Below are 55,767 nucleotides of genomic sequence, written 5' to 3'. Positions count from 1 at the left end.
AGAACGAGGTCGGCAGCCTCGCGTTTGAATTCAGGGGAAAAGGTACGGCGTTGTTTGGTCATCTGACACCTCGTTCTGGCGAGCATTCTCGCCTAAATGGGTGTCCGGTTTCATTAGACCACTACATGAGCAATTGGATCAGGTCAAGGACGCCAATACCTTTCTGGCTTTTGCCCACGCCCTGGCGGAAGACAAATCGAATGGTGACTGGGAAAACGGGACGATAGAAGCCTTCCTAGACGGAGCTATTGCATGGGCCGAGGCCAGTAATTTTGGCGTCGATCAGGGGATTCAAGGCTCCAATCCTTGGCGGCAATTCGCTAATTTTTTGTACTGCGGAAAAATATACGAGTAAACAGGTGAAGTGTTTATTCGCTTTAAGCGTTGCGTCTAGGGGGTAGCCGAACGGGCTCGGCTCCACCTCACGATCGACCGATTCAGGTCGGTCACCGCCAATTTTAACTGGCTGTATTGGGTCGATTTTTGCCTGTCGGAACGGGATTAATCGGCCAAACCTGGCGGTGGTAGGTGGCCGAAAATGGCAGATCCAGGCAGGCGCCCTGTAGTGAGAACTTAATGCACGGATAGAACGGACTATTTCGACAGAAATTGTGAGGTGTCGTCCGCTACGTAGTAGAGAATGTACCCGGAATACACTAGAGAACCGGCAGCAACTTCCGCTTTGAAGCACTCTGTGAGTGCATCCTCATCAGCAAAACCGTATTCCGACAACTTGTCACCTGCGAAACTAGCAAGTCGCCACGCGTCGAAGCCACCGATCTCACCATGAGCCCCAAAGTCAAAGTCTACTGTACCTGTGGGGAGACTAACCGCGCAGCCATAGCCGTGCTTGAAGTAACGAACTCCGCCTTCTAACTCTCCGCGCTGAGGAATGTCAGTGCCCACCCAATCCATATTGGTCAAGGGCCGCGGAATACCAGACCGATGCATCATGTCCACAGCGGTGCCAACACTTGCTTGGTAGTCGCTGATCAAAATGGCGAGTTGGTTATTCATAAAGTCTCACGTTATAAGCAGCACTGAGTCCAGAGACCGCAGAGAGTAGCAGTCGACGCAACTGATGGGCAGCTCTTGGCCGATAGCAACCCTTCAAAAATAACGGACTTTCACCGAAAGCAGCTCCTCCATCCCCATCACTGATGAAACCTTCTCCCCAACGCATCCAACCGCACCGCAATCGGCGGCAACTGCTCGCTGCTCCTGGCCAACATCTCCACATCCTCTGCCGTGCTCTGCGCAATGCTCTGCACCGACTGCAAGCGTCCGACAATCTCCAGGTTCGCTGAAGTCTGTTCCCGCGTGGTGATCACAATCCGCCCATTCAGCGCATCGATCTGGCTGATGTCATTGCCCACCGCCCGTAGCATTTCCACCGCGAGTTGGCTGTCTTCCACGCAGCGTTCCACGCCCTGGCGGCTGTCGTGCATGGCTTCCACGGCCTGGCGGCTGCCTTGCTGCAGGCCCTCGATGATGGTTTTGATTTCCTGGGTGGAGACGGCGGTGCGTTGCGCCAGGCTGCGTACTTCGTCGGCGACGACGGCGAAGCCGCGGCCTTGTTCGCCGGCGCGGGCGGCTTCGATGGCGGCGTTGAGGGCGAGGAGGTTGGTCTGGTTGGCGATGCTGCTGATGACTTCCAGTACCGAGCCGATTTGTTCGGCCTTAACGGCCAGGCCTTGGACGGTGTGGTTGGTGCCTTCCAGGCGTGTGGCCAGTTGGGTGATTTCGTGTTGGGCGCGGCCGACGCTTTCCTGGCCGCGCAGGATTTGTTGGCTGGCGACGCCCGCGTGTTCAACCGCTTCTTCGACGTGCACCGTAATGTGGCCCATGGCGTCTTCCATGCGCTGCATGGAGTCGGTCATTTGCGCGATTTCGACCAGTTGGTGGCGCGCGCCTTTTTCCAGGGTGCCGCTGGCGTGGGCCAGTTCCTGGCCGAGTTGGCCGAGGCCGTGGGAGTCGCGGGCGACGCCGTCGATAAGGTGGGTGATCTGTTGCAGGAAATGGTCGAAGCGCTTGGCGAGGGATACGTGCACCTTGCCTTCACCTTTGGCGCTATCCACGGTGAATTGGGTGGTGACGGCGAGCATTTTTTCCAGCATTTCCTCGCTCTCCACCGCTTCGGCCTGGCTGTTTACCGCGAGGTAGAGCAGGGCGATGGTTTCCATCACCACGTAGAAGGCGTGGACGAACACCATGGTCCAACCGCCGTGATGCGCCATCACAAACACCGGGAAGCCTTGATGCTGCAATGCATGGAACACCACGTGGTGTACTGCAATCGTCAGTGCGGCCACCAGGATCGGCAGCCAGTCTCGATAGAACGTCAGTACCGCCAGCAGCGCGAAAATCCCGAAGTGCGCTTCGATCACGCCCTGGGCCTGGTTGATGTGCAGCGCCGCCATGACCATCAAGCCTGCGCCCAGTGCGCAACGCATCACCCGAGTGCCGCCGATGACGCGGTAGAGCGCGGTGAGCACGGCGCTTGTGCCTGCCCCCACGACAATCGCCTGGATCAGGGTGTCGTGCCAGAACGCCAGGCCGACGGAGAACAGGAACATCAGCCATATCAACGCCAGCATGATGCGGTCGGCCTTGCGGTAGTGCTCCAGGAAACGTGCGCGTGCGGGCATTCACTCTTACTCCATGTGGTCTGGCAAGGATCAAAGCATGCGGCGTGCCACTACGGCCCGCTGGTACAGAGCAAAGCAGGTATCAGGCACTTTGCAGGTGCAGGGAAACCAAAAAGCTTATCGGCATGGGGGGAGGGGACTTTAAGTGCGAACGCGTTCAGAGGGGGCAGACGACATTCCTGGTGGCAAGCGGGGGGGGAATGTGGGAGGGGGCTTGCTCCCGATAGCGGTAGCACAGTCACAGCATCATTGACTGACCCAACGCTATCGGGAGCAAGCCCCCTCCCACATTAGGACCCCCGTTCGCCAGGTGGATCAGAAGCTGTACTTGGCAGTCAGCATCATATTGCGTGGAGTGCCGTAGGCGTCGCCACCGTAGCTCACGGAGTTGGCGATGGTGGAGTAATAGCGGCGGTCGAAGATGTTGTTGGCGTTGAGCTGCAGGTCCAGGTGGTCGTTGACCCTGTAGCCGGCCATCAGGTCGGTGACGGCGTAGGCGCCCTGCTGTAGGCGATAGGTGCTGCCATCAGTCAGTTTGACGTCGTTGTACATGCGGCTCTGCCAGGAGATGTTGCCACCCACGCGCAGTTTCTCCAGCGGGCCCTGGAAGTTGTAGCGGGTGGTCAGCTTGAACAGGTGCTCCGGGGTGTCGGTGTCGTACTGCTTGTTGACCTTCTGCGGGTTGGCGTCGTCCTTGATGGTGTGGGTGCGGGCGTAGGTGTAGCCACCGCCGACCTGCCAGTTTTCGGTCAGCGCGCCTTGCAGTTCGAAGTCGATACCTTGGCTGCGAATCTCGCCGGAGGCTTCATAGCACTCGGTCTGCGGGCAGTTTTGCACGGTCACTTGCGTGGCGCGGTTTTCCTGGTCGACACGGAACAGCGCCACGCTCGCATTCAGCGCGCCACCCAGGTATTCGCCCTTGATGCCGACCTCGTAGTTCTTGCCGACAATCGGTTTGACCGGGGTACCGGACGTGTCCTTGGAGCTCTGCGGCGTGAAGATGTCGCTGTAGCTGACATAGACCGAGTGCTGGTCGTCCAGCTCGTAGATCAGCCCCGCGTAGCGCGTGAGGTTGCGGGTGACCTTGTAGTCGCCGGTGTTGTCGCCATGGGCATCGTAGTCATACCAGTCCAGGCGTGCGCCGAGGATCAGTTTCAGCGGGTCGGCCAGGCTCAGGCGCGAAGTCAGGTAGAAACCATCCTGGGTGGTGACTTCGCGGGTATCGGAGGTGTGGACGAAGTCCGGTTTGCCCGCAGTGAGCGGCCAGTTCATGTTGTAGGGGCTGTAGTCGTGGGTGGTCATGTCGTAGATGCGCCGGCTGGCACCCACCACCAGTTCATGGGTACGCCCGAATGCCTGGAACGGGCCGCTGGCAAAGGCGTCGACGCCGGCCTGGTTTTCGTCGTAGGCGGCCTGGTAGACAGTGCGCGCCAGGGTGTTGTTGACCCAGCGCGACTGGTAGGAGCCGGAGAACAACGCGTTCTGTTCGGCGTAGTTGGCGTTAACCTGAAGCTTCCAGTCATTGGCCAGGCGCTGGCGCAGTTCGGCGAAGACCGTGTTGATTTCCTGGTCTTTGTTCTCCCAGTCGGTGCCGGGGTTGTAGGAGCGCGGCAGGTCCAGGTGATGGCCGTCCTGGCCGATCATTGACGAGCCCCAGAAGTAGTTGGTCTTGTCCTTCTGGTTCGAGAAGCCGAGGGTCAGGCTGGTGTCTTCGCTCAGGTCGGCTTCGGTGACGGCGTAGAACAGGCCGTGATAGTCCTCGGCGTGGTCGATGAAGCTGTTGGCGTCACGGTAGGAGATGACCACTCGGCCGCGCCAGGTGCCGCTGTCGTTGAGCGGGCTGGAGGCGTCGAGTTCGCCACGGTAGTCATCCCAGCTGCCGGCAGCGCCGGTGAGGGTGACTTTTTGCTCGTCCAGCGGCCGTTTGCGGATCAGGTTGATGGCCGCCGAAGGATTACCCGCACCGGTCACCAGGCCGGTAGCGCCGCGCACGACCTCGACACGGTCGAACATCGCCAGGTTCGGCTGGGCGCCGACCGAAACCCCGTTATAGCCGCTGGGGATGCCGTCATACATCAGGTTGTCGATGTCGAAGCCGCGCGCGGTGTAGGACTGCCGGCCAGGTCCGCTGGAGTAATTAAGGAACAGCCCCGGCGTGGCGTTGACCACGTCGTTGATGCTGGTCATCGCCTGGTCATCCATGCGCTGACGGGTAATGACGGTGACCGCCTGCGGGGTTTCACGCAGGGTGAGGGGCAGTTTGGTCGCGGTCTTCATTGCGCCGGTGGTGTAGGACTGTGTGCCCTCGGTGGTTTCGCCCAACTGCTGCTCGCCGGAGATCTGGGTAGCACCCAGTTCCAGGGTGGTTGTCGGCGTCTGCGCGTCGGCAGCGAAGGCCGCGTGCGAGGTGGCGAGACAGACCGCCAACGCGATCAGACTGGGTGTAAAACCTTTACCGCTGTGTTGTTGCACAGACATGGAACGGACTCTCCCTTAAGTACCGTCCTTGGCGAATAATAAATCTGTTGATAATTATTCGCATTAGTTTGGCAGATTAAACCCGCAGGAAAAAGCCTTTGGGGATAATTAGTTAACGAATTTTTCACATCTTGAGGGCAGGCTTTTAGCCATCACCTGCCGTGCGCCATTTCTTCTTTAGCGCGCTCAATCGCGTTTTGGAATCGCCACCCGACTCGTCGCCTTCACCTCCCGCAACGCCAGGCTCGACTGGATCGACGCAATCCCCAACTGCCGCCGCAGCACGCTCTCCACAAACTCGCTGTAGCTGTCCAGGTCCTCTGCCAATACCTGCAACAGATAGTCGGCATCGCCGGTGATCTTGTGGCACGACAGCACCTGAGGCAGCTCTTTGACTACCGCTTCAAACGCATCCGGCGCATGGTCGGTGTGGATCGCAAAACGCACATGCACAAACGCCATGATGTCCAGGCCCAGCAGCTTGCGATCGAGGTTGGCCTGGTAGTCCTTGATCACGCCTTCTTCTTCCAGGCGTTTGCGCCGACGCCAGCAGGGGGTGAGGCTCAGGGACAGACGCTCGCTCAGTTGGGCGTTGGAAATACTCGCGTCTTCCTGCAGCAGGGCGAGGATGGAGAGATCGGTGTCGTCAAGAACGACCTGCTTGGTTTTATTTTTCATATTTGGCTATCACTGGGGTAAAAACACCCGATAAAGCTATCAGTGCCAGAAGTAAAAGCAAAGAAAGCCCTGCGCTGCCAGAACAAAATAGACCCTGTCTTTTACTGGCGGATGTATCCAAATGCTGACTGTTTTTAGTGATGACCACCGTTTGCACCACGGCACCGAACTCAAGGATGGCGTGCTCAAACCCTCATTCGAACAACCCAGCCGCGCCGACACCGTGCGTGACCGCGTCCGGCACGTTGGGCTGGGCGATATTATCGTGCCGCGCAGCTTTGATCGTGCCTGCTACGTCAACGCCCACAGCGAACGCTACGTCAGCTTCCTCGAAACCGCCTGGGCCGAATGGACCGCCATCGGCCGCAGCCATGACGCGCTGCCGCTGGTATGGCCGGTGCGCGACCTGGCCAATCAACAGGTGCCGGACTTTATCGACGGCAAGCTGGGCTTTTTCGCCATGGACGCCGGCTCGCCGATCACTGCCACTACCTGGCAGGCGGTCAAGACCAGCGCCGATATCGCGCTCACGGGGTTGGCGCTGATCGACGAAGGCCATAACAGCGCCTTCGCCCTGTGCCGCCCACCGGGGCACCATGCGGCCCGCGAATACATGGGCGGCTATTGCTACCTCAACAACGCCGCGATTGCCGCGCAACAGGCCATCACCCAAGGCGCCAAGCGCGTCGCGGTACTGGATGTGGATTTCCACCACGGTAACGGCACGCAGAATATTTTCTACGACCGTTCGGATGTGCTGTTTATCTCCCTGCACGGCGAGCCGTCGGTGTCCTATCCGTATTTTTCCGGTGCCCGCAGCGAGCGCGGCACAGGTGCGGGGGAGGGCTTTAACCTAAATTACCCCTTGCCCAAAAATACGACCTGGGATCACTACACAACCGCGCTGACCCACGCCTGCCAGCAACTCAAACACTTCGCCCCCGAGGTGCTGGTGATCTCCCTCGGCGTCGACACCTTCAAGGACGACCCCATCAGCCACTTCCTGCTCGACAGCCAGGACTTCCTCAGCATGGGTGAGCTCATCGCCGGCGTGGGCGTACCGACGCTGTTCGTGATGGAAGGCGGCTACATGGTCGACGAGATCGGCATCAATGCCGTCAACGTCCTGCACGGCTTCGAAAGCAAGACCGCCTGACCCCCATAACAACAAACGCTCGATTCTTTTTTTCTGCCAAAACTCAAAAACATAACAAGAGGTTTTGTGATGAAAACAACCACGTCCGGGCTGTGTGAAAAGCCTGCGTTGCAACGCACCCTGAGCAACCGCCATATCCAGCTGATGGCCATGGGCGGTGCGATCGGCACCGGCCTGTTCATGGGCTCCGGCAAGATCATCGCGCTGTCCGGTACCTCGATCATCCTGATCTACATGATCATCGGGCTGTTCGTGTATTTCGTGATGCGCGCCATGGGCGAGCTGCTGCTGTCCAACCTTAACTTCAAGAGCTTCGCCGATTTTGCCGGCGCGTACCTGGGGCCGCGCGCGGCGTTCTTTCTCGGTTGGTCGTACTGGCTGAGCTGGAGCGTGGCCGTGGTGGGGGATGCGGTGGTGGTCGGTGGCTTCTTCCAGTACTGGTTCCCTGATGTGCCGGCGTGGATGCCTGCCGTGGGCATGTTGCTGACGCTGTTCGCGCTAAACGTGCTGACGGTGAAGCTGTTTGGCGAAGTGGAGTTCTGGTTCGCAATCATCAAGATCATCGCCGTGGTGACCCTGATCGGCGTGAGTGTGGTGCTGATTGCCAGCTCGTTTGTCTCGCCCACCGGGGTCACGGCGTCCTTGAGCCACTTGCTGGATAAACAGGCGGCGTTTCCCAACGGCCTGTTCGGTTTTTTTGCCGGGTTCCAGATGGCGATCTTTTCCTTTGCCGGCACCGAGCTTATCGGCACCGCAGCGGCTGAAACCCGCGCGCCGGAGAAGACCTTGCCCAAGGCGATCAACTCGATTCCGCTACGGATCATCCTGTTTTACGTGCTGGCCCTGGCGTGCATCATCGCGGTGACGTCGTGGCAGCAGGTGTCGCCGAGCAAGAGCCCGTTCGTTGAATTGTTCCTGGTCGCTGGCTTTCCGGCGGCGGCGGGCATCGTGAACTTCGTAGTGCTGACATCGGCGGCGTCGTCCGCCAACAGTGGCGTGTTTTCCGCCAGCCGCATGCTGTTCGGCCTGGCCGACCTGGGGGACGCACCGGGCATTTTCCGGCGGCTGTCGACCAGCAGCGTGCCGTTTATCAGCCTGGCGTTTACCACCTTGTTGATGCTGCTCGGCCTGGTGTTGCTGTTTGTGGTACCGGAGGTCATGACCGCCTTCACGATCGTGTCGACGGTCTCGGCGATCCTGGTGATTTTCACCTGGTCGACCATCCTCGCGTCCTACATCGCCTACCGCAAAAAGCGCCCGGACCTGCATGCTAAATCCCTCTACAAGATGCCCGGTGGGGTGCCGATGGCCTGGTTTTCCCTGGGGTTCCTGGCCTTCGTGCTGTGCCTGCTGGCATTGCGGCCGGATACACGCTTGGCGCTGTGCCTGATGCCGGCCTGGTTTATCTGGCTAGCGGTGGCCTTTCAGTTTTCACGCTTCAAGGCCTCCGGCGCGGTCAACGCCGGTCAACGGTGATTCACACGGTCCTCAGAAGTCCATTTTCAGCCCAACCGTGCCTTGACGGCCGTTGAAGGTGTTGCTGTCGAGGTTGCGGTTGTAGCCCACCTCACCGTAAAGGCTGATGGCCGTGGCCACCTTCAGCGTGGCGCCGACACTCAGGTCCAACGTGGTGGATTTCTGCTCGGTATCGATGGCTGTCACATCGTTGAACGTCACGGTGTTCTGCCCGGCGCTGGTGTGCCAGACATTGGTCCGTACGTAGGGTTGCAGCGGCATGCCGCGCACTTGGTAGTCGCCGCGCAGGCGTACCCCCAGGCGGGTGGTGACGTTGGTGTCGGCGTCATAGGAGACGTTGGCGATACCGTCGTTTTGCTTATCCAGCCTGGTCTTGCCGACGATCAGTTGCGCCTGGGGTTCCACCACCCAGTTGTCCACCCACGCAAACGGCCAGCCGACTTCAGCGGACGCCGTGACGTTGTGCCCATGGGTGTCCATCTTCACACCGTGATCCGACTCGTTGCTGCCGTTGAAGCGGGTGCCCATCAACACCAGGTCGAGGTAGGCCTGGTTGGCCCCGATCAGCGTCCAGTACACCCCAAGGCTATCCCCGCGCAGGGTGGTCTTGCCGGCGTCCTTGTCTTGCCAGCCACCGTTGAAACCCTTGATGTTGCCTTTGAGGGTGCTGTGGCCAACAAAGAATCCGCTGCGTTGGGTCAGGCCATCGGCGTTGGTGCTGGCGTATACGTCGCTGCCCACCTGGAAACCCGTCACCGAGCTGTCCAGCGTAGGGCTGACCGTCCCAGAGAAACCCTGGCGGCTGCTGGTGCCATAAACCCGACCCCAACCTGCTGGAAATGCACCGGTTTGCTGCTGCTGGCTCTGGTCACCCATGCGCTGGTGAAAAGTGCCGAGCATACCCTGCACGATTTGCTGGGCGGCCGGAAACAGCGCGGCGTAGATCGGCACTTCCGGACGGTAAATGGGGATGGGTGTCGTGCCGGGGTTGGGCGGCAGTGGCGGGTCACCGGGAACGGGGATGGGTAACGGCACGACGATCACCGGGTCAGGCGGCACCACCGGTATCGTTGAACGCAGGTAGTAGTTGTCGGCCGTGCCGGCCGTCACGCCGCCCTTGAACAGGTAGTAGTCGAACGCGCCGGCAGACACCGGGCGGCCGAGGGTAAAGGCGCTGCCACTGTTGGTTGCACCGTTGAGGGCCTGCACCACCTGGATACCGTCTTGCAGGGTCGCCGCGCCGGCACCGCCCAGGTTAGTGACGATGATAGCCGTGTCGCCGCTGAGGGTGCCTTGGTTGACGATCAGTTTGTCGCTGGGCGAGCCATCGCCGCCCAAGACACTTTGCAGCGCGAGTTGACCACCGCTGCCGCTGTAGTGACCATTGACCGTCAGGGTGTCGGTGGCGATGGAGCTGCCGGTAGTCATGTCGATCCGGCCCTGGTTGTTGTTCAACGTCGCCAACTGGCCCACGGTGAAGGAGCTGATGACCCCTGTGCTGACCAGCAGCGCACTGCCGCCATGAATGTTCAGGGTGCCGGTACCGGTGGCGGTATCGCCAAGGGTGAATGTGCCGCCAAGGGTCAGTTGCGAGCGGTTATCCAGGTTCACCGTTTCCCAGTTCTGGTACCGCGTCGGCGTGCCGACCTGGGTGTTATCGAACGTCAGGGTATCCAGGCCCAGGCCACCGTCCACCACCGGGGTAGGGGACACGATGGCTTCAGTCAGGTTCTGTAGCAGGGCGGTATCGTTATCGCCGCCCATCAGCACCGCCGAATTGATCTGGCCGCCGTCGCGCCACTCGAGGATGTCGTTGCCAAAGCTGGTAAGAACTTGCCCATTCACCGTACCACCGGTGATGGTAACGTTATCGACGCCGCCACTGGTGCTGATATTGCCGCCAATGGAACTGTTGCCCGAGATCAGGACGGAGTCGTCGCCGAACCCTGTCACCAGGTTGCCCACGATGGTGCCTCCGCGCATATCAAACACGTTGTCGTCGAGCTTCATGTCGACACGGCCGATGCTGCCGCCGGTCATCAGCGCCACGTCGCCATCTTCAAAGGCTCCGGTGATGGTGCCGGCGCTCATAGTGAAGTGGTCGATGCCGTCCCCTTGGAGGAGTGCGCTGATCGTGCCGCCGCTCATTGAGAACGTGTCGGCTCCGGCACCCTGGCTGATGCTGGCGGCTTGCCCACCGCTTATTTGGACGATGTCGTTACCTGCGCCTTGCAAAATCGCGCTGTTGACCCGCCCTTGAAACAGCCGAAAGATATTTGCGCCATCCCCCATGTTGACCCCGCTGGTGGTGATTACTCCGTTCAGTGCATTCATCTCGATCAAGTCATTGCCAGGGCCGTAACCCACGCCCAGTACGCTGCCGTTGCCTGACGAAAAGATCAGGCTGTTGTTGCCCTGCGTATCTACGAGATTGCCGCCGGCACCACTGGTGCAGTTAATCACGTCATCGCCTGCGGTGATTGTAAAGGCGCAGGCATTCGCCCTGTCAGAACCGATAGACAGCCATGATGTCGCGGCAATCGCTACGCTCAGGCAAGCCAGGGGGGGAAGTCGTTTGCTCATGATCCATCCTCGCTCAACTCGACCTATCTCGACGGTGCCTGGTGACAGGCACGGTTAAGACCATGGCAACGATAAACGCGATACGGATCAGGAACGGCGGGATACCTGGATCTGAAAACACCGGCCAATGCAAAGGGTTGGCATGGCTTTCTCGACTGCACCTCAACCTGTGCAGCACTTTTTGCACCTTAGACGCACATCATGGCGAGCGCTACTGTCAGAAATAACAGGTACAGACGAGTGGGCGTTTACGCAAACACAATCTCGTAAGGCTCGCGCATACGTTCAAGCAGCTCCTGGGCCAGGATCGGTGCCAGGCCGATCTGCGGGTCGCCCGCCAATTGGCTGGCATACGCATGGACGGCGTGGAGCTTGCGCGCCACGCTCCAGATGTCCAGGCGCACCTTGCGTGCGCGCTGCCAGGGGATCATCGCGCCTTCGCGTGCGGGCCAGTGCCAGGCCCGGATCGGCAGTTCATACAACTGCGCACCCACCAGGGTGCAGGCCTTGGCACTGGCACGGCCGACGGCATCGTGGTCGGTGTTGCCGTCGTTGCGCCAGGTGGTAAACACCACATCGCCCGGTTGCAGGTAACGCGCGATAAATTGGCTCAGCTGCGGTTCACGGGTTGCCAGCGCGTTGTCGCAAAAACCGCCGCGAATCCACTTCAGGCTGTGCAGGGGCATGCCCAGGCGGCGCAGTGCTTCGGCGCTTTCCTGGGGCCGCACGACACTCAGGCGGCTGGCCGGCCAGACGTGCGAGCCGGGGTGGCTGGCGCTGCCGTCCGTGATGGAGATCAGTTGCAGGGGATATTCCAGGGTGCTGAGCAATTGCAGTAACCCGCCGCAGGCCAACACTTCGTCGCCGGGGTGGGGCGCAATCACCACTACGCGGGCGCCAGGCGGCACCAGTGAGGTCGGCGTGATCGGGGGAATTTGTGCCAGCTGTGGTGCGCTGTTCCAGATTTGCGCGGGGCCGCGGCGGCCGTCGCTTAAGGAGGCAAGCTTCATGGGTGACACATCCTTGTCAATTGATGCTGGGTCGTGGCCCGTTGACGGGACGACTCTATTTATTCACCACAGACTCCGCCGCGGTGTGTGCGTGGCAATCCAATCCTGAATGACCAGCAAGGCACCCTCAGCATAGACAAGGATTGGTCATTTTTACATTCTGTAATGTCGTTTTTTCAAGAAGGGATCATCAGGCTCTTCAAATAATCGCCGAATCCGCCTTGGGCGCGGGCCTCCAGGCGCGCGCTGGTGATGACTTGCGGCGCGTGGCTCCAGGCGATGGAAGCGCCGCAGCGTTCGAGGTCGCGCACCAGTTGCACATCTTCATGACACGGCAGCGGTTCGAACCCACCGGCGCGAACATAAGCACCGGCACTGATGCCCAGGTTGGCGCCATGGATATGCCGGTGATCGTCGCGGGCCTGGTATGCCTGCTGGTAACGGATCTGCGCCGCCGGGTCGAAGTCGTCGCTCCAGGCGTCCACGGTCACCGTACCGCACACCGCGTCGGCGCCGAGTGCCAATTGCGCCACCAGCCAATCGGGGGCCACGCGGCTGTCGGCGTCGGTGCACGAAATCCAGCGTACACCCTGGTTGAGCAGATGCCGCGCGCCCACCCCGCGCACGTGGCCCACATTGCGGGCCTGCACCTCCAGACGCTGCACCGGGAAACCTTCGGCAATCGCGGCACTGGCATCGCTGCAACTGTCGAGCAGTACCAGGATCTGCACCGCTTCACCCTGCAAGCCTGGGTGGCTGGCGGCGACCAATGCTGCCTCCAGGCAGTCGCCGAGCAACGTCTCTTCGTTATGCACCGGGATCAGAATGCCGATCATCGCAAGCCCTCGAGGGTGGCGACCGAAGTGCCGTCGCGGCTCCACAGGTCGAGCAGGAAATCGGGTTCGTGGTGCGTCGCGACCAAGGGCATTGCCAGCCGTTCATGGAGCAGGCCGTGTACCTGTTCGGCGGTCTGCGGGCAACCTTCGATAGCCGGGCGCCAATGGCAGGCCAACACCTGGCCGTTGGCGGTCAGGCTGTTGAGGGCGCGGTCGATCAAGTGGCGCAGGTCATCGGCGTCGAGGTAGTAGCACAGCTCGCTCAATACAATCAGCTCGAACTCGCCTGTCGGCCATTGCTCGGGCAAGCGGCCCTGTTGCACCTGGGCGTGGGCAAAGCCCAGCAGGCGGCTGCGCGCCAGGGCGACGGCAGCCGAGGCGGTGTCGCAACACAACAGGCGATCACAGCGTGGCGCCAGCTCAAAGCTCAATTCGCCATTGGCACAACCGGGTTCGAACACCGAGGCATAGCGCGGCCGGGTCAACAGCGCCAGGGTCAGCGCGCGTTTGCGTCGCTCATACCAGCGTTGGCGAAAGGCCCAAGGGTCGTCGTTACCGGCAAACAGTTGATCGAAATAGGGCGTCGCCACACTCATACAAATACCACTTCAAAAGGTTGTAGCAGGCGCTCCACCACATAGGGCGCGAGCACCGGCGGCAGGCCGATGTGCGGGTCACCCTCCAGTTGGCTGGCAAACGCATGGATGGCGTGGCGCTTGCGCGCGACGGCTTCGCAGGTCAGCGGGATTTTGCGCGCGCGGTGCCACGGCACCAGGCTGTTTTCGGGGGACGCCCAGTGCCAGGTCCACACCGGCAGTTCGTACAGCGTTGCACCCACCGCCTGCGCCGCCTTGGCGCTGGCACGGCCAACCGCTTCATGGTCGCAATGGCCGTCTTCCCGCCAGGTGGTGAACACTACATCCGTGGGCTTGAGGTGGCGCTGGATAAAAGCACTGAGCTGTTCTTCCCGCGCCGCCACCTGGCTGTCGGTGAAACCGGCCCGCAACCATTTCAGGCTGTGCAACGGTACACCGAGGCGATGCAGGGCCTGCGCCGATTCCTGCGGGCGTACCACGCTCAAGCGCTCCACCGACCAGTGGGTGGAGCCCGGATGGCTGGCGCTGCCATCGGTCACCGAAATCAATTGAATGGGCCGGTCCAGCGCCGCCAAGCCTTGCAGCAGGCCGCCGCAGCCCAACACTTCGTCGTCCGGGTGCGGGGCGATGATTACGGCGCGCTGGCCCTCGGGCACCAACTGTTCGACGCTGATCGTCGGCAGGTCGGCCATCAGCGGCGAGTCCTGCCAGCGATGCAACGGTGTGCCCTGGCCAACGATGGGGTTGGGTTTCATAGCTGCCACCTCCCTGAGGATTCGCCGGCAACCCGTTCACCGAGGGCCGCGAGGTCACGCTCGGCATGGCTTTGGCGTACATACACCGGCAGGTCCGCCATCAACTGGGCAAAATGCCGGTCCTTGCAATACGGCCCCGCGCCCACAGCCCGGCCAACATGGCGGATCACCTGTTCAACGCTGTCTTCGACACAGGCCCGGGCCTGCTGGGCCAGTTGTCGGGCATCGGCCTTGGGCGTGCGATCCACCTGTTTGGCGCTGGCCCGCAGCACACACGCGGCGCTGTGCAGCGCACTGTCGACCGCGCCAAGGTGGGCGAGGGCATGGGGCTCCGGGCGCTTGCGGCAATGATCGCGCAAGGCTTCAGCCAGGCGTTGTGCAGCACCGTACCAGCAGGCCGCGATACCGATTCCGCCGTGCCAGAACCCAGCGCGAGCGAGGTAGTCGCCGGGGCCACCGACCGCAATCCCACTGGCGCCGTCGAATATGACCTCGACGCTGCCGGTGGCCGCCATACCCACTGCGTCCCAACCCTCGTCTGTAACGCTGACGCCGGGTTGGTCCATTTGCACCGCGACCAGTTGCTGGCGCCCCAGATCATCCCAGGCCGTCAACAACCCATGGGTGACCACGGCTGCGCCGGAGCACCAGGCTTTACGCCCTTCCAGGCGCAAGCGTCGACCGTCCTGGCGCACCTGGACTTTGGCGTTCGGCGGTTCCGCGGCCCACATGCCCCAGATGCTGCCCAGCGGCGGCAACGAGCAGTTGAGTTCGGCCATGATTGCCAACGCATCGGTGTGGCCTTCGAACAACTTGCACAGGCGCAGGTCATGGCTGGCCACCTGCGCCAGCTGACTGAGCCGCACCAACGTCTGGCCGCTGCCGGGCAGGGGCAGTTGGTCCAGCCCCTCCCTCTGGAGCGCCTTCAGGACCTCGCCGAGGGCCTGCGTGTCCGCGTAGCCCTCGTAGTCTTGAAGTAATGCATGCAACGCCATGTCACACCTCGTCGTCACGCTGCAGTTCGAACAGCAGCAGCGAGCGGCCGGTCACGCCGTACTCGTGCTCGAACTCAAAGCGTTCCTGGCCACGTACTGCCGGTTCGTTGGTGTCGAGCATGCAGGTCCAGAACTCTCCCTCCGGCACCGGTGGCAGGCGGAAATTGACCATGTCGTGGTGCGCATTCACCACCAGCAGCAGGGTAGCGTCGGCGCCGGCACGGCGGATCCCGGTTTCCTGGGCGCGGCCATCCATCAGCATGCCCAGGCAACGGCCGTGGCTGTCTTCCCACTGTTCGGTGGTCATCTCATTGCCGTCCGGCGACAACCAGGTGACGTCCTTCACGCCGATATCTTCGTTGTAGTCGCCCACCAGGAAGCGCCCACGACGCAGGATCGGATAGGCCAGGCGCAGCTTGATCAGGCGCTTGACGAACTTGAGCAGCGCCTTGCCGTCGTCGTCCAGTTCCCAATTGACCCAGCCGATCTCGCTGTCCTGGCAGTAGGCGTTGTTGTTGCCGTGCTGGGTGCGGGCGAATTCATCACCGGCCACGATCATCGGCGTACCCTGGGCCAACAGCAGCGTGGCAAAGAAGTTGCGCATCTGACGCAGGCGCAGTGCGTTGATTTCCGGGTCGTCGGTAGGGCCTTCGACGCCATGGTTCCAGGACAGGTTGTTGTTGCTGCCGTCCTGGTTGTTCTCGTCGTTGTCTTCGTTGTGCTTGTCGTTGTACGACACCAGATCATGCAGGGTGAAACCGTCGTGGGCAGTGATGAAGTTCACCGAGCTGTACGGGCGGCGACCGCGATGGTTGAACATCTCGCCCGAGGCGGTCATGCGCCCGGCGAAGTCTGCCAACTGGCCGTCATCGCCTTTCCAGAAGGCGCGCACGGTGTCGCGGAAACGGTCATTCCATTCAACCCAGCCCGGTGGGAAGTTGCCCACCTGGTAGCCACCGGGGCCGCAGTCCCAAGGCTCGGCGATCATTTTCAGCTGGCGCAGCACCGGGTCCTGGCGGCAGGCCACGAGGAAGCTGTGGCGCTCGTCAAAACCGTCGCGGTAGCGGCCGAGAATGGTCGCCAGGTCGAAGCGGAAACCGTCGACGTGCATCTCGGTGGCCCAGTAACGCAGGGAGTCGGTGACCATCTGCAGCACGCACGGGTGGCTCAGGTCGAGGGTATTGCCGGTGCCGGAATCGTTGATGTAGAAGCGCTTGTCGTCGGGCATCAGCCGGTAGTAGGAGGCGTTGTCGATGCCGCGCATGGACAGGGTCGGGCCGCGCTCGTTGCCTTCGGCGGTGTGGTTGTAGACCACGTCGAGGATCACTTCCAGCTTCTGCTCGTGCAGGTGCGCGACCATCTCTTTGAACTCGGCGATCTTGCCGCTGGCCAGGTAGCGCGGGTCAGGGGCGAAGAACGCAATGCTGTTGTAGCCCCAGTAGTTGGTCATGCCTTTTTCCAGCAAGTGCTGGTCGTTGACAAAGGCGTGCACCGGCAGCAGTTCCACGGACGAAATGCCCAACTGGCGGATGTGCTTGAGCACGTCATCTTCCATCAACCCGGCACAGGTGCCGCGCACCGATTCACCCACCGAGGGGTGGCGCATGCTGATGCCGCGCAAGTGGGTTTCGTAGATGATCGTACGGTCCCACGGCACCCGCACCGGCTGGTCGTTGCCCCAGGTGTGCGCCGGGTCGATGACCTTGCATTTGGGCACGAATGGCGCGCTGTCACGTTCGTCGAAACTGAGGTCGTCATCCGGGTGGCCGATGGTGTAGCCGAACAGCGCTTCGGACCATTTGAGTTCGCCCACCAACTGTTTGGCGTAGGGGTCGATCAGCAATTTGTGGTGGTTGAAACGATGACCATTGGCCGGGTCATAGGGCCCGTATACACGGTAGCCGTAGATCAGCCCAGGGTGGGCGTCGGGCAAGTAACCGTGGAAAATTTCGTCGGTGTATTCGGGCAATTCGATGCGCTCGAGTTCCACTTCGCCGCTGTCGTCGAACAGGCACAGTTCGACTTTCTCGGCGTTGGCCGAGAACAGCGCAAAGTTGACACCCAGGCCATCCCAGGTCGCGCCGAGGGGGAAGGGCAAACCTTCACGAATCCGCGACGGCTCGTTACCCGGCGTCGATGGGGTCTTATGGGGTTTGCTCATTTTGTTGCTCCTGCAAGGCTATTTTTTTTCGGGCCGAACGCGGCCCTGCTGACGAGTTTTCAGCGGATGAGAAGAAGAGTGAAATCGCCTTTTGCCGACAGCGCCGGCAAAAGGTTCGTGGCCCCGTGCGCGTTAAGCCTTGGGCTTTTTCGGCGCTGGCGGCTTCTTGGCCGCCGGGGGCGCCGGTTTGCTTGCGGCGGGCGCCGGTGGCTTGGCCTTCGCCGCAGGCTTGGGTGCGGTCTTGGGCTTGGCGGCGGGCTTGGGTTTGCTCGGCGTCAGCGCTTCGGCTTCGGCCAGCTTGCGCGCCATCTCCCAGTGGCGCGCGTCTTCCCCGTGGGGTTTACCTTCAGACTCCCAGATCTGATGCGCCAGTTCGCGTATGCGTTTGTCTTCAGTACTCATCACAATGCTCCTCACAGAAAATTTTCAGCTTTCTTGATCATCAGGATTGATAAAGACATTGACCGGGAAATCCCCCAGGGCAGTGCTGATCAACAGCTCCTTGTCTGGTGTGACTGCGCCTGTATGAAAAAGTCCCTTCCAGTTTTGCGTTGGCGCGGCGAACGGTAATTTCACCCGTGTATCGCCCCAAACCCGCGCATTGATCTGGGGATGCACACCGTTTTCAAGCAGGTGATAAGGCCAACGTGGCACCACCACCAGCAGGCGTTTGCCCTGGTGTTCACGGCAGAACGCGACCACCCGCTCGGCGTGTTCGCCGACGACTTCCAGCGGTGTATAGCGGCCGCTGCGGAACACGTCCGGATGGGCCTTGCGCAAGGCCAGTACTTGGGCGATCAATGCCTGTTTGATACGCCCGTCACGCCAGTTGAACAACAGTTCGCCGATGTCCGGCGGGGTGTTGAGTGCGTGTTGCCGCGCGGTGAAATCCACCGGGCGACGGTTGTCCGGGTCCACCAGGCTGAAGTCCCAGAACTCATCGCCCTGGTACAGGTCCGGCACACCCGGCACGGTAATGCGAAGCAAGGTTTGCGCCAGCCCGTTTACCGCGCCGGCGGGGGCGATGGCCTGGGCGGCGCTGCCGATTGCGCTGCGCAGCGGCCGACCTTCCTCAGTCAGCAGCAGGCGTGTAAGAAACGCCTCGACGCCTTGTTCATAGGCCTCGTTGGGCGCGCTCCAGCTGCTCTGCAACTTGGCTTCGCGCAGGGCTTTTTGTTGCCACTGCCACAGACGCTGGTGATACCCCTCGACGTCCTCGGCCTGGTCCAGCGGCCAACTGCCCAGCAACACCTGATACAGAATCAGCTCATCGCCGGCCGACGGTGTGGTCGCGTCGTCGCGCAACGGCGCTGCCAGGGTGCGCCAATGCTCCACTTGCTCGACGTACCACGGCGCGCACTCGCTGAGCACGGCCAGGCGCGCACGGGTGTCTTCGCCGCGCTTGTGGTCATGGGTGGCGGTAGCCAGCAAGTTGTCGGGGAAACGCTGCAAACGCTGTTGGTTGACGGCATGAAACTCGGCCAGCGGCGCGCAGAACTGCTCGGTGCTGAAGCCCACGTCGTTGCGCGACAGCAGCACGGCCGAGCGGTAGAACGCGGTGTCTTCCACGGCCTTGGCCGCAGCCGGCGAGGTCAGTTGCTGGAAGCGCACGCAGGCATGCTTGAGGATCTTGCGCTCACGGCCCACCGGGCGATTGCGCCAGGGTTGGCCGCCGAGCCATTTTTCCAGATGTTCGAGCACCGGCCAGTCGCCCTCGCCGAGGGTCGTGCGGGCACCGTCCATGGCCTGCTGGAACACCGTGTCGTCATCGGCGCTACGGCCCCGGGCGCTGATGTAAGTGCGGTACACCGGGAAATGCACGATCAGTTCCTGCAACGCGCGGCGGATCGCGCCGAGGGTCAGGTCGCGGGTCATCACGTCGTCGCGGGCTACTTGTAACAGGGCCTGGGCCACGCTTTCAAAGTCGCCGCCCAAGGAACCGTTGAGGATTTGCTGGCGGGCCAGCCGCGCCTCTTCGATAAACGCTGAAGGCCGTTCGCTATGGCGCGTCCATAAGTCCGCCAGTGGCGCAAAGCCCTCGGGATGGTGTTGCAGCAGCGACAGTTGGTTCATGAATTCGTAGCCGGTGGTGCCGTCCACCTGCCAGTCGCGCCGCAGGGTTTCGCCCTCACCGAGGATCTTTTCGACGAAGATCGGCAAGTGCCGTTCGGGCGACAACGCGTCCACCCGACGGCGCAGCTTGCGGCAATAACCGCGTGGGTCGGCCAGGCCGTCGATGTGGTCGATGCGCAGGCCATCCACCAGGCCTTCGCTGATCAGTTCGAAGATCTTGCCGTGGGTGGCTTCGAACACCGCCGTGCGTTCGACCCGCAGCCCGCCCAGTTCGTTGACGTCGAAGAAGCGCCGCCAGTTGATGTCGTCCGCCGCCGTGCGCCAGCTGGCCAGGCGGTAGGCCTGTTGCTCCAGCAGGTGATGCAGGCGTTGGAAACCCTCGGGTGTGCGTGCGTCGAACTCGGTCAGCCGCTGTTCGATGACCTCCAGGACTTCGGTGGCGCGCTCGGCCAATACCTGCTTGAGCCAGGCGGCTTCGGCATAGGCGTCATCCTGATAGGCGAGGGCGCTGAAGCGGTCGGCCAGGGGTTTGAGTCGTTCATCGGAGCCGAGGATCGCCGCGTAATCCCGTGGGCAGATCGGGAAGCGGTGTTCGTAATGCTCAACGTAAAACGCACCGTGGGTTGCATCGAAATGCAGCGTCAGCGTGCCGCTCTGCAAGGCTTCGCCGTAGTCGCTGCCGAGGAAGGGCATGAGCAATTGGCCCTTGAGCAGCGGGTCGGGCGAATGCCACTGGATGTCGAAGAACTCGCTGTAGGGGCTCAGGCGCCCCCATTCCAACAGGTCCAGCCACCAAGGGTTGTCGGCGCCGCCCACAGCCATATGGTTGGAGACGATATCGAGGATCAGCCCCATATCGTGTTCACGCAGGGCCGCGACCAGACGGCGCAAGGCCGGTTCGCCGCCCAACTCGGGGTTGACGCTGGTGGGGTCGACCACATCGTAGCCGTGCATGGAACCGGCGCGGGCGCTCAACAAGGGCGAGGCATACAGGTGGCTGATGCCCAATTGCGCGAAATACGGTACCAGGGGGACCGCGTCATCCAGGGTGAAACCTTTGTGGAATTGCAGGCGCTGGGTAGCGCGCAGGGGCAGGGCTTTCATCGGTCACGCTCATAGGCTTGGTTGCGCGCGACTGCCAGCAGTTCGAGGCGGCGCCCGGCACCGGCGTTGTCGAGCAGGCTGGAGGCCTCGCCCGGTAAACGGCGGCGCCAATTAGGGTGGGTATCGGTAGTGCCGGGCAGGTTGGCTTGTTCTTCGAGGCCCAGCGCGTCTTCCAGCGGCAACAGCACCAGCGGCGCACGGGTGTGGCCGAGGTAGCGCACGCTGGCGTCGATCATGTGGTCGGTTTCGTTGCGGATCTCATCGACGAAGTTCTGCGGGTCCTGGCTCAATGCCTGGCGCAGCGCCTGGCGTTCACGCAAGCGGTGTTCGCTCCATTGCTCCACGGTGGGCGCATCGATCAGGCCCAACTGGACGTTCCAGTCGATATCGCGGCTGTGCCACCAACCGTTGAGGGTCGGCAAGTCGTGGGTGCTGGTGGTGGCCAGGGCGTTGTCCGGCCAGTCGAGGATCGGCTTGAACTGGCCGTCGTGGCCTTGTTCGAAGAGCAGCACGCGCATGCCGAGGATCGAGCGGGCGATGAGTTTTTCGCGCAGCCCATCGGGGACCGTGCCCAGGTCTTCACCGAGCACGATGGCCTGGTGGCGGTGAGATTCCAACGCCAGCAGGCGCAACAGGTCGTCCACCGGGTAATACAGGTAAGCGCCCTCGCGTGGCGAGGCGTCCATGGGGATCACCCACAGGCGTTGCAGGCCCATCACATGGTCGATGCGCAAGCCGCCGGCATGGGCGAAGTTGGCCCGCAGCATCTCGATAAAGGCGCGGAAGCCGTTGCGCTTGAGGCCTTCGGGCGAGAATGCAGAAATGCCCCAGCCTTGGCCGGCGCGATTAAGGATGTCGGGCGGCGCGCCCACGGTTAGGTCGGCCAGCAACTCATCCTGGCGGCTCCAGGCCTGGCTGCCACCGCCGTCGGCGCCGACGGCCAGGTCAGCGATCAAGCCAACGCCCATGCCACTGCCTTTGGCGGCTTGTTGGGCGCGCTCCAGGCAACGGGCGATCAGCCATTGGCCGAAGGCGTAGAAGCCGATCTCGGCGTGGTGCTCTTCGGCGAACGAAGCCAGAGCAGGGCTCTGCGGCGAACGCCACTCTTCAGGCCAGTGGCGCCAGTCCAGGTCCTCGCCCGCAGCGGCGCGCACAGCCTGTATGGCTTCGAAGCGGCAATGGTTTTCCAAGGCTTCGCCGCCGGCCTGGCGGAAACTCAGAAAGTCCGCGTGCTGCGGGTGATGGCCGTGGCGGAAGTCTTCATACAGCGCGCGCAACAGGCGCTGTTTGGCCTGGGCGGCGACGGGCCAGTCGATCAGGGTGTGCTGTTCCAGCGCGTGCAACTCTTCTTCCAGGCCAATGGCTTCAATCGCATTGCGCACCTCACGTTCACCCAAAATACAGGCGGGCGAGGCATACAGGCTGTTGAGGAACAGTCGGCTGGACGGCGAGTACGGGCTGTAGCGCTCGGTGTCGGCGCTGAACATCGCGTGCGTCGGGCTGATCGCCAGGGCATCGGCGCCGCGTTCGGCGGCGGAACGGGCCAGGTGTTCCAGGGCCAGGGTGTCGCCGAAACCGCCATCGCCCAAACGGCGCAGGGAGTACAGCTGGGCGCTCAGGCCCCAGGCGCGGGCGGGCCGGTTGTCCACCGCTTCGGCCACGCTGTAGCAATGGCTGGGTGCGACCGCGAGGGTGAAGCTTTGGTCGTTGATATGCACCTGGTGGTAGCCCAGGGCGATAACGCCGGGCAACACCGAGTCGCCGTCGAGGCGCAGCTCCAGGGCCTCGCCGTCTTCGAGGTTGACTCGGCACAGGGTGTCGGGCTCGAAGTAGCGTGCGAGGTCGAGGCCTTCACCGCTGTCGACGGTCATCAGGGGCGGCAGGTGTTTGTCTTGTTGTACGCGCTCCAGTTCAAGCAGGCTGGCGTTGATGTCGGCATCGTTGCCGGCCGGGTGGCCCAGGCCTTTGAGAACCGCGCGCAAGGCGTCGGGTGTCACTCGTTGCGGGCGGCCGTTTGCGTCGATCCAATCGACGGCCAGGCCCGCGCGGCTGGCGAGGATTTCCAGGTTCGCTTCGCTCAAGGCTGCTCTCCAACAGGGGATAGGGTGACGCGGGCGCTGAAGGGCGGCAGTTGCGTACCTTGCAGGGCCGGCGTTTGAAACAGGACCGGCGCGTTCGCCGGGTGATCCAGCGGCGTGGCGCTCAGGTTCAGGTCGATCTGCAACAGGCTGCCATTGCCCAGGCGCCAGCGCGCACTGACGGCGCTGTCGGCCAGCACCTGCGCACCCAATGCCCGAGCGCCAGGCAGGTGCGGCACGATATGCCGGTGGCGCAGGCTGAGCAGTTGGCGATAGAGCTGGGCGTGTGGGTGGTCGGCGATCACCGGGGCCGACTGCTCGAATGTCGACAGCGCGTTGGGATCCGGGATGCGTTCACGTCGCTCGGGATCGTGGAACGCGGCGAAGTCGGCAAACTCGTTGCGCCGGCCCTCACGTACCGCTTCGGCCAGTTCGCCGTGGTGATCGGTGAAAAACAGGAACGGCTCGCGCGCGTTCACTTCATCGCCCATGAACATCAGCGGAATCATCGGCGACAGCAGCAGCAGGGCGGTCGCGGCCTCGAGCGCTTGTGGCGAGCAGAGCTGGTGCAGGCGTTCGCCCAGGGCGCGGTTGCCGATCTGGTCGTGGTTCTGCAGGAAGGAAACAAACGCCGTGGGCGGCAGTTCACCGCTCGGCTCGCCACGTTCATGACCATGACGGGTAGTGTGGCCCTGGTAGATAAACCCTTCGCCCAGGCAACGGGCGAGTTTGGCCGTGGGGTCTTGGGCAAAGTCGCTGTAATAGGCATCGGTTTCGCCGGTCAGCAACACGTGCAGCACGTTATGGAAGTCATCATTCCATTGCGCGTCGAAATCCTCCTTGAGCAGGCTGGCCTGGTTCAGCTCGTTTTCCAGCACCAGCCACACATGCCGCCCGATGTCCGACTGCTGGCGTACGCGATGCGCGAGTTCCTGGAGGAAACCGGGGTTGTCGATGGCGTGCACCGCGTCCAGGCGCAGGCCGTCGAAGCGGTACTCGAGCAGCCACATCAGCGCGTTATCGAGGAAGAAATTCCGTACTTCACGCCGCTCGAAGTCGATACCGGCGCCCCACGGCGTGTGCACGTCTTCCTGGAAGAAGCCCTTGGCGTATTGGCCCAGGTAATTGCCGTCAGGGCCGAAGTGGTTGTAGACCACGTCGAGGATCACGGCGAGGCCGTGCTCATGGGCACTGTCAATCAGGTGTTTGAGTTGCTCGGGGGAGCCGTAGGAGGATTGCGGTGCGTAGGGCAGCACGCCGTCATACCCCCAATTGCGCTCACCGGGAAATTGCGCCAGCGGCATCAATTCGATCGCGGTAAAGCCCAGCTCAGCCAGGCGTGGCAGGTGTTTTTCGACTTCGGCGTAGCCGCCCATCGCGCCTACGTGCAGTTCGTAGATCACGGCTTCGTGCCAGGGGCGGCCTTGCCAATTGGCGTGGCGCCAGGAGTAGGCGAGCGGGTCGACTACCAGGCTCCAGCCATGCACATCCGAGGCCTGGGCCCTGGACGCGGGGTCGGGAACCTCCATTTCCCCATCGATGTTGTAGCGGTAGCGCGTGCCCGCCGGGCACTTCACTTCGGTCTCGAACCAGCCATCTGCCTGGGGCAGCATGGCGATGGATTTACCGTTTTCCAATTCAACGCTGACATAAAACGCGTCTGGCGCCCACAAGGCAAAACGCGTGTGTTGCGCGTCCAGCATGATTGCGCCGTGGGGCCAGGTTTCCAAAGTCCGTAACGGCATCTATGAAGACCTCCCTTGATTATTTAGTCGAATTCCCCAAGGCCTTGGCGACCAGTTGTTCATACAGCTCGGCGTAGGGTTCCACCGCCTGGCACCAGTTGAAGGGTTGGGTCATGGCGCGGCTGCGCATGGCGTTGAGCAGGCCTTTATTGGCGAATACCCGGAACGCGCGGCTCAGGGCTTCTTCGTAGCTTTCTACCGTGGACTCATTGAACAGGAAGCCGGTGACGCCATTCTCGATGGTGTCCGCCAGCCCGCCGGTATTGCGTGCCACCGGCAGCGAACCGAAGCGTTGGGCATACATCTGGCTCAGGCCGCAAGGCTCGTAACGCGAAGGCATCAGCAGGAAGTCACTGCCGGCGAACATGCGGCGCGCGTCGGTCTCGTTAAAGCCGATGCGTACACCGACCTGGCCGGGGAAGCGCAACGCCAGTTCGCGCATGGCCTGTTCTTCTTCCGGCTCGCCGCGACCAATGATGGCGATCTGGCCACCGTTCTCGACGATAAAGCTGGCCACCGCTTCGGTGAGGTCCAGGCCTTTTTGGTAAACCAGGCGCGAGACCACGGCGAACAGCGGGCCGCTGGAGTCATGCAGGCCGAACAGTTCGCGCACGTGGTCGGCGTTGATGGCCTTGCCTTCCCAGTCGCCGATATTGAAGTTGTGGGTCAGGTGCGTGTCGGTGGAGGTTTCCCAACTTTCATCGATGCCGTTGGGGATACCACTGAGCAGGCCTTGCTGGGTCTTGGCGGCGAGGAAACCGTCGAGGCCGCAGCCGAATTCCGGGGTGGTGATTTCCTGGGCGTAAGTCGCGCTCACGGTGGTGATATGGCTGGAATACGCCATGCCGGCCTTGAGGAACGACATCTTGCCGTAGAACTCCATGCCTTCCTGCTGCAGCGCGTGGGGCGGAATCCCCAACTCCGGCGTCGAGGCCAGGCTGACCACGCCCTGATAGGCGAGGTTATGAATGGTGAACAGGGTCGGTGTGCGTGACCCACGCCAGTGCATATAGGCGGGTGCCAGGCCGGCGGGCCAGTCGTGGGCGTGCACCAGGTCCGGGCACCAGTGGATCTGCGCGAGGTTGGCGGCCATGTCGGCAGCGGCCAGGCCCAGGCGGGCGAAGCGAATATGGTTGTCCGGCCAGTCGCGGCCGTTGTTGGCGCCGTACGGCGTGCCTTCGCGCTCGTAGAGCTCGGGGCAGATCAACACATAGATGACCAGGCCGTCCTTGAGGTCCATGCGCCCGATCTTGCACGGCGGCAGCGCGGCGTGGCCACCCAGTTCACCGATGATATGGATCGGGTTGTCGCTTTCCATCACCTGCGGGTAACCGGGGATCAGGACGCGCACATCGTGCAAGTGGGCCATGGCGCGGGGCAGGGCCGCGGACACGTCGCCCAGGCCACCGGTTTTCACCAGGTCGGCAAACTCGGAGGTGACGAACAATACCTTCTTTCGATTGGGATTATTACTCACGATCGGCCGCACAGTGTTGGGCAGGTCGGCCAGTGACGTTGGCCCCTCTGCCGCCTTACTAAAACGCTCTCCCTGAGTATCTACAGCGGCACTGATCATAGTTCTCTCCCAATGTTGGTTGGCTAATGGCCCGCTGCCACTAGCTCCGAAGACCGCATCCTGCGGCCAGGCGCACAAGCGCTATACAAACTGGCAAGGCTTATGCCAGTTGCACGGTCGGCTTAAATAGATTGGATAGACGGGCATCGGGTCTGAACCGTGTGCGCTCGCCTTACCTTAAAACTGGACCTACGGCAGAGTTCGAAAGTTTCGATTTTTTGCGGGGTTTTTGTTTTGGAACGGACCCATCGGTCATCAGTCTAGGACAGATCCTAGAGCCTGTAGGGTTTATGTGGGAATTTTGTAGGACAAAAAACTTGTAACGATATGCGAAGTTGTACGCGACGAGATTTTTGTGGGCTGCAGGGCGTCCTGTGGCGAGCGGCCTTGTCCCGCGTTGGGGTGCGAAGCGCCCCTGATGAAGACGAATGCGGTGTATCAGGTACTCCTTCTGCGCCTGGTTTTGGGGCTGCTGCGCAGCCCAACGCGGGACAAGCCCGCTCGCCACAGTAGTGCGGCTGCCCTGTATTGGTGCGTCAGCCGAGCACGCGAATGGGCGCGCCCTTGGCCCAGGCTTGGACGTCTTCAATCATCTGCTGATAGAACTGCCGGTAGTTCTGTTCGCTCACGTACCCCACATGAGGCGTGGCGAGGACGTTGGGCAAGTGGCGGAACGGGTGATCGACCGGCAGCGGTTCCTCGGCGAATACGTCCAGTGCCGCGCCCGCCAGGCGACCAGCGGTCAGGGCCTGCACCAGCGCCTGCTCATCCACAATCGGCCCGCGCGCGGTATTCACCAAGCGGGCGGTCGGCTTCATCCAGCTCAAGGCCTCGGCGTCGACCAGGCCACGGCTGCGGTCGCTGAGCACCAAATGAACGCTGAGTATGTCGGCCTGCTCAAACAGCTCGCGCTTGCTGACCCAGGTCACCCCGGCTTGCGCGGCGCGCTCCGGCGTGAGGTTTTCACTCCAGGCAATCACCCGCATGCCGAATACCTGGGCGAACTGCGCGACCTTCTGGCCAATGCTGCCCAGCCCGAGAACCCCCAACGTCTTGCCATACAGGTCGCCGCCCAGGCCGACCTGCCAGCCACCGGCGCGCAGTGAGTTGGCTTCGGCCAGCAGATTGCGCGTAGACGCCATGATCAGCGCCCAGGTCAGCTCCGGCGCCGCCTGCTTATAGCTGTCGGTGCCGCACACCTGGATGCCCAGGGCCTTGGCGGCGGCAATGTCGATGGCGGCATTGCGCATGCCGCCGGTCACCAGCAACTTGAGGCTGGGCAAACCTTGCAGCAGGGCTTTGTCGAAGGTCGAGCGTTCGCGCATGACGCAAATAACCGCGAACCCCTTCAAACGCTCAATCATCGTGGCGGTATCGGCCGGGTAGTCGTGCAGGAAGTGCACCCGTCCCACGGCCTCGAGTACCGACCAATCCACCAGGTCACTGGCCACATTCTGCCAATCATCAATGACTGCGATCTGTACCGACATTCACGCGTGCCTCGAAAAAGTTGGATTAAAGGGCGTTCAAGCCCTGCAACAGCGCCTGGTGAAACTTCGCGGGCTCTTCCATCTGCGGTGCATGGCCCAGGCCTGGGAACTCCACCAGGGTCGCGCGGGGAATCAGCTCGGCCACTTGCTTGCCCAATACCGCGTAGTTGCCGATCCTGGCCTTGACCGCCGGCGGCGCAATGTCTTTGCCGATGGCGGTGGTGTCGGCGGTACCGATGAGCAACAGGGTGGGCATCTGCAGATTCTTGAACTCGTAGTACACCGGTTGGGTGAAGATCATGTCGTAAATCAACGCCGAGTTCCATGCGACCAGCGTGTGTCCGGGGCCATTGCTCAGGCCCGCATACATGTCGACCCAACGCTCGTACTCGGGCTTCCAGCGTCCGACGTAATAGGTGTTGAGCTGGTACTTGCGAATCCCCTCGGCGCTGACTTTCTGCTCCCGCGCATACCACTGGTCGACGCTGAGGGTGGGCACGCCCAAGGCTTTCCAGTCTTCCAGGCCGATGGGATTCACCAGCCCGAGCTGCTCGGTCTGCTCGGGGTACATCAGCGCGTAACGGGTGGCGAGCATGCCACCGGTGGAATGGCCGAGCAGCGTGGCCTTTTGAATGCCAAGTTTTTCCAGCAGTTGATGGGTGTTGAGGGCCAACTGCTGGAAGCTGTACTGGTAGTGGTCGGGCTTGCTGGAGCTGCAGAAACCGATCTGGTCCGGTGCGACCACCCGATAACCGGCGTCGCTCAGGGCCTTGATGGTGCCTTCCCAGGTGGCGCCGCAAAAGTTCTTGCCATGCATCAGTACCACGCTGCGCCCGTTGGGCTGACCTTTGGCCGGTACGTCCATGTAGCCCATTTGAAGGGCTTTGCCTTGGGATTGGAAGTGGAAATGTTCCAGGGGATAGGGGTATTGGAAGCCTTGCAGCTCAGGGCCATAGCTGGCGGCGAACGCGGGGGAGATGCTGGCCGTCAGCAGGCCGGCGATGCAAAAGACGCGGGATAGAGGCATGGGCGGGGCTCCGAGTAGGGTGCCCGGATGCTGTTGGCGGGGGATTAACGGGGGATTAACACCCACTGCAAGGTCACGGCGGCGAGCACCGCGTAACGCAGGCCCTTGGCCAGGGTCACCAGCAGCAGGAATCGCCACAACGGTTCACGCATCACCCCGGCCACCAACGTCAGCGGGTCGCCAATGACGGGCACCCAACTGAGCAGCAGCGTCCAATGGCCCCAGCGTTGGTAATGGTGGCGGGCTTTTTGCAACTGCTTGTCGCTGACTGGAAACCAGCGACGCTGCTTGAAGTGCTCCACCCAGCGTCCCAGCCACCAATTGACCAGCGAGCCGAGGACATTGCCCAAGGTGGCAATCCCCAGCAGCAACCACAGGCTGTAATGCCCGCTGACCAGCAGGCCAACCAGCACCGCCTCCGATTGCAATGGCAATAGGGTCGCCGCGCCAAACGCGGCGAGAAACAGCCCCAGGTAACCCATCAGCACCGATCAGTGCGCCGGGTAGTCTGCCACCACCACGTCCTGCCCGTCGTGGGTCAGGCCGATGACTTGATACGCCTCACCGCGCCCATCCACTTCCATGCCCGGCGAACCCATGGGCATGCCCGGTGCGGCGATTCCCAGCAGGTCGTCGCGCTTGCGCAACGCCAGCACCTGCTCGGCGGGCACATGGCCTTCGACGAACTTGCCGTCGATCACGGCGGTATGGCACGAGCCCAGGCGCGGGGCCACGCCCAGCCGTTGTTTGACCGTGCTCATGTCGGCTTCGACATGGTCATTGACCTTGAAGCCGTTGCTTTCCAAATGGCTGATCCACTTTTTGCAGCAGCCGCAATTGGCGTCGCGGTGCACGTCGATGGGGATCAGGTCGGCGGCCTGGGCCAGGGTGGTGGTGAACAACGCTGAAAGCAGGGCCAATCGCAACGGGGTTTTCATTGAGGTCTCGTCCAATACCGGGCAGTAAGCCGGGCATTCTCCCTGCTTTTATCCGTGGGACGTTGGGTTAATGTTTCAAAATTATACGGAGAGCGCGTTTTCCATCCGCTGCTTGAGCCGGTCCAATGCAATCGCCGACAGCTCGATCATGCGTTCATGGAGGCTGGCCAACTGCAATTCGGTTTCATAGGTCAGCACGCGCTTGAACAGTGTGCCGTCGCGAAAGGGCTGCAAGAAGTAGTGAATCGAGCCATCGACGGCCAGTGAGGTGAACACTGTCTTGAACTCGTCGGGACGCCGGGCGATCTGCACGCGGTAGCTCATGGGCACGCGCACTCCCAGTAAGTCGATCATTTCGGTAAAACGCGCCCCGGCGGGGAGGGAACCGGTGGTGCCGGTGTCGGCACCGAGGGAGGTGGGGTGCCATTCGTGCCAGCGATCCGGTTGGGTCACATAGTCGTAAATGGCATCGATAGGCGCCTGGATAAAACGTTCCTGACTGATCCGCTCCACGCGGACCGACTGCTTGACAGCACGCATGGCACACCTCCTGTGTGGCTGTGAACTGTCAGAATAGTCCCACTCCCGCACATTGCACGGGAGTGTTTCAGCCATGTATCAGCGCACCTTGAAACGGCTCATCAACGCAATCACCCGGCCATTGGCGTCCAGCAGGCTCTGCGTGTTGGTTTCGGTGGCATGGCCGCTCTGCACCAGCTCTTCGACCATATGTCGGATATGCACCATGCTGCGGTTGATCTCCTCGGTCACCGCACTTTGCTGCTCGGCAGCGGTGGCGATCTGGGTGCTGAGGTTATTGATATGGCTGACCGAGCCGGCCATTTCGTCGAGGCCGGTGTTCACCCGTGCCGTGGCATCCGCCGCCGACTGGCAACTGGCTTGGGTGTTTTCCATGGCCGCCACCGACGAACTGACCCCGGTGGTCAGGCGCGCGAGCATTTCATTGATCTGCGAGGTGCTGGCCTGGGTACGCGCCGCCAGTGCACGGACTTCGTCTGCCACCACCGCAAAACCACGACCTTGCTCGCCGGCGCGTGCGGCTTCAATCGCGGCGTTGAGGGCCAACAGGTTGGTCTGGCCGGCAATCGCGCCGATCACGCCGAGGGTTTCGGTGATGCGCGCGGCGTCCTGGCGCATGTTCTCGACGGTGTGGGTGGCACTGGCGACTTCGCCGATCAGCGCACTGACGCTGGTGGACGCTTCACCCACCACCACGCGGGAGCGGTCGGCGTGTTCGTTGGCGCGCTGGGTGAACGAGGCGGTTTCCGCCGCGTTTTGCGCCACGGTATCGGCGGTGGAACTCATTTCGGTGATGGCGGTGACGGTCTGGTCGGTCTCCGAGGCGTGGCGCACCAGGATGCTGTTGGTGTGCGCCGAGGTGTGCTGCAATTGCTCAAGGCCCGATGACATGGCCCCGGTAGCTTGGGTCACTTCGCCGATCATGTCTTGCAGGTAGACGATAAAGCGGTTCACCGAATGGCCGATGGCGCCCAGTTCGTCTTCGGCGCGGATGGTGATACGCCGCGTCAGGTCGGCATCACCGGTGGACAGCGCGTCGATGTTGGTCTTCAGGGTTTTCATGCGCTGCACCAATTGGCGGATCGCATACACCGCCAGCAGCACCAGCAGCAACACCATGGGAATTTGCAGCAAGGCCAGGCTGCCGAGCACGTCATCGCGCTGGGCGGTGATCAGTGAGGTGGGCAGGGCGGTGGCGAGGAACCACGGTGTGCCTTCGATAGGGCGCATGTAGAAGGTGCTGGCCACGCCCTGGTTGTCGAACTCGCTGCGCTGCAAGGCCTGGTCGCGATGGGCGAGGGCTTTGCTGACCTGGGTGGCAAAGGCCGAGGTGGCGGTCAATTCACTGATGTTCTTCAGGACCACCGGGCTGTTCAGGCGTGTGCTGTTGCTGATGATCTTGCCGTCGCCTTCGACGATCAGCATCTGCCCGCCGATGTCCTTTTCCTTGCTGGCAACCAAGTCGTTGAAGAAGCCGAGGGTCACGTCGATGGTGGCCACGCCGTACGCCGCGCCGTCACGCTGGATTGCCATGGCGCAGTTGGTGCGCGGCTCCTGGCTGGCGTCGTCCTTGTAGGCCGCGGCCCAGGCACATTGGCCGCGTGGCGAAGCGAGGCCGCCCTTGTACCAGCTCTGGTCGTAATAATTGGGGGCGGGGTCGCTGTTCCAGAACGTGTTCACCGCTAGCTTGCCCGAGGCATCACGGTGCCAGAACGTACTGTGCTTGTTGCGCCCCGGCGTGCGCTGGTTGGGCAGCGGCCAGATACCGCCGCCGAACACCTTCAGCTCACCGTATTGGTCGACCAGGCCGGGCAGGACCTTGTCGATGGCATCGCTGTCGAGCAGGGGAATGGTTTGGGTGATGGTGCGTTGCTGGGACTGAACCTTGTTCAGTTCGCCCTGGATCTGTTCGGCCACCTCGCTGATGCGGTTGAGCACCACCTGTTCTTCGGTATGGCGCAGCGTGGGCGCGACCAACTGGCCGATACCGACGACGGTCAACACGAATAGCACCAGGACGAACAGCACCAGAAACAGGGTATAGCGAGCTTGAATGGAGCGCAGTGGGGGCATGGGGGTCGTCCTTACGAAGCGTTTATTATCGACGCGGCTTTTTTGGAGCTTCGTAGGGCTATCGGCTTGGCGAGGAAGAGCTTTAGGCGCAGTGGTACAAGAAAGCAGGAGCGCCGCTTAACGGTGCTCCTGTGCAGTCTGATCAGATGTCCAGCATCGCCATCACGGCTTCGGGATAGCGCAGGCCGGCAGTTGCATTGGCGGGAAAGAGTGCATCGAGTGCCGCCAGCTCGGCCGGGCTGAGGTCAATCGACACGGCGGCTACGTTTTCTTCCAGGTACTTGCGCTGCTTGGTGCCGGGGATCGGGATGATGTAGTCGCCTTGCGCCAATACCCAGGCCAGCGCCAGTTGCCCGGCGGTAACGCCTTTGTCCGCCGCCAGGGTTTGCACCTGCTGAACCAGTTGCAGGTTTTTGGCAAAGTTTTCCCCTTGGAAGCGCGGGTTGGTGCGGCGGTAGTCATCGGCGCCGAAGTCATCCGGGCTTTTCAGCGCACCCGTGAGGAATCCCCGGCCCAGGGGGCTGTAAGGCACAAACGCGATGCCCAGGCGTTGGCAGGCGGCGAGGCAGCCGTTGTCTTCCTGGTCGCGGCTCCACAGCGAATATTCGCTTTGCAGCGCACTGATGGGATGCACGTTGTGCGCCCGCTCCAGTGTTGCCGCCGAGGCTTCGCTCAGTCCCAGGTAACGCACCTTGCCCTGTTTGACCAGCTCGGCCATGGCGCCGACGGTTTCTTCGATGGCCACGTCCGGGTCGATGCGGTGCTGGTAGTACAGGTCCAGGGTTTCCACGCCGAGGCGCTGCAAGGTGCCGTTGATGGCGTCGCGGATGTACTCGGGACGGCCATTGACGCCGCGCAGCGCCGGGTTCGCCGGGTCACGCACGATGCCGAACTTGCTCGCCAGGAACACCTGGTCACGTTTGCCGGCGATGGCTTTGCCGATCAATTGTTCGTTGGTATGCGGGCCGTACATGTCGGCGGTGTCGAGAAAGTTGACGCCCAGTTCCAAGGCGCGGTGCAGGGTGGCGGTGGCCTCCGTGGTGTCGCTGCCGGGGGTGTAGAAATCAGTCATGCCCATGCAACCGAGGCCGATGGCGGAAACACGTGGGCCGTTTTTACCGAGTTGACGAGTGTGCATGGGGTTCAGCTCCTTTATATGAAGGCGTCCATTGTTGCTCTCGACAAAATCGGGATAAACAGGCTAAAACCACTATCACTATTCGTAATATCTAAATAATTGAAGGCGGGAGTGGCCCTTGGACCGTTTTAACGCGATGCGCGTATTCACTCGGATCGTCGAGCTGGGCGGGTTCGCCAAGGCCGCCGACAGCCTGCAATTGCCTCGCGCCTCGGTGACCGTCCTGATCAAGCAACTGGAAGCGCACCTCGGCGTACAGCTGTTGCAGCGCACCACGCGCCAGGTCAGCCCGACCCTCGACGGCGCGGCGTATTACCAGCGTTGCGTGCAGTTACTCACGGACCTGGAAGAAACCGAGGCGGTGTTCTCCACCCAACGGCAGAACCCGCGCGGCGTCTTGAGTGTGGACATGCCTTCGGGCATCGGGCGCTTGATTGTGATTCCCGCGTTGCCGGCGTTCACCGCGCGCTATCCGCAGATCGAATTGGACATAGGCCTGAACGACCGCCCGGTGGACCTGATCCGTGAAGGTGTGGATTGTGTGCTGCGTGGCGGGTTGGCGCTGGATGAGTCGCTGGTGGCCAGGCCTTTGGCAATGATGGACCAGTTGACCTTGGCGAGCCCGGGGTATCTGGAACGCATGGGCATACCCGCGACCCTCGAGGACCTGGCCAATCACCAGATGGTCGAGTATGTCTCCACGGCCAGCGGCAAGCGGTTCGGCCTGGAGTTTCTGATTGGCAACGCCGTGCACCCGATCCATTTGTCCAAGCGCGTGGCGGTCAACAGCTCCGACGGCTATTTCGCCGCGTGCGAAGCGGGCTACGGCCTGATTCAGGCGCCGCACTATCACGCGATGCGGCAACTGGCCCAGGGCAGCCTGGTACCCGTGCTGGCGCAGTTGCCAGTGCCGAAAATGGCACTGACGGCGCTGTATCCGCCCCATCGTCAACTGTCACAGCGGGTGAGGGTGTTTGTGGATTGGCTGGTTGAGCTGTGCGGCCGGCCTGGCACCGGTTTGCAACGCTAGGCCTGGGCCTTGCGATAAGCGCCGGGCTGCTGCCCGGTCACTTTGTGGAAGGCTCGGGTAAACGCTGCCACGGACTGATAACCCACCGCCAGGGCCACATCTGCCACCGTCTGGTCCTGTTTGAACAATTGGCAGGCGTGGCGCATGCGCATCATCAGCAGCACCTGGCCGGGCGACTGCCCGCACAATTCAGTGAAGCGCTTGAAAAACGCCGAGCGCGACAAGCCGGTGCAGGTCGCCATGCTTTCCAGCGTCCAGGCGTCCGCCGGACGGGCGATCAAACGCTCCAGCAGGTTCGCGAACGCCGGCTGACGACCCAGTGCGGCCAGACCACCGAGTTGGTTGTTATCGAGCACTTGCTGGCGCAGTACATACAGGAACAGCAGGTGGCACAGGCGCTCCAGCAAGGCGCTAGAAGGTGCCGGGGTGCGTTTACACTCTTGCAGGATCAGTTCGAACAGGTTGCGTGCCGCCGTCAGCGACGGGTCACCGGCCCGCAGGACGATCCACGCGGGCAGGGTATCGACGATCATCGCCGACAAACCGGACTGGAAGTGAAAGAACCCGCACACCAGCCCCACGCCGTCGCTGGCGCCGCTGTCCAGCGGCAGCATCGGGCGTCGCGGACATTCCCGCGCGCCGGCCGCCGTGGCTTCCCCGGACAACTGATACTCAAGGTCACGGAGCAGGAACACCGCGTCGCCGTTGTTCAACTCGACGGGCGTGGGTTCGCCGTCGATATGCAGCCAGCACTCGCCCTGCACGACCAGGTGGAAACTCGCTCGCGCCAGGCCGTGGGTGCTGGCATGCCAGTCACCGCAGTAGCGCCCCACATGAAACAGGCTGGTGTTGAGTTCGAGGCTATCTAATAACCAATCGACAAGTGCACTGGAAGAATTCATCTAATGGAAAGACTCAAGAGCAAGTAATCGCTACTTTAGCCTATTGAGAGGATTTCTTATAACCAACAGACTGGATACACGAACCCTCAGGAGACCGCTCCATGTCCCGTGTACCGCTGCTCACCCCGCAAACCGCGCCACCCGCCGCCAAGCCGTTGTTGGAAAACGCGCTGAAAGCCTCGGGTTTCATCCCCAACCTGCTGGCCGTGTTGGCCAATGCCCCGGCGGCGCTGGAAACCTACATCACCGTTTCGGGCCTGAACGCCAAGGCCGAGCTGAGCCTGGCCGATCGCGAAGTGGTGCAATTGATTGCCGCCACCACCCACGGCTGCGATTTCTGCGTCGCCGGCCACACCGCCGTGGCGCGCAACAAGGCCAAGCTGCCGGAAGACGTCATCGACGCCTTGCGCCAGCGTGGCGAATTGCCCAACGCCCGTTATGAGACACTCGCCGCCTTCACGCGGGAAGTCATTGCTACCCGTGGCGATGTCAGCGATGCAGGGTTTGACGCGTTCCGCGCCGCCGGTTTCACCGAAGGCCAGGCCCTGGAAGTTATTTTGGGGGTGAGCCTGGCAACCCTGTGCAACTTCGCTAACGTGTTTGCCCGTACCCCGCTGAACCCGGAGTTGGCGCAATACCGTTGGGAAAAACCGGCCAGCTGAATGGCTGGTGGTCCCGCTGCTTTGACAAGGAGAAACATGAATGCTTGACCCAATCTTGAGCCGTTGGCTCGATGTTCAAGCGCAGGCCCTGGATGTGGGCAGTTGCGATCCCCAGGAAGTGCTGCCACGGCTGGCGCAAGCCAATGTGCTGCGTATCGGCGTGCCTAAAGCCTTCGGTGGACTGGGCGGCGATGTGGCGGGCGCGGTCGAGGCCATCGCCAATGTCGCCAGCCATTCGTTGGCGGCGGCCTTTGTGTGCTGGGGCCAGCGTTCGTTTATCGAGTATCTGTTGCAGAGCCCGAATGAGCGGCTGCGCGAGCAATTGTTGCCGGACCTGCTCAGCGGCAGGCTGGCGGGGGCCACCGGTTTGTCGAATGCGATGAAGTTCCTGTCGGGCATCGAGACGCTGCAGATCAGCGCCGAGCCGAACGATCACGGCTGGACCCTCAACGGTCGCCTGCACTGGGTGACCAACCTGCGCAAGAACGGCTTTGTGGCAGCGGCGGCGATCGAGCATACCGGCGGCGGCGCGCCGTTTATCCTGGCGATCCCGGATTCGGTGGCGGGCCTGCAACGTTCCGGCGACCTGGAACTGCTCGGCCTGCAATCGAGCAACACCGCAGCACTGGGCCTCGAAGGCGTCGAGCTGAGTCGCGACTGGTTGCTGCACGAGGATGCACGCAGGTTCCTGCCGGCCGTGCGTCCAGCGTTCCTCGGTTTGCAGTGCGGTATGTCGATCGGCCTGGCGCGTCGCTCGTTGGCGGAAGTCGCCAACCACTTAGGCGCTGCACGCACGGTGTTGCGCGAAGAGCTTGACGGGTTGCGCGTGACCTTGGATCACTGGGTGAACGAACTGAAGAATGGCCTGCTCGCCGGGCGCTTCGCCGCTGAGCCGGTGCCGTTGTTCAAGTTGCGCATCGGCCTGGCCGAAACCGCCGCCAGCGCCGTACAGCTGGAATTGCAGGCCAGCGGTGGCAAGGCCTACCTCACAGCCCATGGCAGTGGGTTTGCGCGGCGCTGGCGTGAGTCGGCGTTTGTACCGATCGTCACGCCCAGCCTGGTGCAATTGCGCACCGAGTTGCAGCGCCAGGCCAACCTGTGAGCCGGGCGGTATTGAGTGCCCGGGGGATTTGCCTGGGGTATGCCAGCGGCCCGGTGTTGCAAGGCTTCGACCTGCAATTGCAGCGAGGTGAAGTGGTGTCGATCCTGGGTCCCAGCGGGGTCGGCAAGTCCAGCCTGTTGCGTGTGCTCGCCGGATTGCAGGCGCCCCAGGATGGCAAGGTGCAGGTGTTGGGCGAGCCGTTGAACGGACCCCATCCACGTGTCGCCGTAGCGTTCCAGGACCCGAGTCTGTTGCCCTGGTTGAGCCTGGAAAAGAACGTTGCGTTCGGCCTGGATTTCGCCCGCCAGCCGCACCTGAGCGCTGACGAGCGCCGCCAGCGCGTCGACCATGCCATCGCAGCGGTCGGCCTGGAGCGCGCACGCCAGCAATTTCCGTCACAGTTGTCCGGCGGCATGGCCCAGCGCACCGCGTTGGCTCGTTGCCTGGCGCGCCAGCCCCAGGTGCTGTTGCTGGATGAGCCCTTCGGTGCGCTGGATGAAGTGACCCGTGCCGATATGCAGCACCTGTTGCTTAAGGTCAACCGTGAGCAGGGTTCGGCGGCGGTGTTGATCACCCATGACATCGACGAAGCACTGTTGTTGTCCGACCGCATCCTGCTACTGGGCAACCGCCCGGCGCGGACGCTGGGCGAATGGCGCATCGACCTGCCGCAACCGCGCGAAGAACAGGTAGAAGCCATCGGCGCTCTGCGCATCGAGATTCTTAAAACCCTACGGCAGGCGAGCCGCCCTCAACCCCAATCCCTTGATCTGCTGGAGCCCAGCCATGTGCCTGGATGACCTGACCCACTCGCGGCGTGACTTTCTCAAACTTTCCGCAGTCCTCAGTGCCGCCGGTGCCTTACCGCTGCTGAGCAGCCTGCAGGCCCGTGCCGCCAGCGAGCCGGATGCGCCGGTGCGCATCGGCTACCTGCCGATCACTGACGCGACGCCCTTGCTGGTGGCACATAACAACGGCCTGTTCGAAGCCGAAGGCATCAAGGCCGAGCGCCCGGTGTTACTGCGCAGTTGGGCGCAGGTGATCGAGGCGTTTATCTCCGGGCAAGTCAACGTGATCCACCTGCTGTCGCCGATGACCGTGTGGGCGCGTTATGGCAGCCAGGTGCCGGCCAAGGTGGTGGCGTGGAACCATGTGGGCGGTTCCGGCCTCACCGTGGCACCGGGCATTACCGAAGTGAAACAACTGGGCGGCAAGTCGGTGGCGATCCCGTTCTGGTATTCGATTCATAACGTGGTGGTGCAGCAACTGTTCCGCGACAACGGCCTGACCCCGGTGGCGCGTGCCGCCGGCAGTGCGATTGGCGCCAACGAAGTCAACCTGATCGTGCTGCCGCCTTCGGACATGCCGCCGGCCCTGGCCAGCAAGCGCATCGACGGTTATATCGTCGCCGAGCCGTTCAACGCCCTGGCGGAGAACCTCAAGGTCGGGCGTGTGCAGCGGTTTACCGGGGATGTCTGGCGCAACCATGCCTGTTGCGTGGTGTTCATGCACGAACACGACCTGACCAATCGCCCGGAGTGGTCGCAGAAAGTGGTGAACGCCATCGTCAAGGCACAGGTCTGGACCCGTGATAACCGCGCAGAGGCGGTGAAGCTGCTGTCCAAGCACGGTCCGAACCGCTACACACCACATGCCGAGCCGGTGTTGAGCAAAGTCCTGGCGCCGACCGCTGCCGACCGCGCTGCCTACCTGGCCGATGGCGCGATCCAGCACGCCAACTGGGACGAGCACCGCATCGACTTCCAACCTTATCCATTCCCCAGCTACACCGAGGAACTGGTGCGGCGCTTGAAAGACACGCTGATCGAGGGCAACAAGACATTCCTCGCCGACCTGGACCCGGCGTTTGTCGCGAAGGATCTGGTGGATGACCGCTTTGTGCGCAACGCCATCGAAGCGGTCGGCGGCATGCGCACCTTCGGCTTGCCCGACGGTTTTGAGCGGACCGAGGAGATTGGCGTTTGAACAACCGCAGAATCCCGGGTTGGTTGCTCGGGCTGAGTGGCCTGGGCGGTTTGTTACTGCTGTGGTGGCTGGGGGTGAAGGTGTGGGGGGATGCGGGTGGCCTGTCGGCGCGTTTTTCGCTGGCGGCCACCTGCAGCAGCCTGTGGGAATTGCTGGGGCGCGGTGAGCTGTATCTGCATATCGCCGTGAGCCTCAAGCGTATCTTCGTCGGGCTGTTCCTGGCCTTGCTGGTGGGGGTGCCACTTGGGCTGCTGGTGGGCAGTTCGCGCAACCTGGAAGCGGCGACCACGCCAGCCTTCCAGTTTCTGCGGATGATCTCGCCGCTGTCCTGGATGCCCATCGTGGTGATGCTGATGGGGGTAGGGGACCAACCGATCTACTTCCTGCTGGCGTTTGCCGCAGTGTGGCCGATCATGCTCAACACCGCGGCCGGCGTGCGCCAGCTCGACCCGCGCTGGTTGCAGTTGAGCAGCAGCCTGAGCGCCACGCGCTGGGAAACCTTGCGCCGAGTGATCATCCCCGGTGTGGTGGGTCACGTGCTGACCGGCGTGCGGCTGGCCATCGGGATCCTGTGGATCGTGCTGGTGCCGTGCGAGATGCTCGGGGTCAGTGCAGGGCTTGGCTATTACATCCTGGATACGCGTGATCGTCTGGCCTATTCGGAACTGATGGCGATGGTGTTGTTGATCGGGCTGCTGGGGTTTGCCTTGGATGCGCTTGCACGCGGGTTGCATCAGCGGTGGGTGCATGGGGGGAGCCTGTGAAGACATAGCCTGAGCCAGGGGCCCCATTGCTGTCGTAGTGAGCGGCAGGTCGGACGAGCCAAAGCTTTTCATCACCTGTAACATAAGCCCCTGTCGACCTCGGTGTATCCCGTCGCCCGGGTATGCCCCGGCCTGTTCGGCGTTACACAGTGGATAATTCTTCCGGTTCAGGAACCCGTCATGACACAAAAGCAACGCTTGAAATACTCGATTCTGATCGCCCTGGCGGTACTGGCGACGATGTTTGGCCTGTCCTATCTGCAGAACATCGGGTTTATCAGTGAGAAGACGTTCCAGACCATCGCCATTGCCGTCGCCGTGGTCGTGGTGGTGATCAACGGCATCATGCGCCGCAAGGTCAAGCTCTAAGCCCGACCTTCGAGTACCTTCGCAGCCTCTTCATGGAGGCTGTAGCTTTTATCCGCATTGAGGGTGATCACCCCCTCGCTGCACAGGCGCTTGAGCACCTCGCGCACACTCAGGAACGACAACGGGATGCCCAGCGCCAGCAGGTGGCTGTGCACGCCGCGTACCCCCAGGGCGCGCTGGTTGTCGGCGGCGGTGAGCAGGGCGTCGATGACCTTCAGCCGAATCAGGCTGGTGCGTAAACCAAAACACTTGAGTAAATGCCGAATACGTTGGTTGCCTTGCTGTTCGGGCGATTTGCCGAATGCTTGCGCGCCGTTGCCAAAATTGGCTTCGGCGACCGATGAATGTCCGTCCGTGGGCACTTGCGGGTTGTACATGCAAAAAACTCCTTATCAGAGCCTGATCAGGAAAATGATGGCGCTCTTATCCAATAAGACGAACGAGCGAGCGAAATCATGAAGTGAGCGATGTAGAAATTTTGTCGGTATCGGTTTTGTCACATCTGTAGCGCCTTAAATAAACGTCTGGCCTGGTTAAATTCTTCGCGGTTTTTTGCGTCCTTACGGTGGGGTAGTAATCCCGGGTGAGGGTGTTCAATTTGACTGCGGAGTCTGTGTGATTATTTCCAACGGGTTGTCCAGGGTGTGCGTGACGGGGCTGTTGCTGGGGTTGAGCCTGGCTGCATCGGCGCGGGAACAGGTGACGCAAGCGTCGGCGGACATCCGGCGTACCAGTTTCGGCGTGCCGCATATTCGCGCCAACGATGAGCGCGGCCTGGGCCTGGGCATCGGTTACGCCTATGCCCAGGACAACCTGTGCCTGCTGGCCAATGAAGTGGTCACGGTGAACGGCGAACGGGCCAGGTTCTTCGGCCCCGAGCAGTCGACCCTGGAAGAACGCAACAACCTGGCCAGCGATGTGTTTTTTACCTGGCTGAATACGCCGGGTGCCGTGGCGGCCTTCTGGAAGGCGCAAAGCCCGCAGATCCAGCAGCGCATGGAAGGCTACGTGGCCGGTTACAACCGCTACCTCAAAGAGCAGGGCGCGCCGGCCCAGTGCCAGGCCGCCTGGGTGCGGCCGCTGGTGGTTGAAGACCTGGTGAAATTGACCCGCAGGCTGTTGGTGGAAGGCGGGGTCGGCCAATTCGCCGAGGCCCTGGTCGGCGCCAAGCCGCCTCAGGCAACGGCGAGTGTGCAGCCCAGCGCCAAGGCGTTTGAACTGGCCGCCGCCAATCAACAGCGCTTCAGCCTCGATCGCGGCAGCAATGCCGTGGCGGTGGGGCGTGACCGTTCGTTCAACGGGCGTGGCATGTTGTTGGCCAACCCGCATTTTCCGTGGGTGGGCGGCATGCGTTTTTATGAAATGCACCTGACCATCCCCGGCCAGCTGGATGTGATGGGCGCCGCGTTGCCGGGCCTGCCGGTGATCAATATCGGCTTCAACCAGCATGTGGCGTGGACGCACACCGTTGATACGTCCAAGCACTTCACCCTGTATCGCCTGACGTTGGATCCCAAGGACTCCACGCGCTATCTGCTGGATGGAAAATCCATCCCCCTGGAAAAAACCTCGGTGACGGTGCAGGTCAAGCAAGCGGACGGCAGCATTAAACCGGTGACCCATCCGGTCTATAGCTCGCAGTTCGGCCCCGTGGTGCAATGGCCTGGTAAGCTGGATTGGGACAATCACTACGCCTTCAGCCTGCGCGATGCCAACCTGGGCAACGACCGCGTGCTGCAACAGTGGTACGCCATGAACCGCGCCACCAGCCTCAAGGACCTGCAAACCTCGGTGCACACCCTGCAAGGCATCCCGTGGGTCAACACCCTGGCCGCCGATGACCAGGGCCAGAGCCTGTACATGAACCTGTCGGTGGTGCCCAACGTCAGCGCGGCCAAACTGGCGCAATGCAGCGACCCGCGTGCCGGCCTGCAGATGATCATGCTCGACGGTGCCCACAGCGCCTGCGCCTGGGACGTCGACCCGCGCGCCGCCCAGGCCGGCATCTTCCCCGCCGACCAGCTGCCGCAGCTGGAGCGTAGCGACTACGTGCAGCACTCCAACGATTCGGCGTGGATGGCCAACCCCAAGGCGCCGTTGACCGGCTTCTCCCCGGTGATCAGCCAGGACCACATCGGCCTCGGCCCACGCGCACGCTTCGCCGTGCAACGCCTGCAATCCCTGGAGGGCCGACCGATCAGCGTCGCCGACCTGCAAAACATGGTCATGGACAATGAGGTCTACCTTGCCGGCCAAGTCATGCCCGACCTGCTGGCGTTCTGTGCCAAACACCTCGGCACCGACACGGCTGCCCTGACGCCGCTGTGCACCAGCCTCAACGACTGGGACCGGCACGCCAACCTCGACAGCGGCCTGGGCCTGGTGCACTTCATCAACCTGATCGAACACCTGCAACAGATCCCCGATGCCTGGCGCGTTGCGTTCGACCCGGCCCAGCCCCTGACCACCCCACGCGGCCTGGCCATCGACCGTGCGCCCGTGGCCAAGGCCCTGCGCGAAGCCATGCTGGCCTCCACCGCAACCGTCGCCAAACTCGGCCTTGGCGCCGACACTAAATGGGGAGATATCCAGGTCAGCGGCCAGACCCCAATCCACGGCGGCCCGCAGGCGCTGGGGATCTACAACGCCATGCAAACCGTGCCCCGGGCCGACGGCAAGCGCGAAGTGGTCAGCGGCAGCAGCTACCTGCAGATCGTCACCTTCGACGACCAGGGCCCACACGCCCAAGGCGTGCTCGCGTTTTCCCTGTCCAGCAACCCGGCCTCGACATACTCGAAGGACCAGACCCAAGCGTTCTCCGAAAAAAAGCTGCGCCCGCTGCCGTTCACCGACGCCCAGATCAAGGCCGACCCGCAGTACCAGCAGCAGCTCATCAAGGAGTAGGGCAGGCACGCAACCCCTTGATGCCAATGCGAAATATTTTTGAAATCAAGGGGTTGCAGGCAAAAGCAAATGAGTACATAATGGCGCCCATCGAACGCAACGAAGCATTAAAAACTTCAATGTATTCAATGAGTTAGAGTAGAGGCAGGGTTTTATAGCCCACTCAAGTTTTTATGCGGTGAATGTCAGCAGCAAGGGCGTTGATCGTTTGAGGCCGAGTAGCAAAATGGTTATGCAGCGGATTGCAAATCCGCCTACGCCGGTTCGATTCCGACCTCGGCCTCCACTCTTGAAAACCCCGTAGATCAATGGTCTGCGGGGTTTTTTATTGCCTGCGATTTAGGATCCGTTCCCTGACATTCGCCGCGTATTTGAAGGGTTGCACGTCGAGATGGTGGAAATTCGGTACAGTATGGCGAGTCAGCGGCAGACAAAGGTCGCGGTTAGCAGCGAAATGGTGATCATGAACTGGGTGCCTGCAGCTTTGGGTGGATTATTTTAGTTGGGATAGGCTCGCCCATAAAAGGTATTCGGTTGACTTGACAGACTCATCGTTAAATTCTCATGATGGCAAATTGCATTCGTAAAAATCTTAACGGTGGGTGGACGACTACACATGAAGGATCCGGTTGAAGTCGGCAAGCTGCATGAAATAATGCAATACATAGAATTGTCATTAGATGAGTCAAAGAGCCCACGCTGGTTCCGAGGGAGCGGAAAATACCCTTTATACAGGCTTGAGCCAACCTTACTTAGACACAAGGAAGTTTTGGCGGCTAGGAAGGATCCATTGAAGTTAGAGCAGCAGCTCAAGATGCGCTTTCTTCAAACCAGCGCCCCATTTCTATCTGCTACGCCTGCTACAGATTTTGATTGGTTATTTCTGCAGCAGCACTACGGGGTACCAACGCGCCTGCTAGATTGGACTGAAAATCCTTTCATTGCGCTGTATTTTGCGTTGTCGAGTAGCGCGAAAGAAGATGATGCTTGTGTTTGGATGCTTGATCCTATCAAGTGGAATAAGCTCGCGTTAAATAATGCGCAGTTAGATCGTATCCCTGATCCTACAATGTCGCAAGCCACTCAGTTTCTTAAAGATCCTGGTGATGATTTTTCACCAAGTGATCCAATAGCAATATTCGGGAATCATACTAATCCTCGTATAACGGCGCAACGTGGAACATTTGTAATGTTCTGTAAGTCAGCTGAGCCAATGGAAGATAAAAAATATGCTGATGAATGTTTGACGTGCTTTAAAATACCGGCAGAACTAAAGCCTGCAATGTATGAGACGTTGCTCGCGATCGGATATACCCACTCGGTAGTGTATCCCGACCTTTCTGGGCTTGGTGCTGAAATTAAGACTTCGTACGGATTTTAAAAATGGATAATATTTTTGTAGTTCGGCCGTTCTCCACTACAAGCATCAGTTGGTGGTACGCGGAGAGAGATCAGATTGATTTGTCTCCTTCCTATCAGCGAAAGTCTGGGGTTTGGGCTCCTAAGGATAAAGCATATCTCATTGACTCAATCATTAATGGCTATGATGTTCCAAAATTTTATATTGCGGATTTTAGCTATGCGAGTAGTGATTTAAATACCGCCGGCAGACCTTATGCAGTAATAGATGGTCGTCAAAGATTTGAAGCTATTTTTGATTTTTTGGATGGTCGAATATCCTTGAATCCGGATATGAAATATTTGGCTGATAAGTCTATTCGTCTAGCCGGTATGACGGCTCGTGATATTGAGCGTGAACATCCTAGAATTATTAGGAGGATAGAAAGCTTTAATTTGTCAGTTATGTCGGTAATAACAAATCAAGCTGATCGAATTAATGATTTGTTTGTGAGGCTTAATAAAAGTAAACCGCTTACAGGGGCGGAAGTTCGTAGCGCTATGGCTGGAGAGGTGCCTAAATATATCAGGGAGATCGCAGGGCATGTCTTTTTTACAAGCGGTGTAGGCTTTACGAATCAGAGAAAACAGCACGAAAACGTGGCTGCCAAGTTGTTAATTATTGAGCATCGTGGGGTTTTCGTTGAAACGAAGAAAACTAATCTTGATAGGTTTGTCTCTGAGGCGATTCTTACAGAAAGTGGTTTTTCTGAAACGGCTGGCCGGGTAATGGAAAACCTTGACTTGATGTATAAAATTTTTGGTCATGGTAACCCTTTGCTTAAGTCTTCTGGGATGCTGCCGGTATATTATTGGTTGACTCGGGAATTCGGTTGTCACCCTGACTTTTTACTGCGACTGCGCGATTTTGAGGTTTTTAGAAATGACTATAAAACCCATCCTGCCGTAATTGCTTTTAACTCTGTTAGTCGTAGTACAAATGATGAGTTCAGTTATCATGTTCGCCATTACGTGCTAAGGGAGTTTATCAATGGTGGTGGATATATTGACGCTCATAGTTTTTCGGTTGTGTAGTGCGTAGCTGGGTATTCGTAAGTCTCGCTAACCCCGCGTAATGCGTGGCGAGCGAGATTTTTGTATGTGTACGAGTAGCTTGGCGCCTGTGGTGGAACTAAACTATGAGGAAGCGTAGCTGTCCCTGATGAACTGAGAAACATCTCTCATACCATTTTTTTCTAGGTACTCAATTAAAACAAGCCATGGGGGGATATTGCTCATATAAGGGGTGGCATCAGGGCCAGCGTACATTCCTCCTCCTGGGCCGGCATAGAGTCCTCCGCCGGGGCCCGTATACAAACCACCACCAGGGCCCGTGTAGAGTCCGCCACCAGGTCCGGTGTAAAGGCCGCCGCCTGGACCCGTGTAGAGTCCACCACCAGGTCCTGTATACATGCCTCCATCTGGCCCGCTATAGCATCCACCACCAGGTCCCGTATACGCTCCTCCACCGGGGCCTGTATACAGACCACCACCTGGCCCTGTATAGGCTCCTCCGCCAGGCCCTGTGTATTGATTACGTAGCCACATACACTTCCCCTCTTTTGTTGTTGGCTTTTTGCTATTACCGCTCTTTACATTAGCCTATTTTCCGCTTGCACCCTGGTGGATGACCTATTCGTTTTCTGATGGCAAGAGCTCTGCCCGCATGACTGATAAGGCACAGGTAGGTTTTGCTCCAGAGCATAAATGGGGTCAGACCATGATTTTCGAGTTGAGAGTTGATGGCCTGCCCCAGGGTTACTGCGCGGCACTCAGCAATCAGGGATTTACTGGGCTCGATTTCTCCAGCGCAACATCCACTAGAAGTTTCGAATTTTCAATCAGCTGCGCCAACCCAAATATTTGAAGACGCTGCGTTCCACTAGAAGCAAATGCCTGTTCATTCGCCATAGCAGCCACTGACGCCAGTATTTCACTCGCATTCACTAATGCTTCTTCGAAACTTAGCCCAGGCCTGACCTTAAAAACGCTGGTGAGAAGATCGTCGTCGTTTGGATTGGTTTTCATAAGGCCCGCTCCAATGCGTTAAACATTGAGTGAGCATTCACCGCTGAGTGCCATTGCTCAGATGTGATTTTGACTTGATCGACTGGATAGCTTTTATCTGTAGAAAACATCCTCTAGACCCTCGGAAAGTTAAGAGGCCACCACCGCCGTTGCGACACGGGTGGGTGGTGGACCGTGCGAGGGTCGCAAACCGGTGTCCGAGGGTACCGGCCGGGCAAAAGCCCGCCTCACACGGTCCACCATAGATGCGGTAAACAGGCACAAAAAAAGCGCCCGCTACAGAGCTATGACGCTACCGCGCCTCAGACTACTTCAGGTTGCGACACCCGGCCACAGGATTTACTGCGGCGGCGAATCCTAGCCAAGTTACTTCCTATGGCTCAACCTCGTCAGAGTGTGGGAAAAATCCGAAGCTCGATTGCGCGGCTGTGTGCTCATCACATTTAGGTTTTTTCAGGTAAAAGCGGGGACCACAATGGGGCGCTGCTCGTTCACAGTTTGATGCTATGGGCCATACTGGCCTACACCTCGACATTTCTGGGCGCACTTGCAACCACGCTCGACGTACTCACGGTGTTTCGGGCTGACCCGCCGAGTTGCTTCAGCCAATCACCTCAGACCTGTTAATACGCTGGCGCTTAACTTCACCTGCATACGCCACTATTTTGTCCTGCTGAGCCTTCAGCAACGCACATATCTTCTGCAATGCCATTGTGTCATTCGGCGCCTTGTCACTCGCCGCCAGGGTGGTCAGTTCCATCACCGACCATCCAATAACGGCCGCTGCATCTTCCAGGTCATAAAACAATTCCTGCTGGGCAGTCCTGGGTCCGTCGAGGCCCTGTATCAACTCTTTCATCTACTTCTCCGCCTGGTGCTGATTCAGTTCAAGGCCCATGACCACCATCCCTATTTCTGCCAAATCCGTGCTGAAGGGGATTTCACCGATCCGTCGAAACCCAAACCCTGCGTAAAATCGCTGGGCATTTGAATTGCTCTTAAGCACGTCCAGCCACAGCAAGTGTTCAGCGCGCTGCACCGCCTGATCGCAGATAAACTGCAAAAGTTGCCTGCCATAGCCAAGCCCCGCGGCAGATTTGAGAAAGTAGATTTTTTGCAGCTCTGCACCCAGTTCACCGGTGATCGGTGCCGGCGTTGACCAGTTGACCTTGGCGAAGCCCAGGGGTGCACCCTCGTTGTCTGAGGCGATAAGCCACGAATGACGGGCGGGCCGGTCAAGTGAGCGGCTGAGCGAATCCCGTGAGAAATCCTGTTCGAGAAAGTCCTGCATGCCTGCGGGAGACCAGAGTGTCGAAAAATGCGCTTGATAGGTCTCGCAGCCGACCGCACGCAGGCTATCGAGATCGGCCTTAGTCGCTGCACGAATGTTGAGCATGTTCTTCCCCCCGGTTAACGCGTACCCAATGAATTGACGTGTATCTACCCCCACACAAACCCTACCAAGACGTTACACGAAACCCGTGACGGACTTCAGTGGCGGCGGTCTTACTTTACGTACACCCAACCTTGTAAAGCAGAGAGCGTTGTCATGAAGTTGAATTACCTAACCAAGGCGGCTGTTGTTGTCGCGCTGTTGTCGACCTTGTCGGGCTGCTGGATATTCATGCCGCCGGGCGGTGGCGGTGGGGGTGGCCATGGCGGTGGTGGTCATGGTCAAGGCGGCGGCCCTGGTGGCGGTCCGCGTTAACGGTCAGTCAACGAGAGGTGGGCCATGAACAATGACCCACCTCTTTTTTTGCCCGGGATAAATCCCAGGCAAAGAAAAGCCCGCGATGGGGAGCACGGGCTAAAAGGGATGTTCATTAGGAGCTGGGTTCACCATAAGGGGGCGTCTGTGAAAGGTTTGTGAAAGCGCCTGAGCCATTTTGCGCCAGAAGTGTATGCCTCGATCCGTGCCTGGCTGTACGGGGCGCCGCGGCGCATAACCCACTACTGTCGCAGGCATATCACACCGCTCGGATGCCGCACCATGTTCATGTCTACCAGCCTGTTGTCAGCCTTTGTGCTGTTCGCCTTCGTGTCCTCGATCACCCCTGGCCCGAATAACACCATGTTGCTCGCCTCGGGGGTGAACTTCGGGTTTCGCCGCTCGATGCCCCATGCGCTGGGGATCAGTATCGGTTTCATGCTGTTGGTGATTTCGGTCGGCCTGGGGCTGGGCGAAGTGTTCAAGGTATTCCCGTGGGCCTACACGGTGTTGCGCTACGTGGGGGCGGCGTACTTGCTGTACCTGGCCTGGAAGATCGCCACGGCGGGCGGCATGTCCGATAGCAATGATGAACACGGCAAGCCCATGACCTTCCTCGGCGCGGCGGCGTTTCAGTGGGTGAACCCCAAGGCGTGGATCATGGCGCTGGGGGCCATCACCACCTATACGCCGGCTGAGGGGTATGTCACCAACGTGCTGGTGATTGCGTTGGTCTTTGCCGTGGTCAACCTGCCCAGCGTGTGCGTGTGGGTCGGATGTGGCAGCGGCTTGCGTAATGTGCTGCGCGAGCCGCGCTGGTTGAGGCTGTTCAATTGGTCAATGGCCGGGCTGTTGGTGCTGTCGCTGTACCCGATGTTGTTTGCCGGCTAGGCGTCAGACCGGCGAGATGGTCGCCAGCAGGCCGATGCCGATGGTCAGCACTAAAAAACCGAACAGGAAAATCGCCATCTTGGTCATAAGGCCTCCGAAGGGAAGGGGTGGGGATGTGGGCTATTGTCCGCCCGGTCGGGTTTTCAATACAGGCGCAGATAACAAAGAAAAAACCGTATCAGATGCGCTTGCGAGTGTTCTGTCACGGGCTTTTGGGGCCTGTGGTTTTTTCAAGATCAGTGCCTGAGACAGCCAGCGTTTTTCCCCCTAAGATGGCGCCCATTGCATCAACAATAAAAGTGGGCCAACCCTCGATGGAAAGACGCCAGTTCAGCGGTGGCATGAAAGGCAAGAACCTGCGCTACCTCAACGAAACCTCCCAGCCGGCGGCGGTCACTCGCGTCGGCTTCCTGCTGCTCGAACATTTCTCCCTGCCAGCATTCACCCAGACGCTCGACACCGTGGTCACCGCCAACCTGCTGCGGCCTGATCTGTTCGCCACGCGTACCTTCGGTTGTGACGACGGGGAAGTGATCAGCGACCTGGGCCTGGTGATCCGCCCGGATGCGCGTCTCGATGCCTCTGCGCTGCACGGCCTGGATCTGTTGGTGATCTGCGGCGGTTTTCGCACCGAGCTCAAGGCCGACGACCACTTGATCCAACTGCTGCGCAGCGCCGCCGAGCAGGGCGTGAGCCTCGCGGGGTTGTGGAACGGCGCATGGTTCCTCGGCCGTGCCGGCCTGTTGCAGGGCTACCGCTGCGCCATCCACCCCGAACACCGCCCGGCCCTGGCGGAAGTGTCCAAGGCCACCCACGTCACCAGCGAACCCTACGTGATCGACCGCGACCGCCTCACCGCGTCGAGCCCCTCCGGTGCCTTCCACATGGCCCTGGACTGGATCAAAAGCTTGCACGACAAGGCTCTGGTCGAAGGTATCGAAGACATCCTGGCCTTCGAAGAGTCGCGTTACCGGCGCATCAAACCCACCGAAAACGTCAGCGTCAGCGCGCCCCTGCGCGAAGTGGTGAAGCTGATGGACGCCAACCTCGAAGAACCGCTGGAGCTCGACCAACTCGCCGTCTATGCCGGCCGCTCGCGCCGCCAACTGGAGCGCCTGTTCAAGGAACAACTGGGCACCACGCCGCAGCGCTACTACATGGAACTGCGCGTCACCGAAGCACGCCGGTTGTTGCAGCACACCGAACTGTCACAGGTGGAAGTGCTGGTGGCGTGCGGGTTTGTCTCGCCGAGCCACTTCAGCAAGTGCTACAGCTCATATTTCGGATATCGCCCCTCCAAGGAGAAGCGGTTGGTCAAGTAAAGTGGCTGCCGTTTCATGCATCCCGGCATGATTTTTCAAGGAAGACCGATGTCTCTGACACGTTTGGATCGTTATCGCGGCAGTCTGCTGGGCTTGGCCTGTGGTGATGCAGTTGGTACCACGGTCGAGTTCATGCCCCGTGGCACCTTTACACCGCTCACCGATATGGTGGGAGGCGGGCCTTTCAGCCTCAAGCCTGGCCAGTGGACCGACGACACCTCAATGGCGCTGTGCCTGGCTGAAAGTCTGCTGCGCAAAGAGGGTTTTGACGCGGCAGACCAGATGGGCCGCTATCTGAATTGGTGGAAATGGGGCTATTTGAGCTCCACCGGCGACTGCTTCGATATTGGCCTGACGGTTAGCAATGCGCTGACGGCCTATCAAGACAGTGCAAACCCATTTTCAGGCTCTACGGATCCGTATTCCGCCGGGAATGGTTCGATGATGCGCCTCGCACCGGTGGTGTTGTTTTACTTTCCTGACCTTCAACGTATCCGCCATTACGCCGCCGAAAGCTCGCGCACCACTCACGCGGCTCAGGAGGCCATCGAATGTTGCCTGGTGCTGGCACAGGCAATCAGCAATGCGCTTGAGGGTGTTTCAAAGGATCAGGTATTGCACTTGGCGCACATGGACCTCGTGACCGCCAAAGTCGCCGGCATTGCGAAAGGGGACTACCGGGAGAAGTCACGTGATGACATCGTCGGCACCGGCTACGCCGTTGCCTCGCTTGAGGCGGCACTCTGGTGCTTCCAGCATACCGACAGCTTTGCGGCGGCAGTGCTGATGGCGGCCAATTTGGGCGATGACGCGGACACTACCGCAGCCATCGTTGGCCAACTGGCCGGTGCGTATTATGGCGCCCAAGCGATTCCTGGCGGCTGGTTGGAAAAGCTGTGGATGCGCGAGGAAATCCAAGGCATGGCGGATGCCCTGTTGGCGGCCGCGACCCGAAATCTCGTTCAGTGAAACGAGCACCGTCTGCAAAACCCTGAAGCTCAAATGTGGGAGTTGTCGAGCTGAATTGTGGCGAGCGGGTTTGTCCCGCGTTGGGCTGCGCAGCAGCCCCAAAACCAGGCGCAGAGGAGTGCCTGATACACCGCATTCGTCTTCATCAGGGGCACTTCGCCCCCCAACGCGGGCGGTGCGACGATTCGACAAGCCCGCTCGCCACAGAGGTCCCAGTTTGCTGCGCGACAGCGCTGCGTCGAAGATTCAAAACCGCTCCAGTCGATAGGGCGCAAGCGCCGGCAACCCTGAACACACAGGCGCCACTGAGGCCAATTGCCCCACCATCTCCGCCGTCACCGCCGCCTGGGTCAGCCCCAAATGCTGATGCCCAAACGCAAGCAGCACCTTCCCGTCACACACCCGATCAATAATCGGCAGCGAATCCGGCAGCGACGGTCTGAAGCCCATCCACGGCGTCGCATCCTCGACGCTCAGGTCCTCAAGAAACAGCCCCCGGCTCAACCGATGCAACTGCCACGCGCGGGCCATGTTCGGCGGGCGGTCGAGGCCGGCGAATTCCACCGTGCCGGCCAGGCGCAGGCCGCCTGCCATTGGGGTCATGATGAACTTGCGTTCCAGGGACGTGACGGCAAACGGCAGGCGTTGTTGTTCATGGGGCAGCATCAGGTGATAGCCCCGTTCGGTGTCCAGCGGGACTTTCTTGCCGGTCAGGGCGGCGGTGAGCTTGGCCGAGTGGGCGCCGCAGGCGATCAGTACCTGGCGGGCGGCAAAGGTGCCTTGATCGGTGCTCACGGTGACGCCGTCGGCTTCAACCCGCGCATCCAGCACCTGGCGTTTGAGGAACTGCACGCCACTGGCCTTGGCCGCCTCCACCAGTTCGCAGACCAGTTGGTAAGGATCGAGGAAGTGCCCTGTCCCTGGGAAAAACAGGCCGCCCTGGATCTGCGTGCTCAATTGCGGGGCCACCTCGCGTATGGCATCCCCCGACCAGAAATCAACCGGCACGTTTTGTGCCTGCATGCGGCGTTGCAACCCATCGATGGCTGCGCGCGAGTCCGAACGTTCGAATACCAGCAGCGAGCCGTCTTCGCGCAACAATTGCGTGCGCTGGAGGCTTGCCAGCAAACGCTGCCAGGCGCCGAGGCTTGCTTCATTGAGCGCGCGAATCCCCGTCACCGTGCGCTGGTAATTCGCCGGGCGCAGGTTCAGCAGCAAGCGGATAAACCAGGGTAGGGCGCGCGGCAGGTATTTCCAGTCCAGGCGCAGCGGGCCCATGGGGTCCATGAGCATGGCGGGCAAGCGCTTGAGGATCGACAGGTCGGCGATCGGGAACACCTGTTCGGTCGCCAGGTGCCCGGCGTTGCCATAGGAGGCGCCCATGCCGGGTGCCTGCTGGTCGATCACCAGCACTTTGCGCCCCTGGCGCGCCAGCTGCAGGGCGCAGGCAACGCCAATGATGCCGGCTCCGATTACGGCGATATCTGCAGGGTCAGGGTCGTGCATCAGCTACGCCTCTCTCGACCAGTTGGCATACCACTGGCGGAACAGCGCGTACTGATGCTCGGCGTAACGCCGTTGGGCATCGCTGAGCACATCGGTCTCGTTGAAGTGCAGGGCGTAGCCCTGGTCGCCGTTGAGTACCATCAGGTGCTTGTAATACAGCACCAGGTCGCAGCCTTCGTCGAAGGACGACAGCACCGCCAGCGCGTCTTCCAGCTCACGGGCCAGACGCCGGGCCTTGGCATCGCCCTTGGCCGCTTGCTTGCTCAGGGCCACCAATTGCAGTACTTCGCGGGGCAAGGCATTGCCGATACCGGTGATCGCGCCGGTGGCGTTGCAGTTGACGAAACCGTGCACCACCTGGGTATCGACGCCGACCATCAGGGTCACGCTGTCGTCCTGGGACGTGATGTGTTCGGCGGCGTAGCGCAGGTCGGCGCCGCCACCGAACTCCTTGAAGCCGATCAGGTTCGGGTGTTCGCGGCGCAGTTCGAAGAACAACTCCGCGCGGGTGGCGAAGCCGTAGTAGGGGCTGTTGTAGATCACCGCCGGCAGGTTGGGCGCGGCCTTGAGGATCGCCGAGAAATGCGCCTTTTGCGCGGTGGCCGAAGCGCCACGGGACAGCACGCGCGGAATCACCATCAAGCCATGGGCACCGACCTTGGCCGCGTGGGCGGCGTGGGCCACTGCCTCGCGGCTGTTCACCGCGCCGGTACCGACAATGGTCGGCACGCCGGCCGCCACCAGGCGCGCCACGCCTTCCTGGCGTTCGGCTTCGGTGAGTAACGGCCAGTCGCCCATGGATCCGCAGTACACCACGGCGCTCATGCCGGTATCGATCAGCTCGCGGCCCTTGGCGACCAGCGCGTCGAAGTCCGGCTTGCGCGCGGCGGTGCACGGGGTCATCAGCGCGGGGATGCAGCCGGTGAAGATGTTGTCGCTCATGGTGCTAGCTCCTTACAGCGTTCAATCAAAAGGGAGGGGCTCAGATGCCCCAGGCAAACGGGTCTTGCTCGTCGATCAGCAAGGTGCTGTCGGCGGTCATGTAGGCGCGGCCGGTGATGAAGGGGATCACACGTGTGCCGTCCCATTCATAACGGCCTTCAAAGCGGCTGCCGGTAATGCTGGCTTGTACCCAGGTTGCACCGGGGGCGAGTTTGGCGTCGGCGGCCAGGCACGCCAGCTTGGCGCTGGTGCCGGTGCCGCAGGGTGAGCGGTCGTAGGCTTTGCCGGGGCACATGACGAATTTGCGGCTGTTGGCGTCGGCGTCGTCGGAGAACAGTTCGATATGGTCGATCAGGGCGCCGTCTGCGCCATGGATGCCCTGGGCCTCGAGGGCCTTGAGCATCGTCCAGGTGTAGTCGGTGAGGGCGTCGACGTTGTTCATCTCCAGCGCCATGCCGTGCTCGGAAACCAGGAAGAACCAGTTACCGCCCCAGGCAATATCGCCCTGGACTGCGCCATGGCCCGGCACATCCACCGTTACCTGCTGGCGATAGCGATAGGCAGGCACGTTACGCAGGGTCACGGCGCCGTCGTCGTGCAACGTGGCGACCACCGGCCCCACCGGGGTGTCGAGGGTGTGCACGCCCGGCTGGATGCGCCCCAAGTGGTGCAGGGACGCCACCAGGCCGATGGTGCCGTGGCCGCACATGCCCAGGTAACCAGCGTTGTTGAAGAAGATCACCCCGCAGGTGGCGCCTGGGGTGACGGGCGCGCAGTACAGCGCGCCGACCAGGACGTCATTGCCACGCGGTTCCAGCAGGCAGGCGCGGCGCCATGGGTCGTGCTCGGTGCGCAGGTTTTCCAACTGGTCGGCGATGCTCGCACCCTTGAGCGCGGGGAAGCCGGTCATCACCAGGCGCGTGGGTTCGCCGCCGGTGTGGGAGTCGATCACATGCAGTCGCTTCATAACGCGCGCCCTCTATGAAAGCTGTGGGAGGCCTTCTTGTGAGTGTATGGATAGGCATGCAGCGGCCCTATCGTGAACGCGCAAGCGCGGCGGCGATTGATGTTTTTTGCCGGCAACGATGACGAATTCAGCACAGTTCGCCACGCTCGACAGCACCCCGGGCATGGGGCAATCTGCTTGCCATCGAGGTGAAAGGCGGGGAGTGACACTCATGCTTCAAAGCGCGTTTGCGAGCCTTTGCCAAGGGCACGGGGCTAGCCCTCCCCACAGCATCGAGCAGCTATTGGCCGGTGTGGTGCAACTGCTGCCGATGCTGGACGTGATCCCCAATGCCGCCATCTTCATCAAGGACCTGGACGCCCGTTACGTCCTCGCCAACCGCACCCTGGTGCAACGTTGCGGCCTCAAGCAGTTGCAGCCGTTGCTGGGCAAGACCAGCGCCGAAGTCTTTCCCGCGCAATTGGGGCCGGGCTACACCGAGCAGGACCGGCGCGTGCTGGAGCAGGGCTTTGTGCTGGAAGACCAACTCGAACTGCACCTCTACGGCAGCCGCGAACCCGGCTGGTGCCTCACCCACAAATGGCCGCTGTACAACCACGAGCGCCGCATCATCGGCCTGGCCGGGATCTCGGTCGACCTGCAATCGGCCAGCGAAACCCACCCGGCCTACCAACGCCTGGCCGCCGTGGACGAGCACATCCGCACGCACTTCAACCGTCGCGTCACCCTTGGCGAGCTGACGCGCATCGCCGGGATTTCCGTGGCGCAACTGGAGCGCTACTGCAAGCGCGTGTTCCACCTGACACCCCGGCAGATGATCCAGAAAGTGCGCCTGGAACACGCCCATCGTCTGTTGCACAGCGACATGCCGATTACCGAAGTGGCGCTGCAATGCGGCTATACCGACCACAGCGCGTTTACGCGGCAGTTCAAGGCGTCGACCGGGTTTACGCCGAGGCAGTATCGGGAAACCTGCTGAGCACCCGACTCGATTCCCTTGCGTAGATACGGTCTTATCCAGCACCGCGTAAAACCCCGTAGCAGCTGCCGAGCCCCGGCGAGGCTGCGTCGGCCGCGACTCGAGCTTGAATCGGCAGCGCGCCTGACGCAGCCTCGCTTGCGCTCGGCAGCTGCTACGGGGGGAGGCCTTGATGGGGTTGGCA

General features: G+C 61.1%; 49 protein-coding genes and 1 tRNA gene. 19 read left to right on the top strand and 31 right to left on the bottom strand.

Going from position 1 to position 55,767, the window contains the following annotated elements; genetic code table 11:
• Positions 1 to 133: 133 nt before the first annotated feature.
• Entirely contained in the window at positions 134 to 355 is a 222-nt protein-coding gene (locus FIV39_RS31015; protein WP_244176302.1) for a DUF7660 family protein, read from the top strand.
• A gap of 239 nt (positions 356 to 594) precedes the next feature.
• Here the strand turns inward: FIV39_RS31015 and FIV39_RS31010 are convergent, their stop codons facing one another.
• The 4 genes from FIV39_RS31010 to FIV39_RS30995 form a co-directional block, all read right to left on the bottom strand.
• The gene (locus FIV39_RS31010; RefSeq protein ID WP_046488807.1) at positions 595 to 1,017 is read right to left on the bottom strand and encodes a DUF6896 domain-containing protein; all 423 of its coding nucleotides are present in this window, start codon (positions 1,015 to 1,017) and stop codon (positions 595 to 597) included.
• Positions 1,018 to 1,154: 137 nt separating this feature from the next.
• Positions 1,155 to 1,847 carry a methyl-accepting chemotaxis protein gene (locus FIV39_RS34160; RefSeq protein WP_244176483.1) on the bottom strand — a complete coding sequence of 231 codons (693 nt, stop codon included), beginning with the start codon at positions 1,845 to 1,847 and terminating at the stop codon, positions 1,155 to 1,157.
• Positions 1,848 to 2,963: 1,116 nt separating this feature from the next.
• Positions 2,964 to 5,126, bottom strand: a complete 2,163-nt coding sequence (locus FIV39_RS31000; protein WP_090403677.1) for a TonB-dependent siderophore receptor — start codon at positions 5,124 to 5,126, stop codon at positions 2,964 to 2,966.
• Between the two features lie 186 nt (positions 5,127 to 5,312).
• Positions 5,313 to 5,804: an Lrp/AsnC family transcriptional regulator gene (locus FIV39_RS30995; protein WP_090403679.1), complete on the bottom strand. Its 492-nt coding sequence runs from the start codon at positions 5,802 to 5,804 to the stop codon at positions 5,313 to 5,315.
• Between the two features lie 121 nt (positions 5,805 to 5,925).
• On the opposite strand from FIV39_RS30995, the gene FIV39_RS30990 reads away from it, so the two are divergent.
• Together FIV39_RS30990 and FIV39_RS30985 are read left to right on the top strand one after the other, a co-directional pair.
• Positions 5,926 to 6,960, top strand: a complete 1,035-nt coding sequence (locus FIV39_RS30990) for a histone deacetylase family protein (protein ID WP_090403681.1) — start codon at positions 5,926 to 5,928, stop codon at positions 6,958 to 6,960.
• Positions 6,961 to 7,029: 69 nt separating this feature from the next.
• Positions 7,030 to 8,436 carry an amino acid permease gene (locus FIV39_RS30985; protein ID WP_090403683.1) on the top strand — a complete coding sequence of 469 codons (1,407 nt, stop codon included), beginning with the start codon at positions 7,030 to 7,032 and terminating at the stop codon, positions 8,434 to 8,436.
• Positions 8,437 to 8,448: 12 nt separating this feature from the next.
• On the opposite strand, the gene FIV39_RS30980 is transcribed toward FIV39_RS30985, so the two are convergent.
• From FIV39_RS30980 to FIV39_RS30890, 19 genes are all read right to left on the bottom strand, one after another.
• Positions 8,449 to 11,019, bottom strand: coding sequence for an autotransporter family protein (locus FIV39_RS30980; RefSeq protein ID WP_090403685.1), 2,571 nt, complete (start codon positions 11,017 to 11,019; stop codon positions 8,449 to 8,451).
• A 248-nt stretch (positions 11,020 to 11,267) separates the two neighbouring features.
• Positions 11,268 to 12,029, bottom strand: coding sequence for a PIG-L deacetylase family protein (locus tag FIV39_RS30975; RefSeq protein WP_090403687.1), 762 nt, complete (start codon positions 12,027 to 12,029; stop codon positions 11,268 to 11,270).
• A 176-nt stretch (positions 12,030 to 12,205) separates the two neighbouring features.
• Complete coding sequence (locus tag FIV39_RS30970) at positions 12,206 to 12,865, bottom strand: glycosyltransferase (protein ID WP_090403688.1); 660 nt, start codon at positions 12,863 to 12,865, stop codon at positions 12,206 to 12,208.
• Complete coding sequence (locus FIV39_RS30965) at positions 12,862 to 13,461, bottom strand: SAM-dependent methyltransferase (RefSeq protein WP_090403689.1); 600 nt, start codon at positions 13,459 to 13,461, stop codon at positions 12,862 to 12,864. The genes FIV39_RS30970 and FIV39_RS30965 overlap by 4 nt, the downstream gene beginning before the upstream one ends.
• A complete protein-coding gene (locus tag FIV39_RS30960) occupies positions 13,458 to 14,216 on the bottom strand; it encodes a PIG-L deacetylase family protein (protein ID WP_090403691.1) in 759 nt (252 codons plus the stop codon). The genes FIV39_RS30965 and FIV39_RS30960 overlap by 4 nt, the downstream gene beginning before the upstream one ends.
• The gene (locus FIV39_RS30955) at positions 14,213 to 15,211 is read right to left on the bottom strand and encodes an acyl-CoA dehydrogenase family protein (protein WP_090403694.1); all 999 of its coding nucleotides are present in this window, start codon (positions 15,209 to 15,211) and stop codon (positions 14,213 to 14,215) included. Before FIV39_RS30955 ends, FIV39_RS30960 begins: the two co-directional genes overlap by 4 nt.
• A 1-nt stretch (position 15,212) precedes the next feature.
• A complete protein-coding gene (glgX, locus tag FIV39_RS30950; RefSeq protein WP_090403696.1) occupies positions 15,213 to 17,372 on the bottom strand; it encodes a glycogen debranching protein GlgX in 2,160 nt (719 codons plus the stop codon).
• A gap of 132 nt (positions 17,373 to 17,504) precedes the next feature.
• On the bottom strand, positions 17,505 to 17,774 hold the full coding sequence (locus tag FIV39_RS30945) for a DUF2934 domain-containing protein (protein WP_065925222.1): 270 nt from the start codon (positions 17,772 to 17,774) through the stop codon (positions 17,505 to 17,507).
• A gap of 24 nt (positions 17,775 to 17,798) precedes the next feature.
• Positions 17,799 to 20,549 carry a malto-oligosyltrehalose synthase gene (locus FIV39_RS30940; RefSeq protein WP_090403698.1) on the bottom strand — a complete coding sequence of 917 codons (2,751 nt, stop codon included), beginning with the start codon at positions 20,547 to 20,549 and terminating at the stop codon, positions 17,799 to 17,801.
• Positions 20,546 to 22,630 (bottom strand): 4-alpha-glucanotransferase, encoded by a 2,085-nt coding sequence (malQ, locus tag FIV39_RS30935; RefSeq protein WP_090403700.1) that lies wholly within the window; start codon positions 22,628 to 22,630, stop codon positions 20,546 to 20,548. Before malQ ends, FIV39_RS30940 begins: the two co-directional genes overlap by 4 nt.
• Entirely contained in the window at positions 22,627 to 24,372 is a 1,746-nt protein-coding gene (gene treZ / locus FIV39_RS30930) for a malto-oligosyltrehalose trehalohydrolase (RefSeq protein ID WP_090403702.1), read from the bottom strand. Before treZ ends, malQ begins: the two co-directional genes overlap by 4 nt.
• A 19-nt stretch (positions 24,373 to 24,391) precedes the next feature.
• Positions 24,392 to 25,948: a glycogen synthase GlgA gene (glgA, locus tag FIV39_RS30925; RefSeq protein WP_090403704.1), complete on the bottom strand. Its 1,557-nt coding sequence runs from the start codon at positions 25,946 to 25,948 to the stop codon at positions 24,392 to 24,394.
• A gap of 536 nt (positions 25,949 to 26,484) precedes the next feature.
• Complete coding sequence (locus tag FIV39_RS30920; protein WP_090403706.1) at positions 26,485 to 27,438, bottom strand: D-2-hydroxyacid dehydrogenase family protein; 954 nt, start codon at positions 27,436 to 27,438, stop codon at positions 26,485 to 26,487.
• Between the two features lie 25 nt (positions 27,439 to 27,463).
• Positions 27,464 to 28,465, bottom strand: a complete 1,002-nt coding sequence (locus tag FIV39_RS30915; RefSeq protein WP_090403708.1) for an alpha/beta fold hydrolase — start codon at positions 28,463 to 28,465, stop codon at positions 27,464 to 27,466.
• Between the two features lie 44 nt (positions 28,466 to 28,509).
• Positions 28,510 to 28,953 (bottom strand): YqaA family protein, encoded by a 444-nt coding sequence (locus FIV39_RS30910; RefSeq protein WP_186731570.1) that lies wholly within the window; start codon positions 28,951 to 28,953, stop codon positions 28,510 to 28,512.
• Positions 28,954 to 28,956: 3 nt separating this feature from the next.
• Positions 28,957 to 29,403, bottom strand: a complete 447-nt coding sequence (locus FIV39_RS30905) for a DUF411 domain-containing protein (protein ID WP_090403712.1) — start codon at positions 29,401 to 29,403, stop codon at positions 28,957 to 28,959.
• Positions 29,404 to 29,484: 81 nt separating this feature from the next.
• Positions 29,485 to 29,943, bottom strand: coding sequence for an SRPBCC family protein (locus FIV39_RS30900; RefSeq protein ID WP_090403714.1), 459 nt, complete (start codon positions 29,941 to 29,943; stop codon positions 29,485 to 29,487).
• Between the two features lie 78 nt (positions 29,944 to 30,021).
• Positions 30,022 to 32,016, bottom strand: coding sequence for a methyl-accepting chemotaxis protein (locus FIV39_RS30895; RefSeq protein WP_090403716.1), 1,995 nt, complete (start codon positions 32,014 to 32,016; stop codon positions 30,022 to 30,024).
• 142 nt (positions 32,017 to 32,158) lie between these two features.
• Positions 32,159 to 33,154, bottom strand: coding sequence for an aldo/keto reductase (locus FIV39_RS30890; RefSeq protein WP_090403719.1), 996 nt, complete (start codon positions 33,152 to 33,154; stop codon positions 32,159 to 32,161).
• Positions 33,155 to 33,272: 118 nt separating this feature from the next.
• On the opposite strand from FIV39_RS30890, the gene FIV39_RS30885 reads away from it, so the two are divergent.
• Entirely contained in the window at positions 33,273 to 34,184 is a 912-nt protein-coding gene (locus FIV39_RS30885) for a LysR family transcriptional regulator (protein ID WP_090403721.1), read from the top strand.
• Here the strand turns inward: FIV39_RS30885 and FIV39_RS30880 are convergent.
• Positions 34,181 to 35,086 (bottom strand): AraC family transcriptional regulator, encoded by a 906-nt coding sequence (locus FIV39_RS30880; RefSeq protein ID WP_090403723.1) that lies wholly within the window; start codon positions 35,084 to 35,086, stop codon positions 34,181 to 34,183. The two genes, FIV39_RS30885 and FIV39_RS30880, sit on opposite strands and share 4 nt — an antisense overlap.
• 101 nt (positions 35,087 to 35,187) lie before the next feature.
• On the opposite strand from FIV39_RS30880, the gene FIV39_RS30875 reads away from it, so the two are divergent.
• The 6 genes from FIV39_RS30875 (at position 35,188) to FIV39_RS30850 (ending at position 39,969) form a co-directional block, all read left to right on the top strand.
• Positions 35,188 to 35,748, top strand: coding sequence for a carboxymuconolactone decarboxylase family protein (locus FIV39_RS30875; RefSeq protein WP_090403725.1), 561 nt, complete (start codon positions 35,188 to 35,190; stop codon positions 35,746 to 35,748).
• Positions 35,749 to 35,788: 40 nt separating this feature from the next.
• A complete protein-coding gene (locus tag FIV39_RS30870) occupies positions 35,789 to 36,850 on the top strand; it encodes an acyl-CoA dehydrogenase family protein (RefSeq protein WP_090403727.1) in 1,062 nt (353 codons plus the stop codon).
• Positions 36,847 to 37,650 (top strand): ABC transporter ATP-binding protein, encoded by an 804-nt coding sequence (locus FIV39_RS30865; RefSeq protein WP_090403730.1) that lies wholly within the window; start codon positions 36,847 to 36,849, stop codon positions 37,648 to 37,650. Before FIV39_RS30870 ends, FIV39_RS30865 begins: the two co-directional genes overlap by 4 nt.
• Entirely contained in the window at positions 37,637 to 38,836 is a 1,200-nt protein-coding gene (locus FIV39_RS30860) for an ABC transporter substrate-binding protein (protein ID WP_090403732.1), read from the top strand. The genes FIV39_RS30865 and FIV39_RS30860 overlap by 14 nt, the downstream gene beginning before the upstream one ends.
• 11 nt (positions 38,837 to 38,847) lie before the next feature.
• On the top strand, positions 38,848 to 39,600 hold the full coding sequence (locus tag FIV39_RS30855) for an ABC transporter permease (RefSeq protein WP_390620722.1): 753 nt from the start codon (positions 38,848 to 38,850) through the stop codon (positions 39,598 to 39,600).
• Positions 39,601 to 39,780: 180 nt separating this feature from the next.
• On the top strand, positions 39,781 to 39,969 hold the full coding sequence (locus tag FIV39_RS30850; protein WP_027606724.1) for a hypothetical protein: 189 nt from the start codon (positions 39,781 to 39,783) through the stop codon (positions 39,967 to 39,969).
• On the opposite strand, the gene FIV39_RS30845 is transcribed toward FIV39_RS30850, so the two are convergent.
• Positions 39,966 to 40,346, bottom strand: coding sequence for a fe2+ zn2+ uptake regulation protein (locus FIV39_RS30845; protein WP_090403736.1), 381 nt, complete (start codon positions 40,344 to 40,346; stop codon positions 39,966 to 39,968). The two genes, FIV39_RS30850 and FIV39_RS30845, sit on opposite strands and share 4 nt — an antisense overlap.
• Before the next feature lie 238 nt (positions 40,347 to 40,584).
• On the opposite strand from FIV39_RS30845, the gene pvdQ reads away from it, so the two are divergent.
• The 4 genes from pvdQ to FIV39_RS30825 all read left to right on the top strand — a co-directional run bounded on the left by pvdQ (position 40,585) and on the right by FIV39_RS30825 (position 45,306).
• Positions 40,585 to 42,873, top strand: coding sequence for a bifunctional acylase PvdQ (gene pvdQ, locus FIV39_RS30840; protein ID WP_090403738.1), 2,289 nt, complete (start codon positions 40,585 to 40,587; stop codon positions 42,871 to 42,873).
• 212 nt (positions 42,874 to 43,085) lie between these two features.
• A tRNA-Cys gene (locus FIV39_RS30835) sits at positions 43,086 to 43,159 on the top strand.
• Positions 43,160 to 43,489: 330 nt separating this feature from the next.
• Positions 43,490 to 44,254 (top strand): FRG domain-containing protein, encoded by a 765-nt coding sequence (locus FIV39_RS30830; protein ID WP_143513866.1) that lies wholly within the window; start codon positions 43,490 to 43,492, stop codon positions 44,252 to 44,254.
• A 2-nt stretch (positions 44,255 to 44,256) separates the two neighbouring features.
• A complete protein-coding gene (locus FIV39_RS30825; RefSeq protein WP_090403740.1) occupies positions 44,257 to 45,306 on the top strand; it encodes a DUF262 domain-containing protein in 1,050 nt (349 codons plus the stop codon).
• Positions 45,307 to 46,050: 744 nt separating this feature from the next.
• On the opposite strand, the gene FIV39_RS30815 is transcribed toward FIV39_RS30825, so the two are convergent.
• The 3 genes from FIV39_RS30815 to FIV39_RS30805 all read right to left on the bottom strand — a co-directional run bounded on the left by FIV39_RS30815 (position 46,051) and on the right by FIV39_RS30805 (position 47,695).
• The gene (locus FIV39_RS30815; protein ID WP_090403743.1) at positions 46,051 to 46,299 is read right to left on the bottom strand and encodes a DUF6124 family protein; all 249 of its coding nucleotides are present in this window, start codon (positions 46,297 to 46,299) and stop codon (positions 46,051 to 46,053) included.
• A 601-nt stretch (positions 46,300 to 46,900) separates the two neighbouring features.
• Positions 46,901 to 47,158, bottom strand: coding sequence for a hypothetical protein (locus FIV39_RS30810; protein WP_090403745.1), 258 nt, complete (start codon positions 47,156 to 47,158; stop codon positions 46,901 to 46,903).
• A complete protein-coding gene (locus FIV39_RS30805; RefSeq protein ID WP_090409947.1) occupies positions 47,159 to 47,695 on the bottom strand; it encodes a GNAT family N-acetyltransferase in 537 nt (178 codons plus the stop codon). It lies immediately after the preceding gene.
• Positions 47,696 to 47,848: 153 nt separating this feature from the next.
• Between FIV39_RS30805 and FIV39_RS33175 the strand changes: the two genes are divergently transcribed.
• The 4 genes from FIV39_RS33175 to FIV39_RS30790 all read left to right on the top strand — a co-directional run bounded on the left by FIV39_RS33175 (position 47,849) and on the right by FIV39_RS30790 (position 51,189).
• Positions 47,849 to 48,007, top strand: coding sequence for a hypothetical protein (locus FIV39_RS33175; protein ID WP_167361111.1), 159 nt, complete (start codon positions 47,849 to 47,851; stop codon positions 48,005 to 48,007).
• A 282-nt stretch (positions 48,008 to 48,289) separates the two neighbouring features.
• The gene (locus tag FIV39_RS30800; protein WP_090403747.1) at positions 48,290 to 48,898 is read left to right on the top strand and encodes a LysE family translocator; all 609 of its coding nucleotides are present in this window, start codon (positions 48,290 to 48,292) and stop codon (positions 48,896 to 48,898) included.
• 314 nt (positions 48,899 to 49,212) lie between these two features.
• A complete protein-coding gene (locus FIV39_RS30795) occupies positions 49,213 to 50,220 on the top strand; it encodes a GlxA family transcriptional regulator (RefSeq protein ID WP_090403749.1) in 1,008 nt (335 codons plus the stop codon).
• 48 nt (positions 50,221 to 50,268) lie between these two features.
• Positions 50,269 to 51,189 carry an ADP-ribosylglycohydrolase family protein gene (locus FIV39_RS30790; RefSeq protein WP_090403751.1) on the top strand — a complete coding sequence of 307 codons (921 nt, stop codon included), beginning with the start codon at positions 50,269 to 50,271 and terminating at the stop codon, positions 51,187 to 51,189.
• 246 nt (positions 51,190 to 51,435) lie between these two features.
• Here FIV39_RS30790 and FIV39_RS30780 read toward each other — a convergent pair whose 3' ends face one another.
• Genes FIV39_RS30780 through FIV39_RS30770 form a run of 3 tightly spaced genes read right to left on the bottom strand, consistent with a single transcriptional unit; the run spans position 51,436 to position 54,604 of the window.
• Positions 51,436 to 52,695: an FAD-dependent oxidoreductase gene (locus tag FIV39_RS30780; RefSeq protein ID WP_090403753.1), complete on the bottom strand. Its 1,260-nt coding sequence runs from the start codon at positions 52,693 to 52,695 to the stop codon at positions 51,436 to 51,438.
• 3 nt (positions 52,696 to 52,698) lie between these two features.
• The gene (locus FIV39_RS30775) at positions 52,699 to 53,637 is read right to left on the bottom strand and encodes a dihydrodipicolinate synthase family protein (RefSeq protein ID WP_090403755.1); all 939 of its coding nucleotides are present in this window, start codon (positions 53,635 to 53,637) and stop codon (positions 52,699 to 52,701) included.
• A gap of 40 nt (positions 53,638 to 53,677) precedes the next feature.
• A complete protein-coding gene (locus FIV39_RS30770) occupies positions 53,678 to 54,604 on the bottom strand; it encodes a 4-hydroxyproline epimerase (RefSeq protein WP_090403757.1) in 927 nt (308 codons plus the stop codon).
• A 211-nt stretch (positions 54,605 to 54,815) separates the two neighbouring features.
• Between FIV39_RS30770 and FIV39_RS30765 the strand changes: the two genes are divergently transcribed.
• Positions 54,816 to 55,583, top strand: coding sequence for an AraC family transcriptional regulator (locus FIV39_RS30765; RefSeq protein ID WP_090403759.1), 768 nt, complete (start codon positions 54,816 to 54,818; stop codon positions 55,581 to 55,583).
• Positions 55,584 to 55,767: the final 184 nt, after the last annotated feature.

It is taken from the genome of Pseudomonas grimontii (assembly GCF_007858185.1).
In the GTDB taxonomy this organism is placed as follows: Bacteria; Pseudomonadota; Gammaproteobacteria; order Pseudomonadales; family Pseudomonadaceae; genus Aquipseudomonas; species Aquipseudomonas grimontii.
The sequence above is the reverse complement of the archived record's forward strand: the minus strand, read 5'-3'. Positions and strand labels throughout refer to the sequence as shown.

Coding starts and splice junctions, on each gene's coding strand:
- FIV39_RS31010 (WP_046488807.1), bottom strand. CDS start 1,017: ATGAATAACCAACTCGCCATTTTGATCAGCGACTACCAAGCAAGTGTT.
- FIV39_RS34160 (WP_244176483.1), bottom strand. CDS start 1,847: ATGGGCCACATTACGGTGCACGTCGAAGAAGCGGTTGAACACGCGGGC.
- FIV39_RS31000 (WP_090403677.1), bottom strand. CDS start 5,126: ATGTCTGTGCAACAACACAGCGGTAAAGGTTTTACACCCAGTCTGATC.
- FIV39_RS30995 (WP_090403679.1), bottom strand. CDS start 5,804: ATGAAAAATAAAACCAAGCAGGTCGTTCTTGACGACACCGATCTCTCC.
- FIV39_RS30990 (WP_090403681.1), top strand. CDS start 5,926: ATGCTGACTGTTTTTAGTGATGACCACCGTTTGCACCACGGCACCGAA.
- FIV39_RS30985 (WP_090403683.1), top strand. CDS start 7,030: ATGAAAACAACCACGTCCGGGCTGTGTGAAAAGCCTGCGTTGCAACGC.
- FIV39_RS30980 (WP_090403685.1), bottom strand. CDS start 11,019: ATGAGCAAACGACTTCCCCCCCTGGCTTGCCTGAGCGTAGCGATTGCC.
- FIV39_RS30975 (WP_090403687.1), bottom strand. CDS start 12,029: ATGAAGCTTGCCTCCTTAAGCGACGGCCGCCGCGGCCCCGCGCAAATC.
- FIV39_RS30970 (WP_090403688.1), bottom strand. CDS start 12,865: ATGATCGGCATTCTGATCCCGGTGCATAACGAAGAGACGTTGCTCGGC.
- FIV39_RS30965 (WP_090403689.1), bottom strand. CDS start 13,461: ATGAGTGTGGCGACGCCCTATTTCGATCAACTGTTTGCCGGTAACGAC.
- FIV39_RS30960 (WP_090403691.1), bottom strand. CDS start 14,216: ATGAAACCCAACCCCATCGTTGGCCAGGGCACACCGTTGCATCGCTGG.
- FIV39_RS30955 (WP_090403694.1), bottom strand. CDS start 15,211: ATGGCGTTGCATGCATTACTTCAAGACTACGAGGGCTACGCGGACACG.
- glgX (WP_090403696.1), bottom strand. CDS start 17,372: ATGAGCAAACCCCATAAGACCCCATCGACGCCGGGTAACGAGCCGTCG.
- FIV39_RS30945 (WP_065925222.1), bottom strand. CDS start 17,774: ATGAGTACTGAAGACAAACGCATACGCGAACTGGCGCATCAGATCTGG.
- FIV39_RS30940 (WP_090403698.1), bottom strand. CDS start 20,549: ATGAAAGCCCTGCCCCTGCGCGCTACCCAGCGCCTGCAATTCCACAAA.
- treZ (WP_090403702.1), bottom strand. CDS start 24,372: ATGCCGTTACGGACTTTGGAAACCTGGCCCCACGGCGCAATCATGCTG.
- glgA (WP_090403704.1), bottom strand. CDS start 25,948: ATGATCAGTGCCGCTGTAGATACTCAGGGAGAGCGTTTTAGTAAGGCG.
- FIV39_RS30920 (WP_090403706.1), bottom strand. CDS start 27,438: ATGTCGGTACAGATCGCAGTCATTGATGATTGGCAGAATGTGGCCAGT.
- FIV39_RS30915 (WP_090403708.1), bottom strand. CDS start 28,465: ATGCCTCTATCCCGCGTCTTTTGCATCGCCGGCCTGCTGACGGCCAGC.
- FIV39_RS30905 (WP_090403712.1), bottom strand. CDS start 29,403: ATGAAAACCCCGTTGCGATTGGCCCTGCTTTCAGCGTTGTTCACCACC.
- FIV39_RS30900 (WP_090403714.1), bottom strand. CDS start 29,943: ATGCGTGCTGTCAAGCAGTCGGTCCGCGTGGAGCGGATCAGTCAGGAA.
- FIV39_RS30895 (WP_090403716.1), bottom strand. CDS start 32,016: ATGCCCCCACTGCGCTCCATTCAAGCTCGCTATACCCTGTTTCTGGTG.
- FIV39_RS30890 (WP_090403719.1), bottom strand. CDS start 33,154: ATGCACACTCGTCAACTCGGTAAAAACGGCCCACGTGTTTCCGCCATC.
- FIV39_RS30880 (WP_090403723.1), bottom strand. CDS start 35,086: ATGAATTCTTCCAGTGCACTTGTCGATTGGTTATTAGATAGCCTCGAA.
- FIV39_RS30875 (WP_090403725.1), top strand. CDS start 35,188: ATGTCCCGTGTACCGCTGCTCACCCCGCAAACCGCGCCACCCGCCGCC.
- FIV39_RS30870 (WP_090403727.1), top strand. CDS start 35,789: ATGCTTGACCCAATCTTGAGCCGTTGGCTCGATGTTCAAGCGCAGGCC.
- FIV39_RS30860 (WP_090403732.1), top strand. CDS start 37,637: ATGTGCCTGGATGACCTGACCCACTCGCGGCGTGACTTTCTCAAACTT.
- FIV39_RS30850 (WP_027606724.1), top strand. CDS start 39,781: ATGACACAAAAGCAACGCTTGAAATACTCGATTCTGATCGCCCTGGCG.
- FIV39_RS30845 (WP_090403736.1), bottom strand. CDS start 40,346: ATGTACAACCCGCAAGTGCCCACGGACGGACATTCATCGGTCGCCGAA.
- FIV39_RS30830 (WP_143513866.1), top strand. CDS start 43,490: ATGAAGGATCCGGTTGAAGTCGGCAAGCTGCATGAAATAATGCAATAC.
- FIV39_RS30825 (WP_090403740.1), top strand. CDS start 44,257: ATGGATAATATTTTTGTAGTTCGGCCGTTCTCCACTACAAGCATCAGT.
- FIV39_RS30815 (WP_090403743.1), bottom strand. CDS start 46,299: ATGAAAACCAATCCAAACGACGACGATCTTCTCACCAGCGTTTTTAAG.
- FIV39_RS30810 (WP_090403745.1), bottom strand. CDS start 47,158: ATGAAAGAGTTGATACAGGGCCTCGACGGACCCAGGACTGCCCAGCAG.
- FIV39_RS30805 (WP_090409947.1), bottom strand. CDS start 47,695: ATGCTCAACATTCGTGCAGCGACTAAGGCCGATCTCGATAGCCTGCGT.
- FIV39_RS33175 (WP_167361111.1), top strand. CDS start 47,849: ATGAAGTTGAATTACCTAACCAAGGCGGCTGTTGTTGTCGCGCTGTTG.
- FIV39_RS30800 (WP_090403747.1), top strand. CDS start 48,290: ATGTTCATGTCTACCAGCCTGTTGTCAGCCTTTGTGCTGTTCGCCTTC.
- FIV39_RS30795 (WP_090403749.1), top strand. CDS start 49,213: ATGGAAAGACGCCAGTTCAGCGGTGGCATGAAAGGCAAGAACCTGCGC.
- FIV39_RS30790 (WP_090403751.1), top strand. CDS start 50,269: ATGTCTCTGACACGTTTGGATCGTTATCGCGGCAGTCTGCTGGGCTTG.
- FIV39_RS30780 (WP_090403753.1), bottom strand. CDS start 52,695: ATGCACGACCCTGACCCTGCAGATATCGCCGTAATCGGAGCCGGCATC.
- FIV39_RS30775 (WP_090403755.1), bottom strand. CDS start 53,637: ATGAGCGACAACATCTTCACCGGCTGCATCCCCGCGCTGATGACCCCG.
- FIV39_RS30770 (WP_090403757.1), bottom strand. CDS start 54,604: ATGAAGCGACTGCATGTGATCGACTCCCACACCGGCGGCGAACCCACG.
- FIV39_RS30765 (WP_090403759.1), top strand. CDS start 54,816: ATGCTTCAAAGCGCGTTTGCGAGCCTTTGCCAAGGGCACGGGGCTAGC.